This is a genomic window from Pseudoruminococcus sp. (genome assembly GCF_047012705.1).
Classification (GTDB): domain Bacteria; phylum Bacillota; class Clostridia; order Oscillospirales; family Acutalibacteraceae; genus Pseudoruminococcus.
In genome coordinates this window covers 1-57,671 of the sequence record NZ_JBKXNW010000007.1, presented here as the reverse complement: position 1 = coordinate 57,671, position 57,671 = coordinate 1, and the positions used below count along the sequence as shown (strand labels likewise).

53 protein-coding genes and 1 other annotated feature (1 of these 54 running past the window's edge) are annotated in these 57,671 nt (G+C 35.4%); of the genes, 48 read left to right on the top strand and 5 right to left on the bottom strand.

What is annotated here, in order from left to right:
- The 6 genes from ACLU24_RS08200 to ACLU24_RS08175 form a co-directional block, all read left to right on the top strand.
- Positions 1 to 740, top strand: partial view of an ATP-binding protein gene (locus ACLU24_RS08200; protein WP_412611757.1) — the 3' portion only. It extends 700 nt beyond the left edge of the window; the window shows 740 of its 1,440 coding nt (coding positions 701-1,440); its start codon lies off the left edge, out of view; it ends in the stop codon at positions 738 to 740.
- Positions 737 to 2,512, top strand: a complete 1,776-nt coding sequence (locus ACLU24_RS08195; RefSeq protein WP_412611755.1) for a hypothetical protein — start codon at positions 737 to 739, stop codon at positions 2,510 to 2,512. The genes ACLU24_RS08200 and ACLU24_RS08195 overlap by 4 nt, the downstream gene beginning before the upstream one ends.
- A 19-nt stretch (positions 2,513 to 2,531) precedes the next feature.
- Positions 2,532 to 4,310 carry a hypothetical protein gene (locus ACLU24_RS08190; RefSeq protein WP_412611754.1) on the top strand — a complete coding sequence of 593 codons (1,779 nt, stop codon included), beginning with the start codon at positions 2,532 to 2,534 and terminating at the stop codon, positions 4,308 to 4,310.
- Positions 4,311 to 4,325: 15 nt separating this feature from the next.
- Positions 4,326 to 5,597 (top strand): GTPase ObgE, encoded by a 1,272-nt coding sequence (gene obgE / locus ACLU24_RS08185; protein ID WP_412611753.1) that lies wholly within the window; start codon positions 4,326 to 4,328, stop codon positions 5,595 to 5,597.
- A 217-nt stretch (positions 5,598 to 5,814) separates the two neighbouring features.
- Entirely contained in the window at positions 5,815 to 6,825 is a 1,011-nt protein-coding gene (gene spoVAD, locus ACLU24_RS08180; RefSeq protein ID WP_412611752.1) for a stage V sporulation protein AD, read from the top strand.
- A 243-nt stretch (positions 6,826 to 7,068) separates the two neighbouring features.
- Entirely contained in the window at positions 7,069 to 7,608 is a 540-nt protein-coding gene (locus tag ACLU24_RS08175) for a phosphatase PAP2 family protein (RefSeq protein ID WP_412611750.1), read from the top strand.
- A 35-nt stretch (positions 7,609 to 7,643) separates the two neighbouring features.
- Here ACLU24_RS08175 and ACLU24_RS08170 read toward each other — a convergent pair whose 3' ends face one another.
- Positions 7,644 to 8,429, bottom strand: a complete 786-nt coding sequence (locus tag ACLU24_RS08170) for a TrmB family transcriptional regulator (protein WP_412611749.1) — start codon at positions 8,427 to 8,429, stop codon at positions 7,644 to 7,646.
- 261 nt (positions 8,430 to 8,690) lie between these two features.
- Entirely contained in the window at positions 8,691 to 9,590 is a 900-nt protein-coding gene (locus ACLU24_RS08165; protein WP_412611746.1) for a carbohydrate kinase family protein, read from the bottom strand.
- Positions 9,591 to 10,475: 885 nt separating this feature from the next.
- Here ACLU24_RS08165 and mraZ point away from each other — a divergent pair.
- The 31 genes from mraZ (at position 10,476) to ACLU24_RS08010 (ending at position 43,621) form a co-directional block, all read left to right on the top strand.
- Positions 10,476 to 10,895 carry a division/cell wall cluster transcriptional repressor MraZ gene (mraZ, locus tag ACLU24_RS08160; protein ID WP_412611744.1) on the top strand — a complete coding sequence of 140 codons (420 nt, stop codon included), beginning with the start codon at positions 10,476 to 10,478 and terminating at the stop codon, positions 10,893 to 10,895.
- Between the two features lie 2 nt (positions 10,896 to 10,897).
- Positions 10,898 to 11,845 (top strand): 16S rRNA (cytosine(1402)-N(4))-methyltransferase RsmH, encoded by a 948-nt coding sequence (gene rsmH, locus ACLU24_RS08155; protein WP_412611741.1) that lies wholly within the window; start codon positions 10,898 to 10,900, stop codon positions 11,843 to 11,845.
- Positions 11,846 to 11,872: 27 nt separating this feature from the next.
- Complete coding sequence (locus tag ACLU24_RS08150) at positions 11,873 to 12,373, top strand: hypothetical protein (RefSeq protein WP_412611738.1); 501 nt, start codon at positions 11,873 to 11,875, stop codon at positions 12,371 to 12,373.
- Between the two features lie 110 nt (positions 12,374 to 12,483).
- A complete protein-coding gene (locus ACLU24_RS08145; protein ID WP_412611735.1) occupies positions 12,484 to 14,733 on the top strand; it encodes a penicillin-binding transpeptidase domain-containing protein in 2,250 nt (749 codons plus the stop codon).
- 104 nt (positions 14,734 to 14,837) lie between these two features.
- Positions 14,838 to 15,407: a hypothetical protein gene (locus ACLU24_RS08140; RefSeq protein WP_412611732.1), complete on the top strand. Its 570-nt coding sequence runs from the start codon at positions 14,838 to 14,840 to the stop codon at positions 15,405 to 15,407.
- Positions 15,408 to 15,449: 42 nt separating this feature from the next.
- Entirely contained in the window at positions 15,450 to 16,460 is a 1,011-nt protein-coding gene (mraY, locus tag ACLU24_RS08135) for a phospho-N-acetylmuramoyl-pentapeptide-transferase (RefSeq protein ID WP_412611729.1), read from the top strand.
- A gap of 34 nt (positions 16,461 to 16,494) precedes the next feature.
- On the top strand, positions 16,495 to 17,724 hold the full coding sequence (locus ACLU24_RS08130; protein WP_412611726.1) for an FtsW/RodA/SpoVE family cell cycle protein: 1,230 nt from the start codon (positions 16,495 to 16,497) through the stop codon (positions 17,722 to 17,724).
- 176 nt (positions 17,725 to 17,900) lie between these two features.
- Positions 17,901 to 19,037 carry an undecaprenyldiphospho-muramoylpentapeptide beta-N-acetylglucosaminyltransferase gene (gene murG / locus ACLU24_RS08125; RefSeq protein WP_412611723.1) on the top strand — a complete coding sequence of 379 codons (1,137 nt, stop codon included), beginning with the start codon at positions 17,901 to 17,903 and terminating at the stop codon, positions 19,035 to 19,037.
- A 326-nt stretch (positions 19,038 to 19,363) separates the two neighbouring features.
- Complete coding sequence (gene murA, locus ACLU24_RS08120) at positions 19,364 to 20,635, top strand: UDP-N-acetylglucosamine 1-carboxyvinyltransferase (protein ID WP_412612013.1); 1,272 nt, start codon at positions 19,364 to 19,366, stop codon at positions 20,633 to 20,635.
- Positions 20,636 to 20,695: 60 nt separating this feature from the next.
- The gene (locus tag ACLU24_RS08115) at positions 20,696 to 21,913 is read left to right on the top strand and encodes a cell division protein FtsQ/DivIB (protein WP_412611721.1); all 1,218 of its coding nucleotides are present in this window, start codon (positions 20,696 to 20,698) and stop codon (positions 21,911 to 21,913) included.
- Positions 21,914 to 22,208: 295 nt separating this feature from the next.
- A complete protein-coding gene (ftsZ, locus tag ACLU24_RS08110; protein ID WP_412611718.1) occupies positions 22,209 to 23,465 on the top strand; it encodes a cell division protein FtsZ in 1,257 nt (418 codons plus the stop codon).
- Between the two features lie 419 nt (positions 23,466 to 23,884).
- Positions 23,885 to 24,116: a binding site (T-box leader), on the top strand.
- A gap of 52 nt (positions 24,117 to 24,168) precedes the next feature.
- Positions 24,169 to 25,395: a tyrosine--tRNA ligase gene (gene tyrS, locus ACLU24_RS08105; protein ID WP_412611716.1), complete on the top strand. Its 1,227-nt coding sequence runs from the start codon at positions 24,169 to 24,171 to the stop codon at positions 25,393 to 25,395.
- 12 nt (positions 25,396 to 25,407) lie between these two features.
- The gene (nusB, locus tag ACLU24_RS08100) at positions 25,408 to 25,839 is read left to right on the top strand and encodes a transcription antitermination factor NusB (protein WP_412611714.1); all 432 of its coding nucleotides are present in this window, start codon (positions 25,408 to 25,410) and stop codon (positions 25,837 to 25,839) included.
- Positions 25,839 to 26,777, top strand: coding sequence for a tRNA (adenosine(37)-N6)-threonylcarbamoyltransferase complex transferase subunit TsaD (locus tag ACLU24_RS08095; protein ID WP_412611711.1), 939 nt, complete (start codon positions 25,839 to 25,841; stop codon positions 26,775 to 26,777). Before nusB ends, ACLU24_RS08095 begins: the two co-directional genes overlap by 1 nt.
- The gene (gene xseA, locus ACLU24_RS08090; RefSeq protein WP_412611708.1) at positions 26,777 to 27,994 is read left to right on the top strand and encodes an exodeoxyribonuclease VII large subunit; all 1,218 of its coding nucleotides are present in this window, start codon (positions 26,777 to 26,779) and stop codon (positions 27,992 to 27,994) included. Before ACLU24_RS08095 ends, xseA begins: the two co-directional genes overlap by 1 nt.
- A 5-nt stretch (positions 27,995 to 27,999) precedes the next feature.
- A complete protein-coding gene (locus ACLU24_RS08085; RefSeq protein ID WP_412611705.1) occupies positions 28,000 to 28,206 on the top strand; it encodes an exodeoxyribonuclease VII small subunit in 207 nt (68 codons plus the stop codon).
- Positions 28,199 to 29,071 carry a polyprenyl synthetase family protein gene (locus ACLU24_RS08080; RefSeq protein ID WP_412611702.1) on the top strand — a complete coding sequence of 291 codons (873 nt, stop codon included), beginning with the start codon at positions 28,199 to 28,201 and terminating at the stop codon, positions 29,069 to 29,071. Before ACLU24_RS08085 ends, ACLU24_RS08080 begins: the two co-directional genes overlap by 8 nt.
- A gap of 93 nt (positions 29,072 to 29,164) precedes the next feature.
- A complete protein-coding gene (gene dxs, locus ACLU24_RS08075; protein WP_412611699.1) occupies positions 29,165 to 31,060 on the top strand; it encodes a 1-deoxy-D-xylulose-5-phosphate synthase in 1,896 nt (631 codons plus the stop codon).
- Positions 31,032 to 31,850 carry a TlyA family RNA methyltransferase gene (locus tag ACLU24_RS08070; RefSeq protein WP_412612011.1) on the top strand — a complete coding sequence of 273 codons (819 nt, stop codon included), beginning with the start codon at positions 31,032 to 31,034 and terminating at the stop codon, positions 31,848 to 31,850. Before dxs ends, ACLU24_RS08070 begins: the two co-directional genes overlap by 29 nt.
- A gap of 51 nt (positions 31,851 to 31,901) precedes the next feature.
- Positions 31,902 to 32,771 (top strand): NAD(+)/NADH kinase, encoded by an 870-nt coding sequence (locus ACLU24_RS08065; RefSeq protein ID WP_412611696.1) that lies wholly within the window; start codon positions 31,902 to 31,904, stop codon positions 32,769 to 32,771.
- A 29-nt stretch (positions 32,772 to 32,800) separates the two neighbouring features.
- Positions 32,801 to 34,018, top strand: coding sequence for a hypothetical protein (locus ACLU24_RS08060; protein ID WP_412611693.1), 1,218 nt, complete (start codon positions 32,801 to 32,803; stop codon positions 34,016 to 34,018).
- Positions 34,019 to 34,113: 95 nt separating this feature from the next.
- Positions 34,114 to 34,575 (top strand): arginine repressor, encoded by a 462-nt coding sequence (gene argR, locus ACLU24_RS08055; RefSeq protein ID WP_412611691.1) that lies wholly within the window; start codon positions 34,114 to 34,116, stop codon positions 34,573 to 34,575.
- A gap of 11 nt (positions 34,576 to 34,586) precedes the next feature.
- Positions 34,587 to 36,257 (top strand): DNA repair protein RecN, encoded by a 1,671-nt coding sequence (gene recN, locus ACLU24_RS08050; RefSeq protein WP_412611689.1) that lies wholly within the window; start codon positions 34,587 to 34,589, stop codon positions 36,255 to 36,257.
- 438 nt (positions 36,258 to 36,695) lie between these two features.
- Entirely contained in the window at positions 36,696 to 37,040 is a 345-nt protein-coding gene (locus tag ACLU24_RS08045; protein WP_412611686.1) for a histidine triad nucleotide-binding protein, read from the top strand.
- A gap of 1 nt (position 37,041) precedes the next feature.
- A complete protein-coding gene (locus ACLU24_RS08040; RefSeq protein ID WP_412611684.1) occupies positions 37,042 to 37,590 on the top strand; it encodes a GNAT family N-acetyltransferase in 549 nt (182 codons plus the stop codon).
- A 46-nt stretch (positions 37,591 to 37,636) separates the two neighbouring features.
- Complete coding sequence (locus ACLU24_RS08035) at positions 37,637 to 39,925, top strand: ComEC/Rec2 family competence protein (RefSeq protein ID WP_412611681.1); 2,289 nt, start codon at positions 37,637 to 37,639, stop codon at positions 39,923 to 39,925.
- Entirely contained in the window at positions 39,913 to 40,962 is a 1,050-nt protein-coding gene (gene holA / locus ACLU24_RS08030; protein ID WP_412611678.1) for a DNA polymerase III subunit delta, read from the top strand. Before ACLU24_RS08035 ends, holA begins: the two co-directional genes overlap by 13 nt.
- Positions 40,959 to 41,555: a ribonuclease M5 gene (locus ACLU24_RS08025; RefSeq protein WP_412611676.1), complete on the top strand. Its 597-nt coding sequence runs from the start codon at positions 40,959 to 40,961 to the stop codon at positions 41,553 to 41,555. Before holA ends, ACLU24_RS08025 begins: the two co-directional genes overlap by 4 nt.
- A gap of 235 nt (positions 41,556 to 41,790) precedes the next feature.
- On the top strand, positions 41,791 to 42,093 hold the full coding sequence (locus ACLU24_RS08020; protein WP_412611674.1) for a DUF6442 family protein: 303 nt from the start codon (positions 41,791 to 41,793) through the stop codon (positions 42,091 to 42,093).
- Between the two features lie 3 nt (positions 42,094 to 42,096).
- Positions 42,097 to 42,306, top strand: a complete 210-nt coding sequence (locus ACLU24_RS08015) for a helix-turn-helix transcriptional regulator (protein WP_412611672.1) — start codon at positions 42,097 to 42,099, stop codon at positions 42,304 to 42,306.
- A gap of 10 nt (positions 42,307 to 42,316) precedes the next feature.
- Complete coding sequence (locus ACLU24_RS08010; RefSeq protein WP_412611671.1) at positions 42,317 to 43,621, top strand: aminotransferase class I/II-fold pyridoxal phosphate-dependent enzyme; 1,305 nt, start codon at positions 42,317 to 42,319, stop codon at positions 43,619 to 43,621.
- Between the two features lie 125 nt (positions 43,622 to 43,746).
- Here ACLU24_RS08010 and ACLU24_RS08005 read toward each other — a convergent pair whose 3' ends face one another.
- Positions 43,747 to 44,961, bottom strand: a complete 1,215-nt coding sequence (locus ACLU24_RS08005) for a cofactor-independent phosphoglycerate mutase (RefSeq protein WP_412611668.1) — start codon at positions 44,959 to 44,961, stop codon at positions 43,747 to 43,749.
- Between the two features lie 236 nt (positions 44,962 to 45,197).
- Here ACLU24_RS08005 and ACLU24_RS08000 point away from each other — a divergent pair, with 236 nt between their 5' ends.
- Entirely contained in the window at positions 45,198 to 46,337 is a 1,140-nt protein-coding gene (locus tag ACLU24_RS08000) for a D-alanyl-D-alanine carboxypeptidase family protein (RefSeq protein WP_412611666.1), read from the top strand.
- A gap of 4 nt (positions 46,338 to 46,341) precedes the next feature.
- On the opposite strand, the gene ACLU24_RS07995 is transcribed toward ACLU24_RS08000, so the two are convergent.
- Positions 46,342 to 47,490, bottom strand: a complete 1,149-nt coding sequence (locus ACLU24_RS07995) for a D-alanyl-D-alanine carboxypeptidase family protein (RefSeq protein WP_412611664.1) — start codon at positions 47,488 to 47,490, stop codon at positions 46,342 to 46,344.
- A 66-nt stretch (positions 47,491 to 47,556) separates the two neighbouring features.
- A complete protein-coding gene (locus ACLU24_RS07990) occupies positions 47,557 to 48,330 on the bottom strand; it encodes a cohesin domain-containing protein (protein WP_412611662.1) in 774 nt (257 codons plus the stop codon).
- A gap of 190 nt (positions 48,331 to 48,520) precedes the next feature.
- Here ACLU24_RS07990 and ACLU24_RS07985 point away from each other — a divergent pair, with 190 nt between their 5' ends.
- From ACLU24_RS07985 to ACLU24_RS07940, 10 genes are all read left to right on the top strand, one after another.
- On the top strand, positions 48,521 to 49,576 hold the full coding sequence (locus ACLU24_RS07985) for an RING finger protein (protein WP_412611659.1): 1,056 nt from the start codon (positions 48,521 to 48,523) through the stop codon (positions 49,574 to 49,576).
- Between the two features lie 51 nt (positions 49,577 to 49,627).
- Complete coding sequence (galU, locus tag ACLU24_RS07980; RefSeq protein WP_412611657.1) at positions 49,628 to 50,500, top strand: UTP--glucose-1-phosphate uridylyltransferase GalU; 873 nt, start codon at positions 49,628 to 49,630, stop codon at positions 50,498 to 50,500.
- A 113-nt stretch (positions 50,501 to 50,613) separates the two neighbouring features.
- Complete coding sequence (locus tag ACLU24_RS07975; RefSeq protein WP_412611653.1) at positions 50,614 to 51,423, top strand: DUF7674 family protein; 810 nt, start codon at positions 50,614 to 50,616, stop codon at positions 51,421 to 51,423.
- A 148-nt stretch (positions 51,424 to 51,571) separates the two neighbouring features.
- Positions 51,572 to 52,486 carry a hypothetical protein gene (locus ACLU24_RS07970; RefSeq protein WP_412611652.1) on the top strand — a complete coding sequence of 305 codons (915 nt, stop codon included), beginning with the start codon at positions 51,572 to 51,574 and terminating at the stop codon, positions 52,484 to 52,486.
- Between the two features lie 108 nt (positions 52,487 to 52,594).
- Positions 52,595 to 52,810, top strand: a complete 216-nt coding sequence (locus ACLU24_RS07965; protein ID WP_412611649.1) for a thermostable hemolysin delta-VPH — start codon at positions 52,595 to 52,597, stop codon at positions 52,808 to 52,810.
- Between the two features lie 207 nt (positions 52,811 to 53,017).
- Complete coding sequence (locus ACLU24_RS07960) at positions 53,018 to 53,437, top strand: fibronectin type III domain-containing protein (RefSeq protein WP_412611647.1); 420 nt, start codon at positions 53,018 to 53,020, stop codon at positions 53,435 to 53,437.
- A gap of 169 nt (positions 53,438 to 53,606) precedes the next feature.
- Entirely contained in the window at positions 53,607 to 54,152 is a 546-nt protein-coding gene (locus tag ACLU24_RS07955; protein ID WP_412611644.1) for a fibronectin type III domain-containing protein, read from the top strand.
- Positions 54,080 to 54,718 carry a fibronectin type III domain-containing protein gene (locus ACLU24_RS07950; protein WP_412612009.1) on the top strand — a complete coding sequence of 213 codons (639 nt, stop codon included), beginning with the start codon at positions 54,080 to 54,082 and terminating at the stop codon, positions 54,716 to 54,718. The genes ACLU24_RS07955 and ACLU24_RS07950 overlap by 73 nt, the downstream gene beginning before the upstream one ends.
- Positions 54,670 to 55,362, top strand: coding sequence for a fibronectin type III domain-containing protein (locus ACLU24_RS07945; protein WP_412611641.1), 693 nt, complete (start codon positions 54,670 to 54,672; stop codon positions 55,360 to 55,362). The genes ACLU24_RS07950 and ACLU24_RS07945 overlap by 49 nt, the downstream gene beginning before the upstream one ends.
- A complete protein-coding gene (locus ACLU24_RS07940) occupies positions 55,347 to 57,446 on the top strand; it encodes a fibronectin type III domain-containing protein (RefSeq protein ID WP_412611638.1) in 2,100 nt (699 codons plus the stop codon). The genes ACLU24_RS07945 and ACLU24_RS07940 overlap by 16 nt, the downstream gene beginning before the upstream one ends.
- The last annotated feature ends 225 nt before the right edge of the window (positions 57,447 to 57,671 follow it).

Below are 57,671 nucleotides of genomic sequence, written 5' to 3'. Positions count from 1 at the left end.
ATTTGTCGCAGACTATGAGCATTTATGAACATATGGGAGTACAGATAAGTGACAATATAGTATATCAGTTTATTCAGCACAGAAAAATTGCGGTAGATTTTGCTAATTATTATGAGCTTTATATCCGTTATGAAAAAGAATATCCGATTGATGAAATTCTTGCAGGCAGGTTTGAAAATTATAATCTCAAAAAGATTAGCGGTGCATCATTTGATGAAAGGCTTAGTGTAGTATCTATACTTGTTTCTAAGCTTGCAAACAGAGCAAAGGAAATACTGTTTAAGAATGATACTATTGCTGAATTATTTGATATTTTGAAAGAAATTAAGTCCTCCGAGAGCGGAGAAATTTTAAAGTTGTTGTCTGCTCAGATGAATTTTTTAAGGGAAGAATATGGCAGTGAAGGAATAACTCCTGAAAGAGCAGAAATTCTAAAAGCAACCTCCAAAAAGCTTAAAGAATATATAGAAAATTCAAAAGATTCTGAAAGCTTTGATGTTTTTAAAAATCTTTTTGATAAAGATACATCATTACTTGATAATGATATTGATGAGCTTTCTAAATCGTTGGGATATGCTTTTGATTTTATGGAGCTTATTTTTGGAGCAACTCAGGAAATGACTGTATTTGTAACAGAACTTTCAATAAATATATATACACTTAGATTTATAGAAGAATTTGGCTGTGAGAAGTTTTATAGGTATAATAAAATATTACTGGTTGATGGAGAAACGATATGAAAAATAAATTTTGTGTAATTCTAAAATCAAAAATATTTATTTACATATTTTTGGCTATTATTATTTTATCTCAGATTGCTTTTATGACCTATGGTTTTGCAACAGAAAAAATGGGTTATCATTCAGATGAAATGTATTCATATGGCTTGTCTAATTCTTATCATAATCCGTTTTTAAGCGTTGACGGAGATATAAGCAGTAGAAATCGTATGAATACGACCGAATGGGTTTCCGGTAGTATTATGAATGATTACCTTGTTGTTAATGATGGAGAAGCATTTGATTATGCAAATGTATGGTATAATCAAAGTCTTGACCGTCACCCTCCATTATACTATGCAGTGCTTCATACTGTATGTTCTTTTTTTCCAAATCAATTTTCACCATGGTTCGGTTTTTCAATAAACCTTGTGTTTTTTGCAATAACTCAATTTTTTCTGTTCCTAATAGCAAGAAAACTTATGAAGTCAAATTGGCTTGCAGTTTTAGTATGTATATGTTACGGATTTTCTGTCGGAGCTGTTAATGTTGTTGCGTTTATAAGAATGTATGCAATGCTGGCTATGTGGGTAACTATTTTAGCATATTTGCATCTAAAGGTTAAGGAAAGCGGAGATAAACTAAATATAAAGGTTTTGTTGCCACTTTTGATAATAACTGCACTTGGAGCATTAACACAGCATGAATTTACAGTTGTAGCTTATTCATTTGCTATATGCTTCTGCTTACACTATCTTATGAATAAGGATATAAAAAACTTCTTTAAATATGGGTTTACAATGTTGGGAGGAGTGCTTCTTTCATGGGCAATATTTCCTGCAATGCCAAAACAGATATTTTCCGAAGGTGGACATGCAACATCATTTGAACTTATGTATCAACAAATATATGATGCAATAAATTATATATTTAGTGAACTTTTTGGATTGAGCGGAATATGGGCAGTAATAGGTGGAATCATTCTTTTAATTATTATGATTATTTCTGCAATAATTTGTTCTAAGAGAAGACCCAAAGATAAAACAGAGCCAGAAAAAAAATTATCCCTAATAGGAAGATTTATGAAATGGTTTGCCAAGCTTGATTATTTTTATATGGGTGCGATTGCTGCTATTATTATAATAGTTATTACAACTATTCATTCAGTAAATTTCATATATATGGGATATTGTGACAGATATTTATTTAGTGTATATCCTCTTATAGTTTTGCTTGTTATTACAGTTGTTACATATCTTATCTCTGCAATTAAACCAATAAAAAGTATTTACTTAAAAAGAGGAATTTCAACTGTACTATTTTTGTCTTTATTAGTAGTAAATGTTATTTGTATAAAGCCAACATATTATTTTAAACAAACTGATTATACAGAACTAAAATCTAAATTTGATAATAACAATGTTATAGTTTTGGAATATGATCCTGAAGCAGAGTGGAGAATGGTTTGTTTTTCCTATTGTTTAATGGACAGTGATAAGGTTTTCTTTAGTTCCTATGGCAATTTCATAGAAAATTTAGATAAAGTAGATAGTCTTAAAACTGATAAGACAACTTATTTACTTTTGGCATTGAATGGAAAGTTAAGGTCTGATGAATCTGACGGAGAATATCTCTTGAGAATTTTAAATTCTGATATGAGTATGCGTGAGAGTATTCGCACCAATGAATTTATAGATAAATATTGTTCAAAGCTTAACTTTTATAAGACGCCTGAAAGACAAGGAGTAGTAGAAATTCATGGAATTAAATATTTGATGTATGTTATAGGATAAACTTTAGGAGCGTAAATAGATGAAAGAAAAAATAATAAAATTATTTAAATCCAAAATATTTATATATATATTCTTGATAATTGTTATATTAGCACAGATTATATATTTTTCTTGTGTTTTTGCATTTCAGAAAGAGGGATTTCATTCTGATGAAATGTACTCTTATGGCTTGTCAAATTCTCACAGAAATCCGTTTTTAACTATAGATGGCGATATTTATAGTGTGGAATTTAAGAATGTAAATGAATGGATTTCAGGAGATGTTCTTAGAGATTATCTTATAGTTAATGACGGAGAAGCTTTCGATTATGCAAATGTATGGTATAATCAAAGCTTAGACCGTCATCCACCATTATATTATAGTGTTCTACATACAGTATGTTCATTTTTTCCGAATCAATTTTCACCGTGGTTTGGATTTTCTGTAAACATAGCAGTATTTGTAGTTTTACAGATTTTTTTATTTCTACTTGCGAAAAAGCTTTTTAAATCTAAATGGCTTGCAGCTATAGTTTGTCTCTGTTTTGGCTTTTCTGTGGGAACAGTAAATGTTTTTATTTACATAAGAATGTATGCTATGCTGATGATGTGGGTAGTTATTATGGCATATATTCACACTAAGCTTCTTGATATTAAAGATGATTTGAAACTCAAATCACTTATTCCTGTTACAATAGTAGTGATGCTTGGAGCATTAACACAACATGAATTTACAATAATGGCTTTTGTATTTGCAGTTATGTTTTGCATAAGATATTTATGCAAAAAGCAGATTGAAAATTTCTTTAAATATGGAATTTCTATGGCGTCTGGAGTTGCACTTGCGTGGGCTGTATTTCCACCGCTTATGGGACAGGTTTTTACAGAATCAGGTTCTCAGGTGGATATGAGAGCGTTTTTTATTCAAATTAGAGTTTCTATTGAAAATATATTCGGAGAATTGTTTGGAATAAAGGGTTTATCAGATGGGGATAAAATTTATTATATGACTGTTATTCCCGTTTTTATAATCGTTATAGTGTTGTTTGCACTTCCGATATGCTTTTTATTTAGAAAGAATGAAAAATTTCGTTCTGCTTTATTAAATTTTAAAAATAAATTCAAGGAATTTCCGCAAACATTAAAATCATTTAGGCCTATAAAATCAATAAAAGAATGGCTTTGCAGAATTAATTTTGTTTATTATCCTATGCTTTTAGGGTCATTAGCGATAATTATTATATCGGCTAAATCGGTTTTGTATTATGCGATGGGATATTGCGATAGATATATTTTTATAACATTTCCATATATGTTCTTGATATTTATGGCAATAATAATATGTATTCTTTCAAAGATAAAGCCACTTAAAAAACATAATAGATATAAAATTGCGTCTGTAATAGCAATGATAGCTATATTGATAAATTGTAATGTGAATAGCTCTATCGGATATTTATTTAAAAATGAAGGTATGGGAGATTTTAAAGATTTAACTAAAGATAGCGATTGTATTGTAGTAGAACTATCAAAAAATTTTAAATGGCGTTTAGTATGCTTTACAAGTGAGCTTTATGATGTTGATAAGATTTTCTACACAAGCTATGATGAAATTGATAATTATATAGACAAAATTTCTTCTCTAAAAACGGACAAGCCTATATATGTATTTCTTACGGAATATATAAATGGTTTAGAAGAAAAACCTATTGAAGAAATTGTTGAAAATTACTCGAATAGTTTTGGTTTAGGAGATTTTAAAAATATTGGCTCAGTAACTATTTTTAGTTTAAAATACTATGTTTATAGGATTCAATAAAGGAGGAGTTTTATAATGTTTGTAGATGTAGCTAAGATACAGATAACAGCAGGCGACGGCGGAGATGGCGCAGTTGCTTTTCATAGAGAAAAATATGTTGCCGCAGGTGGTCCGGATGGTGGAGATGGCGGTCGTGGTGGAAATATAATTTTTAAGGCTGACGATAATCTTTCAACATTGGCAGATTTCCGTTATAAACGAAAGTATAAAGCACCAAAGGGTGAAAACGGCAGGGGTGCTCGCTGTAATGGTAAAAAAGCGGAAGATTTAGTTATTCGTGTACCTCGTGGAACACTGATTAAAGATGCAAATACAGGCAGAATTATTGCGGATATTTCAGATGATGAGCCTGTTGTTGTCGCAAAAGGCGGCAGAGGCGGCTGGGGAAATACACATTTCGCAACACCTACAAGGCAAACACCACGTTTTGCAAAACCGGGCTTACCAGGAGAAAGTATGGAAGTTTCTCTTGAATTAAAACTTCTTGCAGATGTTGGGTTGGTGGGATATCCGAATGTTGGTAAAAGTACGCTTGTTTCAGTTGTAAGTGAGGCAAAGCCTGTTATTGCAAATTATCATTTTACAACAATAACTCCGGTTTTGGGAGTTGTCCGAATGGGTGAGGGAAGTTCATTTGTAATGGCGGATATTCCCGGACTCATTGAAGGTGCGGGCGAAGGCGTAGGCTTAGGACATCAATTTCTGCGTCATGTTGAACGCTGTCGTATGCTTGTTCATATAGTTGATGTTTCAGGTAGTGAGGGTAGAGATCCGAAAGAAGACTTCCGTATTATAAATGAAGAGCTTAAAAAGTTCAACCCAGAGCTTGCAGAGCGCCCTATGATTGTAGCAGGTAACAAGTGTGACCTTACAACAGATGAGGCTGTTGAAGATTTCAAAAAGTTTATAGAAGACCAAGGATATGAATTTTTCCCGATAATGGCGGCTATTGCATATCAGACAGAGCCACTTTTAAAGCGTATTCAGGAGATGCTCTCTAAACTTCCTCCTATTTCTCACTATGAACCGGAGCCGGCTCCAGTTATCGAGGAGGACGAACTTGGTAAGCAAGAGGTCAAGATTACAGTTCAGGACGGTATATTCTTTGTTGAAGGCGAATGGTTGCTTACACTTATTCGTTCAATCAATTTTGATGACAGTGAATCTGTACAATACTTCCAGCGTATGCTTATCAAGACGGGCGTTATTGATGCTCTTAAAGAGGCTGGCATATCTGAGGGCGATCCGGTAGACATTTACGAAATTGAGTTTGACTATATCGAGTAATATAGCATAAGTTTAATATAAATTAAAAGTTTTGTTCAAGCTTTTTCAGAAGCTTGCAGAGTTGAGGGAAAGAGTCCCTCGTGGGTTTTAAAGGCGAAACCCATAACATTTCTTTATTTCTAAAGCGGCGGACTTAGTCCACCGCTTTTAATTTTGAATAAATAAATCTACTTTGGAAATAATATCTATGAAATCTCATATTGGAGGGTGCATAGATATGCCAAAGAGAATCGGAAAATATACTCTTGAAATGGAAAATGATGTCAGAATATTAAATAACGCCGCTATTGTCGGTCATAAAGAGGCGGAAGGTCCTCTTGCCAAATATTTTGATAAAACATACAGTGATGATAAATTTGGCGAATCTTCGTGGGAAAAAGCTGAAAGTTTTCTGCAAAAATCTGCTGTAGAATTAGCTCTTAAAAAGGCTGAAATAGATGCCTCAAGCATAAATTATATTTTTGCGGGAGATTTGCTCAATCAGTGTATTTCTTCAACATTTGGACTTCGTGCTTTGGGAATACCTTTTCTTGGTCAGTATGGAGCTTGTTCTACAATGGCTCAGACTATTTCGATGGCATCAGTATTCACAGATAGCTTTGCTGCCGACAGATGTGTTGCTGTTACTTCTTCGCATTTCTGTTCAGCTGAAAGACAATTTCGTTTTCCACTTGAATACGGGGGACAAAGAACGCCAACGGCACAATGGACAGTTACAGGTTCGGGAGCGGCAATTATTCAAAGAGGCGGAAATGGTATAAAAATCAAGCGTATAACAATCGGAAGAATTACCGACATGGGAATTAAAGATGCTAACAATATGGGTGCAGCGATGGCTCCTGCGGCGGCTCAGACCATACTTGATTATTTTTCAGATACCAAAGAAAAACCACAAAATTTCGATTTAATTCTAACTGGGGACCTTGGTATGATAGGTAAAACTTTACTTTTAGAATTACTTGAAAAAGAAGGCTTGCAAATAAGTCGTCAGCATAATGATTGCGGTTTGATGATTTTCGATATAAAAACTCAAGATGTTCACGCAGGCGGTTCAGGTTGCGGTTGCAGCGGTTCAGTATTCTGTTCGTATGTATTGCAAAAAATGAAAACCAACGAGCTTAAAAGGGTTTTGTTTGTTGCAACGGGAGCTTTGATGTCCCCAACTTCAGCACAACAAGGTGAAAGTATTCCGGGAGTAGCACATCTTATTGAACTTGAAAGTGAATAGTTAGTAAGTTAAAAAATAATTGATGGTTTCATAAAAGCTTTTGTAAAATTTACCTTTGTATTAAGGTTTTATATTCTGTGCAACTTTATCAAAAATTATATAGAATGTTGGTACTCATTTCCGAGAAAAATATATACCGCTTTTGCTGAAAATGTGTTATAATAAATAAGAATGGTAATGTATTAGGTAAATTAAGACACTTGATTGGCATAGTGTTAAATATTTATTTCGGAGGTGAGTAATATGCTTAGTCGCATTCAAAATTGGGACAACCGTATGCTCGACAGAATTTCAAAACTGCGCACTAAGCGGTTGAATAAAATAATGGTTGGTGCAACAACTATCGGAAATAGTGGTCTTGTGTGGTTTGTTATTGCAGTAGCTTTATTGCCTTTTCAAAAATATAGAACCTCTGGAATAGCCATGATAATAGCGATTGTTGTTTCGTGGCTTTGCGGAGAGGTTACAATAAAAAATATCGTAGGCAGAGTTCGTCCTTGCCATAAGGTCAGTGAAGACCAACTTTTAATAAAAAACCCCCCGCACTATTCATTTCCTTCAGGTCATACGACATCATCGTTTGCAGCTACAACAGTTATGTTTTTTATGCACCCGATATTCGCAATTCCGATGCTTTTTTTGGCGGCATTGATTGCATTTTCTCGTACATATCTTTTAGTACATTATCTTACAGATGTTTTAGCAGGTATGGCATTGGGAATTATAACGGGTTGTATAGTAGTTCCGGTTGTGTATTCTATTTCTGTATTTAACTTTTCATAAATTAACGGCAAAGCTTTAAATAAGCCTTGCCGTTTTTATTTTACTATTTTATTATGAGATTCAAAGTTTGAACCTATTCTTAAATTATTATAAATTTCACTGCCATATTCGTTTCTTAGTTTTAGAAGATAGATGTCATTATGAATATGTTCGGTTATAATCTCTACAAGTAATGGATTATTTGTTATAGAAGCGAGCCATTCCCCTGAATCATTAGCATTGGCTATAAGTGTTTCAGAGTCATCATATGAAAGCATAAGGCGGCTTGCAGTATGTTTGTTTTTTCTATTATGAGTGAAAATTTTACAGGGTAGGTCTATATCTGGTTCATAGAATGAGAAAATAGTGATTGCTGTGCCGTTTTCAGACGCTTTTTTTATTGAAGTTTTGAAGATAGATAACTCTAAATCTGTATTTATGAAAACTTCGTTTTTTGCTTTGATAATCATATCTTTGGCGTATTCGATTATTGTTTTTATACCTTTTATTGTGAAAATACGATTTTCAAAGTGATTTTCTGAATATTGAGTGAGTGCTTCTTCGGCGAAAAAAGCATTTTCTGAAAATTCCTCGCTGAGCTTTTTAAAGATTACTTTAGGTGGTTGAGCTTTGTACACTGAACTGTTGTCTTGAACCTTTTGTACGATTCCTTTTTCAAACATATGCTCAAGTGCTGCGTAAACAGATGGTCTTGCTATTTCGATTTTCTTAGAAATCTGATAGCCTGACATTTCGCCTTCAAGAAGTGTTATATAGATTTCCGCCTCAAGCCTTGAAAAATTAAGATTTGTTAGTGTTGAAATGATTTGCTCTTTGTCCATATTTTTTCCCTTTTGAATGCTTATGATTATTTTTATTTTCTTTTAAATCCCAAATTAGTAAAACTGTATCTATAGCTAAAACTACGAATATAACAATCAACTCAAATGATTTCATTTTTATCAATTCCTTTTCTAATAATTATTAAAGAAAAGAATAAAGATCTTTTCTTTATACATATTAAATCACAATATTAAATACATTACAATAAGTAAAATAAATAATTATTATATAAATTTTAGAAATAATATTATTTGTATTAACTATATATTTTCAGCGAGTTTTAAAAGCTCTTGTTCTGTAAGAAAACCTGAAGAAGCGTTTTTATCTCCGATTTTATATGAAGCAAAGATTGATGCAAGTTTTAAAGAATCCTTTGGCGAACAGCCATTTATATAGAAATGCGTAAAAGCTGAAAGTAAAGCATCGCCTGCACCAATTGTATTAACAGGCTTGCGAGTTTTAAAAATTGGAAGTTCAATGAAATTATCGTTAGCTTTAGTGTAAAGTAAAGAGCCTTGAGAACCCATTCCAACTATAATTATTGAGTTTCCAAAGCGTTTTGCAGTTTCTTTAGCAAACAATCTTGCATCACCAAGATTTTCATTACTCATAAATAAAATATCTGCGTACTGCATAAAATCACGGTTATATTCATCGTCGAGAGATGAAATGACATGAACATCTGTAACTATTATTTTATTAAGTTCTTTTGCAATGGGAAGCATTTTTCTTGAAAAATTTATATTGCAAAGACACATACAATCGCATTTTTCGGCTTCTGCCTTGAATATATCTATATTATATGGGGTCTCTTGCGAGTCTTTGAGGTCGCAGATTATTTGTCTTTTACCATTTTTGTCATAAAGAACTACGGATTGTGGGGTTTGTGAAAGAATGGAAAGGATATACTCTGAATTGATATTTCGATTTTTGAGTTCTTGCTTAATAACTGAACCTAAAGTATCATTTCCACAAATAGAGAGGAGTGAAACCTTATCGCCAAGTGTTGTTAATGCAGAGGCAAGATTCAAACCTACACCCGATGGCATTGAATTTACGCCAAAAAAGTTATAATCTATGGCCTGATATTCAATGGGAAATGAGTTTATAGATGCAGTTGTTTCGATGTTAATAAGACCTGAAACAAGTATATTTTTCATAGCTAATCTCCTCTTCATTTTATGTTTTAATTGGTTTTTATTTTTCTTTAATGATAGCAAGATAAGGCAGCAATGTCAATTATTAGTTGTATAAATTATTCAACTAAAATTTAATGATAATTTTAAAAGTAACAAAACATTGACAAAATGAAGAAAAATAATATTCCCTTATAAAGCAGAAAGGGCTAAAATTTGTAGCTTTCCCCAACATAAAATCTTTAAAATGATAATATGATAAAAAGTTTCGTTAAAATGCACAAAAAACAAAGGCTTTTATTTTGTAACAAATTTGTTGCATATAGCGGTTTATAATATACCATATTAAAAGTTAATATGAAATGTCGATTTTGAGTAAAAAACCACATTTTTTAATATTTTATACTGATTTTATATAAGAATAGTCGATATTTAAGACAATATAAAAATCGCATAAAATAGAGGTTTTTAAGAATTTTTAGATTCCATTATTACTAAAAAGAAAATTTATAAATGAATTTTTAATCATTAATTTAAAAAGAACAGATTTATTGGCGAAAGTAACAAAAATTTAATAATTATGAATTTTTTGTAGCTTTTTATTGCCGCTTGTGGTAAAATATATATATTACCACATTATGTACGAATTTTTATTGCCTATATAGATGATATATAACTATATATTGTGGTTTTTAAAATTATAGTCTATCTGCATTATCTGGTCTTTTTTTTAATATAATAATGTATGATTTACTATTCATTTATAAAAATTTGGTTATTCTTTTCACTGCTTTATACTTGCTTTTTTAGGGTGGGTATACTATAATAATTACATAAAGTGGTGAAAGGTGGGTAAAAGTAGAGCGAAGTGCATAAAACGGAACTCATTTACCTAAAGTGTGGCAAATTATGTTGATGGGAACATACCAACATAATATCGACTCTAAAGGTCGTGTGATTATGCCTGCTAAGTTTCGTGAAGAGCTTGGCAGTGTATTTTATATTACACGAGGTCTTGATAATTGCCTTTCGGTGCTTTCTAAGAGTGACTGGGATAGCCTTGGCGAAAAGCTAAGGAGTCTTCCAAGCTCACAGACAAAGGATATTCAGCGTTTTCTGTTTTCAGGGGCGGCAGAGCTTGAACCTGATAAACAAGGCAGAGTTTTAATCCCACAGCCACTTAGAGATTACGCAGGTCTTACAAAAGATGTTGTAATTATAGGCACAGGACTTAAAGCCGAAATCTGGGATTTCGACAGATGGAATGAATATAACAATAAGGTTACTGAGGATAGTATGTTTGACATAATGTCTTCACTTGGAATTTAACTATGGAATTTGTACACAAACCTGTTCTGCTGAACGAAACGATTGAAAATCTTGATATTAAACCTGACGGAATCTATATTGATGGAACGGCGGGGGGCGGCGGTCATTCGTCAGAAATTGCAAAAAGGCTTAAAAATGGCAGACTTATCTGCATAGATCAAGACCCTGAGGCAATTTTGACACTGCATAACCGCTTTGATAACGATAATAAGGTAACTATATATAAATCGAATTTCTCTAAAATGAAAGAGGCGGCTAATGAGCTTGAGGTTTACTCGGTTGATGGAATTTTGCTTGATATAGGCGTTTCGTCAAGACAGCTTGATACGCCGGAGCGTGGTTTTTCATATCACCACGATGCACCTCTTGATATGAGAATGAGTAAAAACGGCACAACTGCTGCTGACCTTGTAAATACGCTTTCTTTCGGCGAGCTTTGCAAAATTCTTACGCTTTATGGCGAAGAAAAATTTGCAAAAAGTATCGTACGGGCGATTGAACAGAGAAGAGCGGTTAAGCCAATCGAAACTACGCTTGAACTTGCGGAAATTGTCGCTAATGCGTATCCCGCAAAGGCAAGACGTGACGGACATCCTGCGAGAAAAACCTTCCAAGCATTGAGAATTGCCGTAAATGGCGAGCTTGACAGACTTTCGGAAGGGCTTGACGCAGCTTTTTCATTGTTGAAAAACGGTGGCAAACTTGCAGTTATTACTTTCCATTCGCTTGAGGATAGAATCGTTAAGCAGAGAATGGCAAAATGGTGTCAGGGGTGTACTTGCCCAAAGGATTTTCCTATTTGCGTTTGTGGAAATACCCCGAGTGCAAAGCTTGTTACAAAAAAACCTGTAGAGGCTTCTGAAAAAGAACTTGAGGAAAACCCAAGAAGCAGAAGCGCAAAGTTAAGAGTTTGTGAGAAAATTAAGGATTATAAGAGAATTGAAGAATAGTTGACTATTCTGAAGGGATGATGAAAAATGAAAGAACAAGTAAACAGTGCATATGACCTCTCTTTATTTGAAACTGCACCTGAACTTGAACCCAAAAAACACCCTAAAAAGAATAATGTGATTGTGCTTCCTAAAGAGAAAATAAATAAGGAAGCAAGAAGACGACACAATATCTTCTATGTCGCTGCGATTTCTATTTTTGTCGTTGTTTTTACGGCTATTTCGATTACTATTGTACAATCAAATGTGCTTATAAATGAGCTAAATGCGCAAATCGTCGAAGCAGAGAATGAAATCAGCATACTTGAGGGTGAACAAACACAATATCAAATTCAGATTGACAGTAAGCTTTCTGAGGAAAAAATTGAAAGCTATGCTGAAAGTAATCTTGGTATGACTAAAGCCGATAATATGGAAAAAGAATTTATTACAATGTCGGGTGAGGATAAAGCAGAGATTCTGCAAGGAAATGGTCCCAAAAATGTTTTTGAAACAATAGCCGACGCATTTACAAGTCTTTGGTCATAAAACAGAGCTTTCAAAAAGGTATGGAGAGTAGGGCGGGGCTGTAACAAAGCGGTTGCTGATGTGACTGCAAGTTGTTACAACCCTATTTTCGCATTACAAGGAGGAACAATATGGCAAAAAAAGGTCCCACAGTTGTGCTTTGGAGAAGGTCGCTAATAGTTTTGCTTGTTATTTTAATTGCAGGCTTTGGCTCGGTTACAGCAAGACTTCTTTATCTTCAAACCTATATGGCTCCTGAGCTTCAGAAAAGAGCTGTTAACCAACAGCTTGCCGATACTACTATAAGTGCAAAGCGTGGAAGTGTATATGATAGAAATGGCAAAGTTCTTGCACAGAGCGCTACTGTATGGAAAATAGTTATTGCTCCGATTTTTCTCGAAACCGACAAAGAACGCCACATAGTAGCAGATGGTCTTGCAAAAATTCTTGAACTTGATTCTGAGGAGCTTTATAAAAAGACCTTGAAAAAGTCATACTATATAGAGGTAAAGCGTCAAGTAGAAACTGAGGCTCGTGATAAGGTTCTTGAATTTGCAAAGGATATAAAATCAAAGTATGGTATTGCTCAGGCGATTGATACCGTTGAGGATTTCAAGAGAAGCTATCCGCTTAATGAATTTGCAGGAAGCGTTCTTGGATTTGTCGGAAGCGACAGCCAAGGCCTTGAAGGTCTTGAGGCTCAATATGACGAATATCTTACCGGTAAACCGGGACGAATTATTACTGCCCAAAATGCGATTGGTACAAATATGCCATATCAGTATCAGCAGAAAATAGAGGCACAGGACGGATATAATCTGACCCTTACCCTTGATGAAACTATTCAGCGAATTATGGAAAAATATGTCAAGCAAGCTATTGTAGAAAATAAAGTTGCTAACCGTGGTTGTGCGATTATGGTTAATGTTAAGACCGGTGCGGTTTTAGGAATGGCTGTTGAAGATTCCTTTGACCCGAATAATCCATTTGAGATTGCTGATGAAAAAACTAAAAAAGAAATAGAAAGTCTTCCGGAAGATGAACAAGACCAAGCAACAAGTGATGCTCTTACTAAGCAATGGAGAAACAAAGCCATCAGTGATACTTATACTCCGGGTTCTGTTTTTAAACCGGTAACAACATCGGCGGTTTTGAGCGAAAAGCTTGTTGATGATAACACTCGCTTTAACTGCACAGGTTCTATTGTTCCTTATGAGGGTGCTGCGCCGATTGGCTGCCATCTTAGTAGCGGACACGGAAGCCAGACGCTTACTGAGGCACTTATGAATTCTTGCAACCCTGCTTATGTTCAGATGGGTTTTATGCTTGGTGCGGAGAAATTCTATCAATATTATGTTGCTTTTGGTTTCTCTGAAAAAACTGGTATAGACTTGCCTGGTGAAAGTGAGGATATTTTCTTTGACCAAGACGGTGTTGAAGGTAAGATGCATGATATTGACCTTGCAGTTGCACCTTTCGGTCAGAACTTCCAGATTACACCTATGCAGATGATTATGGCTATCTCGGCTATTGCAAATGAAGGTAAGCTTATGCAGCCATATATCGTTTCGCAAATTACAGATTCTGATGGAAATGTTGTTAAGTCAACAGAACCAACAGTTAAGCGCCAGGTTATAAGCAAAGATGTTGCAGACCAAGTTCTTGCTATGCTTGAGCAGAACGCAATAAGTGGTGGTGCAAAGAATGGTTATGTAGCCGGTTACAGAATAGGCGGTAAAACAGGTACATCAGAAACTCACAGAGATAACAATAATGATGGCATTGATGACTATATTGCATCTTTTGCCGGTATTGCACCATGTGATGACCCTGAGATTGCTTTGCTTTGTTACTTTGATACACCACTTGGCGACAGTTACTATGGTGCATCAGTTGCAGGCCCTTGCTTTAGAAATATTATGTCTGAAGTTTTGCCTTATCTTGGTGTTGAAAAGAAATATAATGAAAGCGAGCTTGAAAATCTCAGTACACAAATTTCTGCATACGGCGGAATGGCTGTTGATGAAGCTTCTGCAGCAGTTTCAAATGCCGAGCTTAAGGCTGTTATAAAGGGTGATGGCGATACTGTTATATCTCAAAGCCCTGACCCATATTCATATGTTCCAAAGGGCGGTACTGTTATTCTTTATACGGATAATTCGGCAGAAAGCGATACGGTTACGGTTCCGGACTTTAAGGGATTGAGTATGTCACAGGCTTCTGACTTGGCAACGCAATCCGGATTGAATATCACAATTTCTGGTACATTCTCAAGTGATGATTCTGTAACTGCAGAGGTTCAGAGTATAGAAAAAGGTAAGGTTGTATCAAGGGGAACAGTTATAACCGTAACCTTTGAACAAAAGAGTAATATAATGTAGCTATTATGCTTTTTGCATTAATAAAGGCTTACAGCTGATTTACGAAACAACAAAGCGTTTAGCTGTATGACCATTGATATGGTTAGAAGTGAGGTGCATTAAGAATGATTGATAAGAAAGTCAGACTTATTGCTGTTTTGGGTGAAACGGCAGATGAGGCGACGATACTCTTGGCTAAAATTTTGCGTTCGACAGGTTTTATTGTTTCAACGCTTAATCAAGAGGAGCATAGCTGTAAAGATGCTCTTATGACAGCAAGCAAGGTGTGCGATTTTATCATTCTTAATGCGTCGCTACTAAAAGAGGATATTCTTGAAGATTTTAATCTTGAAACTATTCTTGTGCTTTGCGATGTGGAAAAAGTGAATATTAACTTTATTGAAAAATTTAATAATATTGTACTTCCTTATTCGCTTGGTAAAAATTTTAGTGTTAAAGAAAAAAATATGTTATTTTATTCTGTTAACAGCAATGAGGCAGATTTGATTGCTAAAAATATAAATCCGCAAGATGATAAAACTGTGTTTGAACTTTTGGGCACAGGAGTTATAGGAAGAGTTAAACTTTCAAAATCAAGTAAACTTTCAGTAGAACTTGTACTTGCGGTTTCTTCAGCACTTGTTGCAATGGGAGTCCCGCTTGCAGCGGTTTTGAATGTTATAAATCAACTCTGAAGTTTAAAATATACAGAGTAAATTTTGAAGGGTGGAATAATAATGATAGGAATATGGACCATTATTGCGGCGGCGGTGTCGTTCGGAATATCGGCATTGATGGGAGTATGGCTTGTACCCTTTCTACGCAAGGTTCATTTCGGTTCTACAATACTCGAAGACGGTCCAAAGTGGCATAAAAGTAAGCAAGGAACACCTCTTATGGGTGGATTTATGTTCATTGCAGGAATTATAGTTTCTACTATATTGTGTGTATTTTTGTTTCATACGACAGCCGGTAGTTCATATGCCCCTGCTGAAACTCGTCTTGCAACAGTTAAGATTTATGCTGGTCTTCTGATGGCAGTTGCTTTTGGTGCAGTTGGCTTTATTGATGACTACATCAAGGTTGTCAAGAAGCGTAATCTTGGTCTTAAAGCATATCAGAAATTGCTTTTTCAGTTCCTTATTGCAGCAGCATATTTGCTTTCAATTTACTTGAGTGGCGGCACAAGCACTACTTATATTCCTTTTGTCGGAATAGTAGATATTGGCTTATTCTATTGGCCGATAGCGGCAATTCTTATTGTTGGTATGGTTAATGCTGTTAATCTTACAGATGGAATTGACGGTTTGTGCGGCTCTGTTACATTCTTTGGCGCAATATTCTTTATGATGATTGCAAGCTTTAGTGGCTATATTGGTATGAGTATTTTCTCTGCCGCAGTTGCTGGCGGCTGTCTTGGATTTTTACTTTGGAACTTCCACCCTGCAAAGGTATTTATGGGTGATACAGGTTCATTGTTCTTAGGCGGTGTTGTTTGCGCATTGGCATTTGGTATAGATATGCCTATACTTATGATCCCTATTGGAATTATTTATATAATTGAAATGTTCTCTGATATTATTCAGGTTCTTTATTTTAAAGCTACTCATGGCAAGCGTCTTTTCAAGATGGCTCCTATTCATCATCACTTCGAGATGTGTGGTTGGTCTGAGGTTAAGATTGTTCTTGTATTTTCAGTAATTACTATTATAGGCGGAGTATGTGCATTCATACTTTCACGCATTTAAATCTTTATATAGCTTATGAAAGGAAGTGTTTACTTTGCCAAGCCAAACGTCCGGTGCAAGAGTTAATAAGGAAAATGTCGGCGTAAGATTAGAGCAAAGACCGCACCAAGCTCCACCAAGAAAAGTCAGGGCGAAATTAAAGCCTTTTTCGATAAGACTCGGACTTGATATGCCATTTTTGTTTTTAGTTATTGCACTTCTTTTTATAGGTATGGTAATGATGTTTTCCGCAAGCTATCCTGCGGCATATGCCTATCAAAATGGCAACAGCTATTATTACCTAACAAGACAGGCAATTTTTGCAGTGGTAGGAATAGGTTTGATGTTTATTCTTTCATATTTTGACTATCATCACTTACATAAATTTGCTTTCTTTATATTGATTTTATCTTTTTTGCTTTTGACAGTGGTTTTGTTTATACCGTCGTCAACAGGTGTTCATAGGTGGTTGCCACTTGGTATATTTACTATTCAGGCTTCTGAAATTAGTAAATTTGCAATAGTTATTTTCTTTGCTCACTGGGGTTCAGTACATATAAACGAAATGGGAACATTCAAAATAGGAGTTTTGCCGGAGGTTATCATTCTTGGTATAACTATTGTTCTTATGGCGTTAGAGCCTCACTGGTCAGGTATTGTTATTATTATTTCTCTTGCGGCAGTTATGATGTTTGTAAGCGGTGTTAAGCTTCGTTGGTTTGTTTTGGCCGGAGGTCTTATTGCGGCTGCTATTCTTGTTTTGTATTTAACCGATAATCTTGGGTATGCACTGGATAGAATCGGCGCATGGGGTCAGGCACTTGACTATGTTGATAAACAAACTTGGGACGATACTTATCAGACAAGAAACTCTCTCTATGCTATTGGTTCAGGTGGTTTCTGGGGCTTAGGTCTTGGACAGTCAAGACAAAAGCATTTGTATCTGCCTGAAGCACAGAATGACTTCATCTTTGCCGTTGTATGTGAAGAAATGGGCTTTATCGGTGCATTGATTATTCTTTTAGTTTTTGCGCTTCTTGTCTGGAGAGGAATTACTATTTCAATGAGGGCTAAGGATAAATTTGGCTCACTTCTCGGAATAGGACTTACAGCACAGATTGGCATACAGGTTGTTATCAATATTATGGTTGTTACAGATTTACTTCCGAATACAGGTATCAGCTTGCCGTTCTTTAGCTATGGTGGTTCGTCATTGATTATGCTTTTAGCACAGATGGGAATAGTTCTTTCTATCTCAAGAACTGCCAATATAGAAAAAACTTAAAGCTTGAATGAAACTTTTAAGTTAAAAAATAATTTAAACACGAATAACAAGTATTAATTTAACAAAAAAGTTGAATGCGTCTTGACAGCGGAGGCACTCCGCCTTGAACGAAATTTTTAAGTTTTATTTAACTTTAGAATAAAATTCCAACTATTATAATTAAGGAGAGTTGTAGCTTGAAGATTGTATTTGCGGGTGGTGGCACAGCAGGTCATATAAACCCTGCACTTGCCATAGCAGGATATGTTAAGCTTCGTCAACCCGACGCTGAAATACTCTATATCGGAAATAAGGGCGGTATGGAGGAAAGACTCGTCGCTCAGGCAGGTTATGAATTTAAATCAATTTCTATTCAGGGCTTTTCAAGAAAACTTACTCCGGCAGGAATTAAGAAAAATATTGTTACAGCAAAAAAGGCTATTACAGCAAGTAAAGAGGCTAAGAAAATTCTTTCTGAGTTTCAGCCTGATATTTGCGTTGGAACAGGCGGATATGTCAGCGGTCCTGTAATAAGAACAGCTGCAAAGATGGGTATTCCTACTGTAATTCACGAACAGAATGCGTTCCCCGGTGTTACAACTAAAATGCTTTCAAAGCTTGTTGACAGAGTTATGCTTGCTGTGCCAAGTGCAAAGGATTATCTGAAAAAGAACTGTAAAACAGTTGATACAGGTAACCCGGTAAGAGGTGAAATTCTTACTGCTGAAAAGAAAGCCTCAAGAAAAGAACTTGGTTTGGATTCAAGACCTGTGATTCTTTCCTTTGGCGGAAGTCTTGGTGCAAGAATTATAAATGAATCTCTTGCAGATATTATTGCAAGAAGTGCCAATGATGGAAAATACCAGCATATTCACGCTTATGGACAGTATGGAAAATGGTTTCCCGATTTGCTCAAGGAAAAGGGTGTTGACCTTGAAAAGGCTACTAATCTCGATATAAGAGAGTATATAAATAATATGCCGACTTGTCTTGCAGCGGCTGATTTGGTTATCGCAAGAGCAGGTGCTATTACTTTGAGCGAAATTCAGGCGCAGGGCAAGCCTTCAATATTGATTCCGTCACCAAATGTTGCAGAAAATCATCAATATCACAATGCTATGGCTCTTGCAAAGAAAAATGCGGCCGTTGTTATTGAAGAAAGCGAGCTTACACCTGAAAGGCTTACAAGAGAAATCGACAAGCTTGCATCTGATAGCGAGCGTCTTGCGGAATTTACCAAAAATGCAAAGGCAATGGCTATTACTGATGCAACAAAGAGAATTTACTCTGTTATTATAGAAGTCTTGTCTGCATCAAAGGCAAAAAAGAAATGATTAAAGTGAGCATGGGAAGATCATTACCGCGTTTGAGGAAACTGCTGATTAGTTAATAAATTTCCCTAAGACACTTAAAAGTTTCGCTCGAGCCTTTTCAAAGGTTCAAAGTTTCCAGAGGCAGAGCCTTTGTTCGCTCCATATAGGGCGCAACTCTTTATCTATTTCAAAACGCAGTAGGAAAAACATTTCATTGGTTTTCATAGGGAACTCTAGCAGGGATTTCTCTGAAAAACACTTATTAATTAAATATTTTTTCGGAATTTGTCACCATCAAATAAGATATTTCATAGAATATAGATGTAGTAATATATTTTATGAAAAGGGTGTTGATTTTGGAAAAGCTGATTATAGACGGCGGAGCAAGGCTATATGGAGAAATTAAGCTTCAAGGAGCAAAAAACAGTGTTTTGCCTATTTTAGCGGCAAGTATTCTTTGCGATGATGAATGCTATATTGATAATTGCCCAAAACTTTCGGATTGCAATGTATCAATGAGAATTATCAGGCATTTAGGAAAATCTGCTTATCGTGAAGGAAGTTCTGTTATAATCGGCGATGAAGAAATTACTAAAAATGATATCCCAGAAGATATGATGCGTGAAATGCGTTCATCAATAACCTTTCTTGGAGCAATAATTGCTAAAACGGGTGAAGCAAGAGTTTCTTTGCCTGGGGGGTGTGAGTTAGGACCAAGACCAATTGATATACATATTTCGGCATTAAAGCAGATGGGTGTCGATATTTCAGAAAATCACGGCTTGATTGAATGTAAGGTTCGTGATAAACTAAAAGGTGCTATGATTGCACTGCCATATCCGAGTGTTGGTGCTACTGAGAATATTATACTTGCGGCTGTTTTAGCTAAAGGTACTACGATTATTTCAAATGCAGCAAGAGAACCTGAAATAGTTGACCTTGCGGATTTTTTGAAAAGTTGTGGAGCTAAAATTATAGGAGCAGGTGAAAGCACAGTTATAATCTGTGGTGTCGAAAATCTTAATGGTGCTTATCATAAGGTTATTCCTGATAGAATTGAAGCCATAAGCTATATGTCGGCCATTGCTATTACAGGTGGTGCCGGAGAAATTATTAGTGCAGTACCTGAGCATATAAGAGCAGTTATTCCTATATTTGAAGAGTCCGGCTGTAAGCTGAAAACAACTGATAATGGAATTTCAATTACTGCACCCGAACGGTTAGGTGCAGTAAAATATATAAGAACTATGCCGTATCCTGCATTTCCTACTGATGCACAGGCTATTATTATGGCAATTATGGCTCAAAGCAAGGGTACGAGCGTATTTGTTGAAACAGTTTTTTCTGGAAGATATAAACATATTACAGAACTTCAGAGAATGGGTGCTAATATTAAGGCGGAGGACAGAGTTGCTGTTGTGAGTGGTGTTGAAAGACTTTCAGGAGCTTCTGTTTCTGCGACAGATTTGCGTGGTGGAGCGTCTCTTGTTATTGCAGCTCTTGGAGCAGACGGACGAAGCGAAATTTCTAACATTCAGTACATAGACAGAGGCTATGAGAATGTTGAAGGTAAGTTAAAAAAGCTTGGGGCGCACATTACAAGAACGAACTTAGCATAACTATTTATGAATTTAAAAATCTTGAATTTTGCGAGAGTATAAAAAGGGGAGAATCAAAAGATGAGCGAAAAACAGAAGAACGATAAATCTTTTGAGCAGAAAAAACAACAAAAACGCAGAGATAATTCTGTTCCTACTGCAAGCTATCGTGAAATAAGGGCTAAATCTGAGAGTGAGCGAAAGAAAAAGAAGGCAAGAGTGGTTCAAAAGGCTCAAGCAGATAAACGCCGTACGCCACAAAATCCTCATCAACAGCATAAAACTGCTGATGAACTACATAAAGATTATTCTCAGCATTCACCACAACAGGCTAAACCAAAACAATCTATAGATAATCACCCTAAGCAAAAACCAAATCCGAATCAAAATGCTGCTAAGAATGAACATAGTTCAGCTTCTGATGAAAGTAGGAAAAATCCAAAACCTGAAAATCAAGCTGATATAAAGCATAATCCTGAAAAAAATGATAGTCAGCAAAAACCAAAGAAAAAGCGTAAGATGAAGCGTTCATCTAAGCCTTTTTCGGCAAAGAAAAGACGAAGAAAAATTCTTGCAATGTATACTTCAATGGTTATGATTATTGCAATGATTGCGGTTGTACTTTGCCTGACTGTTTTCTTTAAGATAGATTCTATCACTGTTGAGGGCAAAACAAGATATTCCTCAGATGAAATTATAGATGCAAGTGGAATCGCTATTGGCACAAATCTTCTTCTTTGCAATACAGAGCCAAGCAAGGAGATTATTACGAAAGAATTTCCTTATATTGAATCAGTAAGCATTAAGAAAAATCCATTTAATTCAGTTACAATTTATGTTGAGGAGGCGAAGCCTACTTCTGCCATTGAAACAAATGGAAAATTTTATATTCTGAGCGCTAAAGGAAAAATTATAGAAATTCTTGATAATAATAAATATAATGTTCCGCTTATTAAAGGGGCTGAACTCAAGAAAACAGAGCTTTCAGCTACGATAGAATATAAGCTTGCAAATATGAATAATATCATAAATGATGTTACACAAGCATTGAATGAAAATGAAATCAAAAAGGTTTCTACAATCAATGTTACTAATCCTTCAAATGTTAAGCTTAGCTATGATAAGAGGCTTACGATAATTCTTGGTATTCCGGAAAATCTTAATTATAAGGTTAAAACAGCTAAATTAATTATAGATGAAAAGCTTGAAAAAGATAGCAAGGGAACAGTTGATGTTTCTATGTGTGCAGAAGGTGGAAAGTATTCATACTATGACCCTTCAGGAGCACCTGAAAATTAGTGGAAAAAATTCAAAAATATGATTATTAAGATATAATTTATAAAAAAATTCTTTATTTTTTGCTATTTAAAATGTTATAATTATGCATTATAAGTCGATTTTGGAATTATTTATTAAAGATAATGGTTGTTTTACACAAAAAAGAATTGGTAGAAATTATTCCATAGGAAAACATTTATAAAATAGCGTAATTGTATTGAAATTTGCCGAAAATGGTGGTAAATTATATAATAGACTGTATAAGCGAAAGTTGTCGCTGGCAAAAACATGATGTCGAATTGAGAGGAGCAAAAATATGCCTTACGAGTTTGAAGAAGAGATGAATAACATCGTACATATAAAGGTTATCGGTGTAGGCGGAGGCGGCGGAAACGCTGTTGACCGTATGGTTAATGAAGGAGTCAGCTGTGTAGAATTTATTTCTATTAACACAGACCATCAGGCTCTTGGTCGTTCAAAGGCTACACAAAAGATTCAGATTGGCGATAAGATTACACACGGCAAGGGTGCTGGTTCTATGCCTTCTATCGGACAGAAGGCTGCTGACGAGAGCAGAGATGAAATCGCAGACGCACTCAAGGATACTGATATGGTATTCATTACCGCAGGTATGGGCGGTGGCACAGGCACAGGTGCAGCTCCTATCGTTGCCGAGATTGCAAGAGAAATGGGTATCCTCACAATCGGTATCGTTACAAAGCCTTTCCAATTTGAGGGCAAGCGTAGAATGGCTCAGGCTGAACAGGGTATTGCTGCTCTCAGAGAGCAGGTTGATTCTCTTGTTGTTATTCCTAATGAAAGACTTAAGTATGTCAGCGAAGAAGCTATAACTCTTCAAAATGCTTTTGCTGCTGCTGACGATGTTCTCCGTCAGGGCGTTCAGAGCATTTCTGACCTTATTCTTCTTCCTGGTATTGTTAACCTTGACTTTGCTGATGTTACGGCAGTTATGAAAGATGCTGGCTATGCTCATATGGGTATCGGCAGAGCTTCCGGTAAGGACAAGGCAAAGGTTGCAGCTTCAAATGCAATCTCAAGTCCGCTTCTTGAAACAGCTATTGATGGTGCTAAGGGTGTTATTATCAATATCACTTCTTCACCTGATATTAGTCTTGAGGAAATCAACATTGCTTCTACTATGATTGCTGAACAGGCAGACGAAGATGCAAACATCATCTGGGGTGCTGCGTTCAATGACCAGATGGAAGACGAAATCAGTGTTACTGTTATTGCAACAGGTTTCCCTACAACAGCTGATGCAGCGGTTAAGCCATCAGGCACTGCTCCTGTAAGCAACAAAGCTCCTTATCAGCTTGGTGCTACACCGGGAGACCCTTCAGCAAAACAGGCTGAAACAACACAGCAGGCTTCTGTACAACAGAGCAGTTTTAATCAGCCAAGAATTCCAAGACAGCAGCCAGTTGCACAGCAGGAGCGTCCACAAAGACAACAGCCTGCACAGCCACAGCAGCAAGCACAACAAACAACAAACGCTGCTCCAAATGATGACGATGATTCATTCTATGATATTATGTCTATCTTCAATAGATAAGATAAATAATTGAATAATAATGAAATTTACGGTAAGTCTAATGGCTTACCGTTTTCGTTTATCAGTAGTTCCCCCCTAACATATCAGTTACCTTGATAATTTCGTTATTTGCGATAACATAAGTTGATTGAGAACGTAGAAGTTTTGCTTGAGAAACTGATTTTGTGTTTTCGCAGTGGATAGACACCTACAGGGAACCTCCTGCGAGGATTTTCTACGAAAAACATTTCTGTGTTTTGTGGAGCATAAAGTGTTTCGCTGTCTGAGGACGGCAACCAAAGACTCTGCCGTAGGTGGACTATTTTTGGAAACTGTAAGCTTTTGAAAAGGCTTAGGCAAAACTTTTAATTTATATCGAACGTACATTAAATAGTTGTGTTGACTTTTATAGAAAAAATGTGTATAATTATAAAAATATCTAAAATGCGTCGATGAGAAGAAGTAATATGATTTGTTCCGCAAAGAGATGTGGCGGTTGGTGCAAGCCATTCGGAACGGCGTATGAAATACATCTCTGAGTATCCCTTGCGAAGATTATTTAATTGCGTAGTGAGGGACGGTTGGCACTCGTTATTGTGCAACGGCTTTTGCCGTAAGGCTGTTCATTTGCTGAACAGTGAATGAGGTGGTACCGCGATATTCGCCCTCTGCATTATATTTGCAGAGGGTTTTATTATTTTATTTTTAGAAAGGAAAGAAATCAATGGGAGTATATGAAGAACTTCAAGAGCGTGGCCTGATCGCTCAGACAACTAATGAGGAAGAAATCAGAAAGCTTGTAAACGAGGGAAAGGCAGTATTTTATATCGGCTTTGACCCAACAGCAGACAGCCTTCATGTTGGACACTTTATGGCACTTTGTCTTATGAAAAGACTTCAAATGGCAGGAAACAGACCTATCGCACTTATCGGTGGGGGTACAGCTATGATTGGCGACCCATCAGGTAAGACTGATATGCGTAAGATGATGACTAAAGAAACTATTCAGCATAACTGTGATTGCTTTAAAAAGCAGATGAGCCGTTTTATTGAGTTTGGCGAAGGTAAAGCTATGATGGTAAATAATGCTGATTGGCTCCTTAATCTTAACTATGTTGAGCTTTTGAGAGAGGTTGGTGCTTGCTTTAGCGTTAACCGTATGCTTACTGCTGAATGTTACAAACAGCGTATGGAGCGTGGACTTAGCTTCCTTGAATTTAACTATATGATTATGCAGAGTTATGACTTCTATAAGCTTTTCCAAGAGTACGGTTGTAACTTGCAGTTTGGCGGAGATGACCAGTGGAGCAATATGCTCGGCGGTACTGAGCTTATAAGAAGAAAGCTTGGCAAGGATTCACACGCTATGACAATCAAGCTTTTGCTCAATTCTGAGGGTAAGAAGATGGGCAAGACAGAAAAGGGCGCAGTATGGCTTGATGCTGATAAGACAAGCCCATTTGAATTTTTCCAGTATTGGAGAAATGTTGCTGATGCCGATGTTATTAAGTGCTTGAAGATGCTTACATTCCTGCCACTTGATAAGATTAAGGAACTTGAAAAGTTAGAGGGACAGGAGCTTAATAAGGCTAAGGAGATTCTTGCATTTGAACTTACAAAGCTTATTCATGGTGAAGAAGAAGCTAAGAAGGCACTTGATGGTGCAAGAGCATTATTTGCAAAGGGAAGCAATACAGATAATATGCCTCAGACAGAAATTTCTGCTGACGATTTAACAGATGGCGAGGTAGGTATTCTTGATTTGCTTGTAAAGGTTGCAATAGTTCCGTCAAAGGCTGAGGGAAGACGAGTTGTAACACAGGGCGGATTATCTGTTGATGGTGAAAAGATTACTGACCCTAACTATACAGTTAAAGCTGCTGACTTTGAAAAGGGTTATATTGTAGTTAAAAAGGGTAAAAAGGTATTTCATAAGATAATTCTGAAATGAGGGGATTAAGCTATGGAAAATAATAAGAAATTAACTAACAGACGCCAAGAAAGAGAAGAAGCTTTTACACTTGTGTTTGAGCGTATGTTTAAAGACGATGATTCAGATGAGGTTTTCGATAGCGCTGTTGAGGCTCGTGACGCGTCTATCGGAGAATTTACAAAGCTCCTTACAAATGGTGTTTATGATAATCTTGAGGCTATTGATGAGCTTATTGAAAAAAATCTCAAGGGTTGGAGCAAGAGCAGAATTTCTCGTGTTGTGCTTACACTTATGAGAATAGCTACTTTCGAGATTATGTTTGTTGAAGATGTTCCTACAAGCGTTTCTATCAATGAATCTGTTGAGCTTTGCAAGAAATATGCAACAGAAAAGGACGCCTCTTTCCTTAATGGTGTGCTTGGTGGAGTAGCTCGTTCAGCAAAGAATAATGGTGAAAAATAATGCTTACTCTCGGAATAGATACAAGCAATTATACAACCTCTGTTGCTATTTATGATGGGGAGAATATCCTTAAAAATTGCAAAAAGCTTTTGCCTGTTAAGGACGGCGAAAGAGGTTTAAGACAGAGTGATGCCGTATTTCACCATACAAATCAGCTTGCAGATGTTTTTGATGAGGCTTTTGAAGGCTTTAACGGTAAGCTTAATGCAATAGCTGTTTCATCAAGACCGCGTGATGTTGAAGGCTCATATATGCCTTGCTTTACGGTTGGAGTTAATTCTGCAAGAATTTTAGCTAAGGCTTTGAGAGTTCCGCTTTATACGGTTTCACATCAGGCAGGTCATATTGCGGCGGCTCTGTATTCAGCTAAAAAGCTTGAATTGATAAATGAAAAATTCATTGCTTTTCATGTTTCAGGCGGTACAACAGAGGCGCTCTTAGTTCATAAGGGTACGGAAAGTCCACTTGATATTGAGATTATCGCAAAAACTCTCGACCTTAATGCAGGTCAGCTTGTAGATAGAGTCGGAGTAATGCTCGGACTACACTTTCCTTGTGGTTCAGAGCTTGAAAAGCTCGCTTTGAAGTATAGCGGAAAAGTTGATGCAAAAGCTACTCTTAAAGGTGCAGATTGTTGCCTTTCCGGTGTTGAAAACATCTGTGCAAGAATGTTGGCTGACGGTGCATCATCAGAAAAAGTGGCTTTTGCGTGTCTTATGAATATACAGAAAACGCTTGACAAAATGACAGAGGCTCTGCTTGAAAAATATGGTAAGCTTCCGCTTGTATATGCTGGTGGAGTTATGTCTAATTCAATTATCAGAAAGCATTTTGAGGAAAAATATGGTGCTCTTTTTGCCGAACCTAAGTTTTCAAGCGATAATGCATCTGGTGTTGCTATACTTGCAAACAAATTACACGAAAAGGAGCAGAAATAATGGCAGTAAATTCTGTAATAACAGTTTCACAGCTTAATTTTTATATAAAGTCATTGCTTGATGAAAGTCCTGCTCTCAGAGAGATTTATATAACAGGAGAAATATCTAATCTTACTGACCATTATCGTTCGGGGCATATTTATCTTTCACTCAAGGATGATAAGGCTCTTGTTCGTGCGGTTATGTTTGCAGGAAATGCAAGACATCTTCGCTTTAAGCCTGAAGAAGGTATGAAGGTTATTGCGAGAGGCAGAGTTTCTGTTTATGAGGCTACCGGACAATATCAGCTTTACATTGAAGATATGCAGCCTGACGGAATTGGTGCATTGAATCTTGCTTATGAACAGCTTAAAAAGAAACTTTCTTCTGAAGGACTTTTCAGCGAGGATATAAAAAAGCCTATTCCTGCATATCCAACAAGAATTGGCGTTATAACTTCTCCAACCGGAGCGGCTGTTCAGGATATTTTGAATATTCTTGGCAGAAGGTATCCTATTGCTGAGGTGGTTTTCTGCCCTGTACTAGTTCAAGGAGAGAATGCTTCGGCACAGCTTATTGACGCTGTTGAAAGATTTAATAAAGCAAATGCTGCCGATGTTATAATCATAGGCAGAGGCGGTGGCTCTATTGAGGATTTATGGGCATTTAACGATGAAAAGCTTGCAAGAACTATTGCTGAATCGGATATACCGATAATTTCTGCGGTCGGTCACGAAACGGATTTTACAATTTGCGATTTTGTGGCAGATTTAAGAGCACCTACACCATCAGCGGCGGCAGAACTCGCCACACCAAATATGGCAGAATTGCTTTCATATTTTAAAAGCGTAAAAGATAGTTTGCCTGCTATTATGCAGAGACGAATAGATTTTGAAAAACAGGAACTTGATAATTTAGCGTCATCAAAAGTGTTGCTTAGTCCGGAGGAGTTTATAAATATACGCAAAAATGAACTCGATGTGATTTCAGCAGATATGATTAAGGCTTTTAAGGCTATCCTTTCAGAAAATCAGCGAGAATTTGCGGCTCTTTCTGCGAAACTTGATGCTTTAAGCCCACTTTCGGTTCTTTCGAGAGGATACAGTATTATTCAGAATAAGAATAAAGTTATAAAAAGTGCAGAAGAATTAAATATCGGTCAAAATATTACGGTTAAACTTTCAGACGGAAAAGCAGAATGTGAAGTTAGAGCGATTACTCTTGATGAGAAAGGATAATTCTTATGAGAAAGATTTCTTATGAAACTAATATAACAAAATTGCGTGAAATAGTTGAAAAGCTTGAGAGCGGAGAAACCAGCCTTGAGGAATCGCTAAAGCTTTTTGAACAGGGAATAAAGCTTTCAAATGCTTGCTATGAAACATTAAAAAATGCAGAACAGAAGATTACTGAACTTTCTGATTTAGAGGAGGAAAATGCTGATGAATGAATATTCAGAGATGATAGAAAAGGCTCTTAATGAGTTTTTGATAAAGGATAATGATGTCAAAGGCCTTGTAGATTCTATGGAATATAGCCTTATGGCCGGTGGAAAAAGAATTCGTCCTAAGCTTGTCTTTGAGTTTTGTAAGGCATGCGGAGGTAATCCTGAAAATGCACTTGCCTTTGCCTGTGCAGTAGAAATGATTCATACATATTCACTTATTCATGATGATTTGCCTTGTATGGATAACGATGATATGAGAAGGGGCAGACCATCAAACCACTGTGCTTTTGGAGAGGATACTGCTCTCTTGGCAGGCGATGCATTACTTACATTGGCATTTGAAACCGTTCTTTCAGAAAAGGCTGTTAAGGCAACCTCAGCTAAGGCAGTTGCAGACGCCGGAAGAATACTTGCAAGCTTTGCGGGTGTCAGCGGAATGGTAGGAGGACAGTTCATAGATTTAAGCATTGAGGGCAAAAAGGTTGAGGCTGAAATCTTAGAAAAAATGTATGGTAAAAAAACAGGAGCTTTGTTAAAGGCTTCATGTATGCTTGGTTGTATTGCTGCTGGAGCAGATGATGAAAAGCTTAAAGCCGCAGAAGAATTTGGTGGTAAAATAGGACTTGTTTTCCAGATTATTGACGATGTACTTGATGTTGTTTCTACTCCTGAGGTTCTTGGAAAGCCTATTCTCAGCGACGAAGAAAACGAAAAGACAACCTTTATGTCAATTTATGGTGAAGAAAAGTGCCGTCAGCTTGCTAAGGAATTAACTGATGACGCTGTTAAAGCACTTGATATATTTGGTAAAGACGAATCAGCAGAACTTCGTGAGCTTGCAATAAGTCTACTTAATCGTAATAAATAACAATTATTAAAAAACTTGTACGACATAAAAACTAGTGATATAATATAAAATAACTTATTGCAATATTAATTTGCTATGATGGAGTAAGTGAAAATGGAAGATAAGCTTCTTGAAAAAATTGAATCACCGCATGATATAAAAAATCTTTCGGTTAAAGAGCTTGAAAATCTCTCGGATGAAATTCGCCAAGAGATTGTTTCTGTTGTGTCTAAGAATGGCGGACACCTTTCTCCAAACCTTGGGGTTGTTGAACTTACGGTTGCTTTACATAAAGTTTTTGATTCACCAAAGGATAAGATTGTATTTGATGTTGGACATCAATGTTACGCACATAAGATGCTTACAGGCAGATATAAACAGATGGATACTTTGCGTAAAGAAGGCGGGCTTTCGGGTTTTCCGTCACACTTGGAAAATCCAAATGATGCCTTTGGTGCAGGTCACAGCAGTACATCAATTTCGGCAGCCTATGGACTTCAATGTGCTAATATTCTAAATGATGATGACAGCTATGTTGTTGCGGTTATAGGCGATGGCGCATTGTCCGGGGGTCTTGCTTTTGAGGGATTGAATAATGCAGGACGCTCAAAGAAAAATTTTATTGTTGTACTTAATGATAACAAGATGTCTATATCTAAAAATGTCGGTTCTATGGCAAGATATCTTACAAGCATAAGAATAAATCCATCATATCTAAATACCAAATCGAAGGTTGAAAAATTTCTTACAAAAATTCCTGCTGTTGGTAAAGGATTGCTTGTATTTTTCAGGGGATTAAAGAATTTCATAAAGCGTAGATTGTTTAAGAGCAGAACTATTTTTGAGGATATGGGTTTCTATTATTATGGCCCTTTTGATGGTCATAACATAGGCGAACTTATTACTGCATTAAATGCTGCTAAAAGAAAAAAAGGTCCTGTTCTTATTCACGCAGTTACAACTAAGGGTAAGGGCTATGAATTTGCAGAAAAAAATCCGAAAGGCTTTCACGGAACAGCACCTTTTGATGTTGATACAGGTCTTACAAATGGTGGTTCAAAATCTTATTCTGATGTTTTCGGAGAAACTCTTTGTCAGATTGCAGAAAAAGATGAGAAGGTTTGTGCAATAACTGCGGCAATGCAGCTTGGTACCGGTTTATCAAACTTTGCACAGAAATATAAAAACAGATTTTTCGATGTTGGTATAGCTGAAGAACATGCAGTTACATTTGGCTGTGGTTTGGCTATGGGCGGAATGATTCCGGTTTTTGCGGTTTATTCAACCTTTTTGCAAAGAAGTTATGACCAGATTATACACGATGCCTCAATTCAAAAGCTTCACATTATTCTTGCAATAGACAGAGCAGGAATTGTCGGTGAGGACGGTAAGACGCATCAAGGCTTATTTGATACTTCGTTTTTGAATAATATTCCAAATGTGACAATACTATGCCCTTCGTATTTCGACGAACTTAGATTTATGCTTAAAAACGCTATTTATAATGAAAGTGAAATAGTTGCAGTCAGGTATCCTCGTGGCAGAGAATTGTATAAACCTAAAAATTTTCTGATAAAAGATTCAAAATATGTCTTTTTCGGAGATGAAAAAAGTGATATACTTATAATTACATACGGAAGGTTATTTTCATTTGCGTGTGAATGTATGGAAAGACTTGAAAAACAAGGAATTTCTGCTTGCGTATTAAAGCTTAATACTGTTAAACCGATTAACAGTGGTGCTGTTATCGGAGCAAAAGATTTTAAATACTGCTTTTTCTTTGAAGAAGGCATAAGCTGTGGCGGAATTGGAGAACATTTTCTATGTAAGCTTATTGAAAGCGATTTTACTGGAAAATATATTTTAACTGCAATAGACGACCAGTATGTTGAACAATCTACAGTTGCCTCAGCACTAAAAAAATATAAGCTTGATACTGACGGAATGGAAGAAGTAATTTTAAAGAAAATAAAATGTGACGGTGAGTTTTGTGGCAAAGAAAAGACTTGACCAACTTGTAGTTGAATACGGCATTGCTGAAAGTCGAGAAAAGGCTAAGGCACTTATTATGGCAGGACAGATTTATGCTGATAATCAAAAGGCAGATAAACCGGGAACTACCTATGGCGATGATGTAAAAATAGAGCTTAGAGGAAATAAGCTGAAATATGTAAGTCGTGGTGGTCTGAAGCTTGAAAAGGCTATGAAAGCTTTTAACTTGAAGCTTGACGGAAAAATTACTATGGATGTTGGTGCATCAACAGGTGGATTTACAGATTGTATGTTGCAAAATGGAGCTAAAAAGGTTTATTCCGTTGATGTAGGTTATGGTCAGCTTGATTGGAAGCTTCGCAACGATGAACGAGTTGTAAATCTCGAACGCACAAATGTCAGATATATTACCGAAGAACAAGTTCCTGATAAAATTGAATTTTTCAGTGTTGATGTTGCGTTTATTTCATTATGTCTTGTACTGCCACCTGTCAGAAATCTTCTTGCAGATAATGCCGAGGCTGTTTGTTTGATTAAACCGCAGTTTGAGGCGGGTAGAGATAAGGTTGGCAAAAAAGGCGTTGTAAGAGATATATCCGTTCATATTGAGGTTATAGAAAAAATTTATAATTTTTGTCTTGAAAACGGTTTTGATGTATTAGGTTTGGATTATTCTCCGATAAAAGGTCCTGAGGGAAACATAGAATATTTGATTTACATAAGAAAATCAGATAATCCAAAGGCTGTTGACGGTATTGACATAAAGGCTCTTGCAGAGCTTTCACATTCAACTCTGGATAAAACATAATCAGAAATTTATATTTTGTGCTGTTTATGATTAAGCAGTTGGGAGGTAAGTATGAGAGCATTAAAAAAAATTGCCTTGATACCAAACCTTACAAAGAATGGAGCATATGAAGAATCGCTTGAAGCTATAAAACTTCTTAAATCATTCGGTGGTGAAATTTTAATGACAGCCGACTTATCGGAAAAATATTCTGATAAGGATATAGCTTTTTTTGAATCACATGAAATACTTGTAAAAAAATGTGATGCTGTTGTAACTATTGGCGGTGACGGTACTATAATTCACGCCGCTAAACACGCCGCAAATTTTCAGAAACCGCTCCTTGGAATAAATATGGGCAGACTTGGTTTTGTTGCCGAACTTGAACCGAATGAACTTCCTATGCTTGAAAGGCTTTTTTCCGGAGATTATACTGTTGAAAAAAGACAAATGCTAAAGGTTACACTGAAATCTAAAAGTGGGAGCAAATCATTCTTTGCCTTGAATGATGCGGTAATTTCTCGTGGTTCTATGACGAAGATTATCGACCTTGATGTCTGGCTTAAAAAAAGCTATATCTGTCATTATCGTGCAGATGGTCTTATTGTATCAACACCGACGGGCTCAAGTGCTTATGCACTTTCGGCAGGAGGTCCTGTAATAGAGCCGTCTATGTCGTGCATACTTATGACGCCTATTTGTTCACATTCTTTATTTTCAAGACCTGTGTTATTTAACCCGTTATCTGAAATTCTTGTTAATGCAGCTTCAAGAGAGGATACAGATTTAACACTTACAATAGACGGTGAAACTACAATTCCAATAACTGCTGACGATACAGTAGTTATAACTACTGCGAAAATATATGCAGAGTTGATTTTGTTTAAAGACAAGACCTTTTACAGAGTTTTGAAGGATAAATTTTCCGAGAGAGATTTTTAATCTCGAAAGTTAAAACTTTGGGAGGTGATGTGTTGGATTTAGATGGTAAGTATGTGAAAGTTATTAAGGATTTGGAACTTAAAGAAGATACACCGCTAATTAACGAAGCCAAGCTTGTGTATATTTCAGGAAGCTCAAAGCTGACAATAAACAGAAGAATATGTGAAAGTCCTAATTATGGTTCTTATGCTGAAATGAGCTTAAATAAAGTACCGTTAATAAAAATGGACGTCCCATATTGTCCGACTTGCAGTTCAATTTTAGCAACTGGTTATGGAATAGAAAATGCAGATTGTCAGGAATTGAAAGAGATTCGCAGTGTACTAAATGAGGATTTTGTATCACTTGAATATGCAATAGATGCTTTAAATCCAATTCTCACCCTGATTGATAGCGGTTTGTATGTTATTGCAGATGCAGTATGCTTTCCGACAGACGGAGAGGGTGACTTCTTTTGGGGGATTTTTAATGAACCAACTGAAAAAGTTGCAACTGCCGGTGTGCTTGTGCCTGATATGGATTATGCTTATATGAATGGTCAGCCTGTATTCCTTTATCCTACGCAAAGTACAGATTGCTTTAACCCTGAAAGAGTAGAATATTATAAGGAAATATATAAAGAGGGAAAAATTAAACCAAGAGCATTGATTTATAATTTTTCTGGATATCTTAGTGCGGTTATTGACGGACATCATAAAGCTGCCGCCGCAAGCATTATTGGGGATCCGCTTAATGCTATTGTAATTATTGCATTTAGTAATTATAATTGGTTGAATGATAGGCTACTTTTTTCAGATATAGAAATTAAAAAGTCTGACATTCCTCCCGAATATTTGCCAAATGAAACTGAATTTAAATTGAAGAAATCTTATGATGATTTTAATATAAATGACGGTTCTATTATAAAACGAAATTGGGAGAATATTTACATTTATTCAGCAAAACAATATCCTGATGTATATGAATATGCAGAATTTATGGCTATTCTTGAATATGCATATGAAAATGGCAACTGTGAGTTATGCGAACTTATAAAAGTCTTAATTAAAGGTGATAAACAAACCGAAATCAAGTGTATAAATACTTACTCTGAAAGAATTAAATATAAACTTAAAGTTTATGCAGCAAGGCGATTAAGTTTTATAAAAAATGATAAAGATGTAGAAAAAGCCTTTATTGACTATCTTGTTAAGTGTGAAGACCAAAATGATGCAGTTAAAAGAATTATTGATAAATATTGGGATTGATGTTATTTAAAAGTAATATCAATAAAAATGGCTTTTAGAAATTTAATCCAAGTTCTGCTTGTTTGCAGATATACTCCATAAGGAATGGTGATTTGATGAAAGCACGAAGACAAACAAAAATACTTGAACTTATAAAGGATAAAAGAATTGAAACTCAAGAGGAACTTCTGAATGAATTAAGAGGTCAAGGCTTTAATGTAACTCAGGCTACTGTTTCAAGAGATATTAAGGAACTCAGACTTATAAAGATTCCTGCCGGTGACGGAAACTACAAATATGCTATTGCACCACAGAAAAATCCAATAATTCCATCAGAGGTACTTAGTATTTTTACAAGCTCTGTAACAAGTGTTGATTATTCTCTTAATATAGTTGTGCTAAAAACACATAGCGGTATGGCACAGGCGGTATGTGCTGCATTTGATAATGTTCATCGTCCGGGGGTCGTAGGAACAATCGCAGGTGACGACACAATATTTATAGCAACAAGGGGAGAGGAAGCTTCTCTTGCTCTTGTTACTGAGTTGAAGAGATTTATTTCTTCCGGTAAGGTATAAGGGGAATTTTTATGCTTTCAAATTTATATATTGAAAATATTGCAGTTATCGAAAAAACAAGCATAGACTTCAAAAAAGGTCTTAATGTAATGACAGGCGAAACTGGTGCGGGTAAGTCTATTGTTATAGATTCTATAAATGCCGTTTTGGGTAATAGAACCTCTAAAGAATTGATTCGTACAGGTGCGTCATCAGCTTTTGTCAGTGCGGAATTTACAGATTTATCTGAAAAAGCTCTTGCTGTTATTGATGAGGCGGGTTTTGAGCTTGAGGATGGAGAACTTCTTATTCAGCGTGAGATTAGTACGACCGGCAAGAATAAATGCAGAATAAACGGCAGACCTGCAACAGTTTCAACACTGAAAGAAATCGGAGTTCAGCTTATAAATATACATGGTCAGCATGAAAGCTATGAACTTATGTCGCCTGAACTGCACATATCCTATATAGATAAGCTTGCAGGCTTGGAAAATGAAATTGAAGACTATCAAGAGATTTATAAGAAATATAAAAAGCTTTCTGCCGAGCTTAAAAAAGCTACTGTTGATGAAAGCGAAAGAGAAAGAAAAATCGACCTCTTAAAGTATCAGATAGATGAGCTTGAGGATGCAGATTTGCGTGACGGAGAGTATGAGGAGCTTAACGAACAAAAATCAGTTTTGCAGAACAGCGAAAAAATTCTCGAGGCCATTATGTCTTCTCGTGCTTTGATGAATGGCGATGATGAAAGCTCAGGCGTTCTTGAAAATTTGCAAGAGATAAACTCACAGCTTTCTGATATTTCAGAATATATGAGCGAGGTTGAACCGATAAATTCAAGAATAGAATCAGCAATTTATGAACTTGAGGATTGTCTTTCTGAACTTACAGGTTTAACAGATTTAGTCGATACAGATGGCGGTTCACTTGATAATATAGAGGAAAGGCTAGATCTTATTTACACTCTCGGTAAAAAATACGGCTCTACAATTAAGGAAATGCTTGATTTTCTTGATAAAGCTAAAAAAGAACTTAATGCTCTCATTATGTATGATGAGAACAGAGAGAATCTTATAAAAGAATGTGATGAGGCTTATAAAGAGGCAGAAAAGCTTGCTAAAGCCTTATCTGAAAAAAGAAAGGCAACATCAGCAGAATTTGCAAATAAGGTTTGTGAGGAAATGGCTTTTCTTGATATGCCGAATGTAAAGCTTGTTGTTGTGCAAGAAAAATGCGAGCTTAATTCTCTTGGTTGTGATAATATTGAATTTCTTATTTCAACTAACCCCGGAGAACCTCCTAAGCCTATTTCAAAGATAGCGTCAGGCGGTGAACTTTCAAGAATGATGCTTGCTGTTAAAAATGTTCTTTCAGATAAAGACGATATTGATACGCTGATTTTTGATGAGGTTGATACAGGTATTAGTGGAAGTGCCGCACAAAAGGTTGGCTTGAAATTAAGAGAGGTTTCAAAAAGTAGACAGGTTCTTTGTGTAACTCATTTGGCACAGATTGCAGCAATGGGAAATTCACATTTTAAGATTTCTAAAAGCGTTAGAGATGAAAAGACTTTTACGAAAGTTGAAGAACTTGACCATGAGGGAAGAAAACAGGAACTTGCAAGAATTATTGGCGGTACTGAGATGACAAAAGCATCTTTGGACTACGCTGAAGAAATGCTAATAGCTGGTGAAAACATCTAAACTACGCTTAGTTAACGCACTGCCCTAAAAAACTTAAAGTTTAGGTTAAGCCTTTGGTGGGTTTTAGGGGCGAGGGCCTTAAAATCTCTTGTCAACTTTTTGACTAATGTTGTTGATAAGAGAAATTTAATCGGTGGACTTTGTCCACCGATTTGGGAGCAAAGAATGTTAAGGGCGTTGCCCTTAAAACCCATGAGGGACTCTGTCCCTCAACCCTGCGAGCTTAAAATAATTGTATTTATAAATAGCTTCAACGCGAATAGCAAGCAATAATTTAACAAAAAAGTTAGAACGCGTCTTGGCTGCGGCGGCTCACCGCAAAAGGCTTGAGCAAAACTTTTAATTGTCTTAGATAAGTGTAATATTTGAGTGGTAGTGAGTTTTTGAAAACCAATTTAGTATTTTAGCTATATAAAATTACAAAAGGAGATTTTTAAAATGGAAGATTGTATTTTTTGTAAGATTGTTAAGGGAGAGATTCCTTCAAAAAAAGTTTATGAGGACGATGAAATACTCGCATTTCACGATATTTCACCAATGGCGCCGATTCATGTTGTAATTATTCCAAAGAAGCATATTGCTTCTACTAATGAATTAACAGAGGAAAACGCTGGTTTTATTTCTCATATCTATGTAACAGCAGCTAAGATTGCAAAAGAACTTGGTGTTGATGAAAGCGGTTATAGAATTGTAAATAACTGTGGTGCTGACGGCGGTCAGACTGTTTTTCATATCCATTTCCACCTTTTGGGAGGTAAAAAGCTTAATACTGAGCTTGCATAATATGAGTATTGAACTTATAAGACTTAATAGAAAATTACCAGACTATAAAAGCGTTAAGAAGCTTTATAAATCGGCTTTTCCTGCCGATGAAAAAGCACCATTTGGCTTGCTTATGCGTAAATCAAAAAAGGATAATGTAGACTTTTGGGCGGCGTATAGCGGCGATAAATGGGTAGGTCTTGCCTATGTGCTGAGTTACAGAGATATTTCATATCTGTTTTATCTTGCTATTGATGATAAAGCAAGAGGAAATGGCTTTGGAAGTGGTGTTCTTGGTGCATTGAAAGAAAAGTATAAGGGTAGAAATCTTTTTCTTGCGATTGAAGAAATAGATGAAAAGGCTGAGAATTATATTGAGAGAATTAACCGCAAGAAATTTTATGAGAAGAACGGTTTTCATGACCTTAACTGCAAGCTGAGAGAGGCAAGCGTTGTTTATGATTTGCTTGGCTTAGGCGATAAAATTAAGCCTGAGGACTACGCAGATATGTTTGACGAATATCTTGGAAAGATGTTCAGAAGATTTGTTAAGATGGAAATTTTGGATTGATTTTTAATACTAAAGGCTGAAGTATTCATTTTTATGGAGGAATATTATGAAGCGTCCATTTGCAGTATTGGGATTTACTTATCTTGTTGCCCTTATGGTCGCTTTATTTGTTGGCTCAAATATTGCATATATTATTTCGGGTGCTTTAGCGGTTTTGTTTGTTGTATCTCTTTTTGTCAAAAAACTGCGTGAACGAATCGCATTACTATTTATATTCATAACTGCAGCTATTTCAATGCTTATGTTTTCAACATTCGTGGAGCATAAGTTGAAAACTGTTGAAGATTTTTCAGGTACAGAACAGAGAATTACTGCAACAGTATGTGATGAAGTTTACGAAAGCAACGGAAAATATTACTATCCTTTAGAAGTTACGAAAATCAGAAATTCAGAACTTTCTGGATTTAAAATCCTTGCAAGCTCAAGCGTTTTGTATGATGTTGATGTTTATGATGAACTTGATGCCAAAATTTCTCTATATCAAAATGGTGATTCTGTTTTTGGAAATTATGATATTTCTAAGGGATATTTTTTGCGAGGTGCAATAAAGCATTATAGCGGAGTTATGACTGAAAAGGTTTATGAAAAACCGTTTTATTATAACTTTATTTTGCTTAGAAGAAATATAAAAGGCGTTATTTCTAAATATTTGCCACAGGATTGTGCAAATTTGCTTACAGCAGTTATGCTCGGTGATAAACATAGCTTTACAACCGATGAAAAAGAAATGTTTTCCTCGGCGGGTGTGTCACATCTAATGTCGGTTTCCGGATTTCATGTAACGATTGTGGCACAGCTTTTTATGCTGATTTTTGCAGCAATTTTTCGTAGAAAGCGTATTGGTGCAGGATTATCAATCTTTGCATTGCTTGTATTTATGGCAGTTACAGGATTTTCTCCGACAGTTGTCAGAGCAGGAATAATGCAGATAATATTCTTAATCGGACTTATGATATTCAGAAGTCCCGAACCATTTAATTCGTTAGGCTTTTCTGTACTTGTAATATGCCTTTTGAATCCATATAGCTGTGCAGACTTTGGATTTTTAATGTCTGTTGGAGCTACTTTCGGAATTTTCTGTGCATCTGAAAGAATTAAAACAAATATACTTGAAAGATTGCAACAGAAAAAGCCAAGAAGATTTAAGAAATTTTCATTGAGAAGAATTATTCCGAAAAAGAAGGCTGAAAAATTTGTTTCCTCGATAGTATCAGTTATAGCTATGACAATTTCTGCGACTGTATTTACACTTCCTGTAACGCTTATAGTTTTCAAGCAATTTCCGATTTATTCTGTCATATCAAATTTGCTGATTTCATATCCAGCAAGTATTATGATAGCCTGCGGAATAATTGCAGTGCTTTTCAGTTTTTCCGGAATCCTATCATTTTTGACAGTGCCAATAATGTTTGTCTGTGAGTTTATTGCAAAATATATTATGTTTTGGACAGAGGCTATTGCGAATCTGCCATTTTCGGTTATCAGACTGAATTACTCATTTGTACCATTTTGGTTGGTTATTATGATTTTTGCTTATTTTATTGTGCGAAAGCTTAAAAATCGTAGATTTGCAGTGAAATTTACAGCAATAATCGGAATTGCAACGCTTGTTCTGATGATTCTTGTTTATGACATTTATATGATGACAGGAATTTCAGTTTATATTGCTGATTGTAATAACGGAATAAATATTGCAGTAAGTTCAAGCGGAAATAATTCTATGGTTACATATGGCGGCAGTAAGGCTTATGATTTATTTGAATATTTAGAAACAAGAAGAATTTCTGAATTTGAATATCTTATGATTACAAAACCAAGCTCGTACTATTCAAAAAATGCTGATGAGATTTTGCAAGATTATTCTGTAAATAATATCGGCATATATGATAGTAAAAAAGCTGATGAAAATTTATTAAATCTTGCAGAAACAAAGGGAAAAATTATTGAATATAAGCCTGATATACAGAATAATGTCAGCTTACCTGATTATAAAATTACAAGTATAGAAACAAAAAGCGGAGTGTTTACGCATTTTACTTTTTCTGGAGATTTTGATATACTTGTTATACCTAATGGTGGAGATTGCTCGGAGATGCCAAAAGAATGGCTTAATTCAGCAATTTGTGTTATGAGTGAGTTGCCAGAACATTATGAATTGCTAAGACCTGCTGAAATTATACTTTCTTGCAGTGATGAAAATGTATATGAACCATATAGCAATTTAGAAAGCATATGTGATACAATTTATGCGACTTGCTTTGAAGATAATATTCGTATGAGGATTTCGCAGAGCGGTGAAGTTTCAATTTGGAGTGAGAATAATTGGCTGTCTTAAATGAACAGGATTTTAAAAAAGAAATTTTAGCAGGAAATTTTTCAAAATTATATTTGATATATGGCGAAGAAAAATATCTTGTTAAAAAGTATACGGAATATCTTTGCTCAAAGCTTATAGGAAAAAAATCATCAGATTTTGACAGCGATATTCTTTCGGGAGATGCGGATTTACAGAGCATTGCTGATGCCGCAGAACAGTTGCCGCTTATGAGTGAAAAACGCTGTGTATGTGTGAATGATTTTGATTTTGAATCCCTTTCTGAAAGTGACCTCAAAAGTCTGATAGCTTTTTGTTCTGATTTGCCGGAAAGTACAGTGTTGATTTTTTCTCAGCCTACTTTGACATCAGACGGCAAAAAAATAAACAAGACTAAGAAATTCTCAACAATGGCTGAAAAATTCGGAACAGTTCTTCGTTGTGAAAAAAGAGGAGAAATTGCTCTTGAAAGAAATATAATATCTTGGGCAAAAAAGCTTGGCTGTGAGATTGACGAAATAAATGCTGCAAAACTTGTTGCAAGTTGTGGCACTGATATGAATACACTTGAAAATGAAACTCAAAAGCTATGTGCATATGTCGGCTCGGGAATTATAACTGATGATGCGATTAAAGCTGTTGCTGTGAGAAATACGGAAGCAAGAATATTTGCCTTGTCAGATTCGATAATCAGAAGAGATTATAATTCAGCTTATAAACAGCTTGATTTACTGTTCTATCAGAGAGAAAAGCCTGAAGTTATATTAGGTGTTTTAAGCTCTGCTTTTGTAGATATTTATAGGGTGAGAACAGCTATTGAGAGCGGTGAAAAGGCAAGTGCTTTAAAGGATATTTTTCCATATAAGGGTAAAGAATTTAGGCTTAGAAATGCTGAAAGAGATATGAAGCAATATTCAAATAAGGCAATTTCTAAAATTCTTGATGCGATTGCTTATGCTGATATAAGGCTTAAATCTAATGTGGGTAATCAGCGTACTGTTTTAGAAATGTTGATTGCAAAAATACTTCTGATTGTAAAAGAGGATAGCGGTAAATGATTAAAGTTAAGGAAGCGATTATAGTTGAGGGAAAGTATGATAAGATAAAGCTTTCCTCGATAATTGACGGTTTGATTATAACAACAAACGGTTTCGGAATTTTTAATGACAAGGAGCGGCAATATCTTATTCGTGAGCTTGCAAAAAAGCGTGGAATAATTGTTCTTACGGATAGCGATTCTGCAGGCTTTGTTATAAGAAATTTTTTGAAAGGTTCTGTGCCTAAGAAACAGATTAAACACGCATATATCCCTGATATTTTTGGCAAAGAAAAACGCAAGGATAAGCGTTCAAAAGAGGGGAAACTTGGTGTAGAAGGAGTTTCTAAAGAGCTTATACTTGAAGCTTTGAGAAAATGTGGTGCAAGCTGTGAAGACAGTGATTTAGAGTTTGTCGAGAGAGAAGAAATTACAAAGGCGGATTTTTTTGTTTATGGCTTGACCGGAGGAAGTAATTCCTCAGAAAGACGAGAATTACTTAAAAAGCGTCTGAATCTTCCGGAAAACATGACTACAAACTCAATTCTCGGAGTTTTGAATTGCTTAATGACAAGAGATGAGTTTATAGACCTTATGGAAGAACTTTATTTTTAAAATAAAAATGTTGCTCGAATTACTTTTTATACCAATTTTGTAAGTAAAAGCAGAAGGATAGAATATATTATGGGTGTTAGGCAGGTGAATTTAGTTTGCCTGCTTTTTTGCTATGTATTATTAGCATATGAAAATTTGCCAAGAAAACTTTGCAAAATCTATTGACAAGTTTTCTTGGCAATGCTATAATCATCTTACCAAGTAAACTTGGAAAATGATTCAGAGGTGTTATAATATGAATAGGGAAGAAATTCTTGCCAAAAGCAGAAAATCAGGCGATGAAATGGAAGGCGTTGTGAAAGATAAGTCTATGAAATGGACATATATCACAATGGTATTTGTTGCTGCAATTTTTGCATTTATTCGTTCAGAGCAGGGCTTACCAATGATGGATTTATTTGTTACTGTTACAGCTTCTGTTATGGTAGGTATGATATATCGTTTTATAAAGACAAAGGATAAGAGTTGCTTAATTACAGGTATAATATCTATGATTTGTTGTATAATTGGAATAATCAGATATGTTGAAGGGCATTAAAATATGAAAGATGAATTGGTTTTACGAAACCGCTTAAAGGAAGCGAGAACAGAAAAAAAGCTTTCTCAAACACAACTGGCAGAAATGGTTGGCGTTTCAAGAAATACAATAAGCTCTATTGAAACAGGACAATTTTGTCCAACAGCCAAGCTTGCAATAGTTCTTTGTGTAGCTTTGGATAAGAAATTTGAAGAATTATTTTATTTAGATTAGTGGTGATTTTATGAATACTCCTTTATATAATGCACTTGTCAATCATAAAAGATTGAATAGGTCATCTTTCCACACTCCTGGTCATAAGTCATCAGGAATAATAAACTCAGAATTATTGGAACTTGATTATACTGAATTACCCGATACAGATGCTCTTTTTGAGGCAAGTGGTGTTATTCTTGAGTCAGAAAAAAATCTTGCAAAACTTTTTGATGTGAAAAGAACGCTTATATCTGCTTGTGGTTGTTCTCTTGCGATTATGACAATGATAAGACTTGCAACTATGAACGGAGGAAAACTTCTTTGCGGAAGAAATATACATAGAAGTGCAGTTAATGCTATGGCACTTCTTGGAGTTGAGCCTATATGGATTTTACCAAAGAATAATGGAGCTTTTACGGGTAGAATTTATGCTGAAGATGTTCGCAAGGCTCTTACTAAAAATTCTGATATTTGCGGTTGTTATATTACAAGCCCAACCTATTATGGAGAAATTTCTGATATAACTGCAATTTCTAAGGTTTGCAAGGAATATAATATACCGCTCTTGGTGGATAATGCACATGGTTCACATCTGAAATTTCTTTCTAAAGATATTCACCCTATAACGCTTGGAGCGAGTATGACTGCTTGTTCTGTGCATAAAACACTCCCTGTTCTGACGGGCGGAGCTTTGCTGAATATTAACGATGATAGATTTATCGAAGGGGCAAAGGAGGCAATGTCGCTTTTTGCTTCAACAAGTCCTCCGTATCCGATAATGGCTTCGATAGACCTTTGTGCAGATTATATTTCTAAAAATGCAAATATTTATAAAAGGCTTGAGCCTGTAATTGCAGAAATCAAGATTTTAGCCGACAGCTTAGGAATATTACAGCCTGATGGTTTATGCGATCCTTTAAGAATATCTTTGAATACCGCATCTATCGGAATTGCAGGAGAATCGGCAGGAGAATTTTTCAGGAGTATGGGTGTTGAACCTGAATTTGCTGATTATGAAAATGTTGTATTTATATGCACTCCGTTTAATTCTGAAAATGATTTTATCAAGCTTAGAAATGCTATTAAATCACTCATTACGCTTGATAAAGATTTTATTGCAAAAGAAAAATCTGAAATTTCTTTGCCAAAGTGTGTGACGAGTTTAAGAGAGGCTGTTCTCAAAAAGAGCGAATTTATTCCAAGAGAAAAAGCGATTGGAAGAATTTCAGCAGATACAGCTTGTCCTTGTCCGCCCGGAATACCTGTTTATATGCCGGGTGAAATTATAGAATCTTATAATTGCTTGAATGAATTTGTAAAGGTTTTGGTTTAATGCAAATTCAGTAAAGATTAAAAGTTTCGTTCGAGCCTTTTCAAAGTGTTATGAAATAAAAGATATAATAAAACCAGCCATAGCTTATTTTTGAGCTATGGCTGGTTTGTTTGTAATTTATTATATTATTCAGCGAGGAATCTATTCATAAGTGTGCAACCTGGTTCAATATAAAGTCCGGTCTTTTCTGCTGTTTCCTCACAGAATGTAGAAACACCGCTATTTTTCTCATCATTGCTTCTGTAGATAAGGAATGGAACAGGGTCAGATGTATGGGTTTTTAAGCAGATTGGTGTTGGGTGGTCAGGAAGAACCATCACGCTGTAATCATCTCCACAATCCTTTAAGTATGCAAGAAGTGGAGCAAGAATCTTTTCGTCTATAATTTCAATAGCAAGCTTTTTGTTCTGAATTTCAGCTCTATGGCCACATTCATCAGGAGCTTCAATATGAATATAAACGAAATCTTGTCCCTTTTTGAGTTCGTCTATGGCAGCCTGAACCTTGCCATCAAAGTTTGTGTCTATGTAAGCTGTTGCACCCTCAACTTGGCAAACATTCATTTCTGCACACTTACCAATACCCTTGAGGAGGTCAACAGCAGAAATCATAGAACCTGATTTGCCAAATTTACCCTTAAAGCTATCGAGCTTTGGCTTAGTACCTTCGCCCCAGAGCCATATTGAGTTTGCAGGACGCTTGCCCTCAGCAATTCTCTTTTTGTTTACAGGGTGTTCCATAAGTAAATCATAGCTTTTCTTCATCATATCATAAAGCTCAGCTACATAATCGCCCTTTGGAATATATTCAGTAATTTTTCTATCAGAAATATCGTGTGGAGGTGTCAATATTCCAGGGTGTGGTTCACCTTTTGCCCAAACAAGGCAATGACGATAGCTTACACCCGCATAGAATTTGAATTTATCAGAGCCAAGCTTTTCATCAATGTATTTGATAAGTTTTTCTGCTTCAGGTGTGGAAATATCTCCGGCACAGTAGTCAACCATAGTCTTATCTTCGTAATTTGGTTCATCTGAGAGTGTGACAAGGTTGCAACGGAGAGTTACATCATCAGGCTTAAGGTCAATGCCGATACTTGCTGCCTCAAGTGGAGAACGACCTGAATAATAAATTGCAGGGTCATAACCAAGAACAGAAAGATTAGCAACGTCACTACCAGGCTTTAAACCGGCACCAACTGTTTTAACCAAACCAACTTCACCTTTGGAAGCGAGATAATTCATATTAGGCTTATTTGCAGCCTGCATAGGTGTCATATTATTAAGTTCCGGTACAGGTCTGTCAGCCATACCATCGCAAAGAACAACTGCGTATTTCATTATAAATCCTCCAAATTTAACTTTAGGATAATTTACTTATCCTGCATAAATATTATATTACTATGAAAGCAAATTAGCAAGTACTAATTAATAATTGATATAGAAAATATCTATTTGTTGAAAGCTTAATTATAGCTTATATCTTGTAAAATTTGGTTTATGTATAAATTGCGTGATTTTTCTTAAGTGGTATGTTATACTATAATAATAAACAAACTAACAGGAGATTTTAATATATGAAAGTCCAGAGAAATAAGAGATATGCTGTGAGAAAGCGAAAAAATTATACTGCCCTTAAAGTTACGACTGTATTGCTGACGCTTTTAGTTCTTGCAGCAGGAACAGTTTTTGTGTGGTCATTGCTTAAAACAGAACCTCAGACAGCATCAACAGAGCCAAGCTCATCGCAAGGCTCTGTTGAAAGCAAGGCGGATATTAAGGCAGAATCTTCGGAGATATCAGAGAATATTCCTAAGCGAGACCCTAAATTGCCTGATTATTCAAATAAATTTAAGTATACTGAAAAGTTGATGAAGGATACCACACTCAGTGATAAATTAAGCTCTAAATATGCAGTTCTATATGATGCTGCGAATGATACAATTCTTTATAAGAAAAATGCTGACGCGAAGTGCTATCCTGCAAGTACAACAAAGCTTCTCACTGCTATTGTTGCAAATAAAATTCTTGATAATGACGAGGTTATAACAGTAGGAAATGAAATAACACTTATCGGTGAAGATTCAAGCGTTGCAGGACTTGAGGTAGGTCAAAAGCTAACAACAAAACAGCTTTTATATGCAATGATTCTTCCGTCAGGTAATGATGCGGCATATACTATTGCCGTAGCATCTGCAAGAAAATTTAAGGAAAATGATAAGCTTCCTGCGAAAGATGCAATAGAAGTTTTTTCTGAACTTATGAATGATGCAGCCACTGAATTAGGTGCAGAACATTCGCATTTCGTAAATCCTGACGGTTTCCACGATAAGAACCATTATACAACCGCTCTCGATATGGTAAAGATTGCAAATTATGCAAAATCTGTACCATTGATTTCGGAAATATGCGGAACTTATCAGATAACACAAAAGCTAAAAAGTGGAGAAGAATTTTACTGGGTAAACTCTAATAAGCTTTTGAATCAAGGTGAGGATTGTTATTCCGAATATGCAGATGGTATGAAAACAGGCTTTACAGATGAGGCAGGAAGCTGTGTTATTTCATCATTTACAAAGGATGGCAAAACTATGCTTACCGCTGCAATGAATTCACCTGAGCTTTACGGAAAATATTATGATACGCTTATGCTTGCAAAGCTTGGTTTTAAGAAGAATAAAATTGATTTCAGCTACACTGAGCAATCAGAAGAATAGAAAGCTATCTTGAAGTCAGAAGATTTGAAAAAATTACAGAGAAAACAGACCAAAAGGTCATTTGTTCAACGTCGCCGTCAGCCGTAATAGGGCTTTCGGCGATTTTCTTTTTATCGAGAGTATATTCAACAGAGCCGACCTTATCACCTTTTTTAACAGGTGCGTCTATGCTTTCAGGAAGATTGAGCTTTTCTATTATACCCTTTTCTTCGCCTTTCTTGATAAGTATAGGTGTAGTTTCATTTACGGCTGTTTTAACAGTGCCTTGCATACCGCCAACAACCTGAATATCTGTTACCGCTCCATCAGGTGCTTTTGGTGTATACATAGAATAGTTTGCAAAACCATAATCAAGAACTGTAGCTGCATCTGTAAATCTTTCTTTTCCTGAAGCACTTCCGAGAACAACTCCGATTAAGGATAGATTTCCTCTTGTGGCTGTTGCAGTGATACAACTGCCCGCATCGCCCGTTGTACCTGTTTTAAGACCTGTTATGCCATTATAGCTTTTAAGAAGTTTATTTGTATTTACAAGCTGAGTCTTGCCGTCACGAAGATAATCCATCCATATTCCGGTATATTTAAAAATATCCTTATGTTTTATAAGTTCTCTGGACATGAGTGCTACATCATAGGCACTTGTGAGATGACCTTCTTCGTCAAGACCGTTGCAGTTTTTGAAGGTAGTATCTTTCATACCAAGTTCTTTTGCTCGTTGATTCATTTTTGCAACAAATTCTTCTTCTGTTCCGCATAGATGTTCAGCAAGAGCAACAGCGGCGTCGTTGGCTGAGGCAACAACAGTTGCCTTAATCATTTCATCAACCGTCATTGTCTCGCCTTCTTCAAGCCATATATCAGAACCGCCCATAGATGCTGCATGGACACTTGCTGTAACAGTTTCGTCCATAGAAAGTTTGCCAGAATCTATTGCTTCAAATACAAGCAGAAGTGTCATTACTTTCGTGATTGAAGCACAGGCACGAATTTCGTGTGAGTTTTTTTCAAATAAAACTTTTCCGGTTTCAGGCTCCATAAGTACGGCAGATGGGGCAGTTATAGCAGTTTCTTCAAGAGCATTAACACTGATAGGCATAGCAGTTATAAAAAATGTGGACAGAAAAATGGCGATTGTTCTTTTCCATAATTTCATAAAAACACCGTCCAAATAATAATCTTTTATAAAGCTTATGCAAGGTGTTTTTATGATATAACTCTATTATTTGTTTTTCTTATTATGCTTTTTGCCGAGATTATATGCAAGAAATATTAATGCTACAAGAATGAGCATACCTCCTGCGCCAAAGATAAAATATGTAAAGCCATTTTCTGATTTTATTGATTTTCTATTTCCAATTGAAATGTCTGATATATTTTCTTCTGTATTTTCATTACTTTGTTTGGTTTCAGATTTTTCATTAGAATTACTTTGAGACTTTGGGTTTTCACTTTTATTGCCGGATTCAACCCTGCTTTTTTCAGTTTTAGAATTTGTATTATTTGCAGAGCTTATTACATCACCACTTTTACTGACTGTTATAGATGGTGAATTTTCTATGGTAAGATATTCTGCATCAGAATTGACTGCTTCAAAAATTTTGGTTGAGAAATTGTAAGAGGCATTATCAGTTGAGTTTAATGGCTTGAATCTTATAGTGAAAAGCCTTTCACTTTGAGAAGATATAGTTTGTCCGCTGTTATTTAGCCAAACTATTCTTACAGTTCCGCTCTCTAGTTCGTAAGTATCTATATCCGTATTTGCTGTTGCTGAAAGAAATTTAATTTTAGAATTATCATATTGAATATCAAGTCTTAAAGCTGAAATTTTAGTCTGTGAATTACTTTTAGCGTTGAAATATATATCAAAACCTCTATTGAGTTGAATTTTATCTCCACTATATTCTAAATCAAAATAAAGCCCATAAGCAGAATAAACATAATAAGGTATAGAAAACATAAAAACTGCAAAAATAAAAGCAAGAACTTTTTTCATCAAAATCACTTCCAAATTATAGAATTATATTACGAAATTATTATAAGTGATATTCTTATGTATTGCAAGAAATAGAATTTTATTATAAAAGGTGAATTAAGTGAAGATTTTGCAAAATTATATATTTACTTGCAAAAAGTCTAAAAGTATAGTATAATATAATAGAAAAATTGCATAGTAGGAGGGGAATATGGACTATACTGGAAAAAAATGCCCCATTTGTTCCGAAAAATTCAAGGCTGATGATGATATAGTTGTTTGCCCAAAATGTGGTGCACCATATCATAGAAGCTGTTATGAAAAGGAAGGAAGATGTATTTTCCTTGACTTGCATAGAAGCAATGAGGCTTGGAAAGATGAAGAAGATAATACTCAAAACGAACAGGAAAACACTAAAACCAAAAAATGCAAATTTTGCGGTCATATGAACGACGAAAACGCAGTTGCTTGTGAACAGTGTGGAAGAAGTTTTATAGAGTATCAATATCAAAATATGAATGATAACGGTGGTAATCCTAATCAGGACTTTGAGGGATTCCCTGGTTTTGGCGGCGGTACGCCGATAAAGATTGACCTTATGGCAGGTGTTAAGCCAGATGAAGATTTTGACGGCGTTAGCGGTGAGGAACTTTCAAAATATGTTAAGAATAATACCATATATTATATGGGAATATTCAAGCGTATAAAAGATACTGGTAAGAGCAGATTTAATTTTGCCGCCTTTCTCTTCGGCGGAGGCTGGATGCTATATAGAAAAAAATATGTTTCTGGCGGAATAATAACCGCAATTATGGCAATTTTAGCAATGGCGATAACTTATGCGACATATTTTATTTCTGCAAGTGTTCTTAATACTGTTGCTCAAAATCTTAACCAAGCATATCCGAGAGGATATACTGTTATGGATTTCTTTAATGCAATTTGTCAGTTGCCTTTTGACCAAGGACTTATCGCTATTCTTCCATATGCATTATCATTTTTGAATTTTGTAATAATGCTGATAATAGGTTTTACTGCAAACAGGTCATATTATAAATTTGTTATTAAACGGATAAAAGCGATAAAATCTGAACAATCTATAGCAATTACTAATGGGGTTTCTGACGATTCACAGGTATATGAAAGCAATAAGAAAAAATTAAATGAAAAACTTATGGAAAAAGGTGGCACAAATAACGCACTTGCAGTTTGTCTGCTTATATGCGATATGCTATTGTCATTCCTGCCACAATTTTTTATACACTAAATATTATCTATCAATATAAAAATAAAAATTTTAAAATAAGGAAGTGTAGTTTTGAAAATTACAAAAGCTGTTATCCCTGCCGCAGGTTTAGGAACAAGAGTTCTTCCTGCAACAAAAAGTATGCCAAAAGAAATGTACCCTATCGTAGATAAGCCGGCTATTCAATATATCGTTGAGGAAGCTGTTAATTCGGGTATTACAGATATTCTTATTATAACAAACAGAGGTAAGAATATAATTGAAGATTATTTCGACCGTTCTCCTGAACTTGAAGGTCGTTTGCTTGAAGACAAGAAAGAAGAATTTTATAATCAAGTTGTTTCAGTTTCTAAGCTTGCAAATATCTTCTTTTTAAGACAAAAGGAAACAAAGGGTTTAGGACATGCTGTCAACTGTGCTCGTTCATTTATTTCTGGCGAACCTTTTGCAGTTCTTTATGGTGATGATGTTATCATCGGCGAAGACCCTGCCTGCGGTCAGCTTATAAGAGCATATGAGAAATATGGTAAAGCAGTTGTTGGAATTAAAGAAGTTGCTAAAGAAAATATTCATAAATATAGTTCACTCAAAGTTGAACATCTTGACGGTACATATTATAGCTGTACAGATATGATTGAAAAACCTAAAACAGAAGCAGATGTTCTTTCTTATTTTTCTATTCTTGGAAGATGTGTTCTTACACCTGATATTTTTGATTTACTTGATAAAACTGCCCCCGGTGCCGGTGGAGAGATTCAGCTTACAGACGCTATGAGAGTTCTTGCACAAACAGTTGGAATGATAGGCGTTGACTTTACAGGCAAGCGTTATGATATAGGAAATAAGCTCGGTATTCTTGAAGCCACTGTTGAACTTGCGCTTAAACACCCTGAGCTAAAAGACGATTTCAGAGCTTATATCAAAAATTTTGCTTCAGAGCTTTAATTTGATAGGTTTTGAGTAGTGACAAACGGATTTTAATATGATATAATCAAAATCACCGATAATTGCATTAAAGCTTGTCGGTGATTTTGCATAACTATCGGGAGTGAGTATAAATGGAAATACAGAGTGCGTTCGATTTAGTAGCTGATAAGGTTGAAAAAGCTCTTGTTGAGCAGAATTATAAAAGACAAAATGTAGATTCACAAAATGATCAAGAACTTACAGCACTTTATACAAGTGAAGATACGGCTTATAATATAGTATATTATAAGTCTAAAATGCGTATGGTTCTTCGCCAATGCGAGATGTCTGGTGCTGAGCCTGATAATAACTGGAAATCTGTTGCAACATGGCTCTTTGACCCAGAGATTGATACTGAAAGAGAGGCTGATAATATAGCTTCAGATTTTGTTGAAACAATTCAAGGTCCTAAGCAACAGGCTATTACACAAACACGCAAGAAAAAGAAAAAAGATAATGACGGAAATGTTGATTCTCTTTTCTTGGCTAATAGAATGGTAAATTATTTTCCGGAGCTTAAAGAAGATATAGCTTATGAGAAATTACATTATGCTAATTTTAGAGGAATTACTTTTGCCAAAGAAAAGATTTTGCCACTTTTTAAGCAGTATGTTGCAAAGGAAGGTGCAAATAATATTGGAAAACTTTCCAAGTCATTAAACGATATTTATAGTATGGGCGACCTTGATGTTAAGGGAATTATATCATATATTCTCTTTAATTCTATTGAGGACGAAAAAAAGCGTGAAATGCTTCTTGAAAATTTTACAGAGGCTAATAAAAAGGTTATCGTTGCAGCTTTTTCACTTCGTGGAAAGAAAATTAAACCAGAAAAGCCAAAGAAAAAGCGTTCAGGTATGTTTATGGAAGCTCTTGAAGCTAAGCAACAAGCAGGAAAATAGTATAAATTTATGCGTAAGTTATAATCTAACTTACGCTTTTTTATTTAAATTTGTCAATTTGCCTATTGACTATATGATATTTTTGAAGTAAAATATTAATGATATAAAATAAACATCTATCGTAAATTTTTAAGGAGTGTATTAAATTATGAAAAAAAAGATTGCAGTTTTAATTCTTGCATCAATTTTAGCTCTTTCAGCAGCAGCTTGTAACAGTAATTCTTCAGGAACAACAAGCAAGCCTGAAAGTGCAACGGGTACAACATCTTCAGCTTCTTCCGTAGTTGAGAGCAAAGATAGTAGTAAGGCAGAGAGCAAAACTGAAAGCAAAACTGAAAGCAAAACTGAAAGCAAAACAAATAGTGAGACTGAGAGTAAGTCTGATTCTGCAAATGCAGATGTTAAAGACCTTATTAAAAAAAGTTATATTGATATAGTTAAAGATGGTAAGTATTATATAAATATGACTGTTGATACTTCATCTATGGGTTTAAGTAGCTCCTCTGATACTCCATCAGAAATTACAATGGTAATGGCAACAGATATAGCTAATCAGAAAATGTATGTTGATATGGGATATTCTGTGATGGGTTTCCAGAAGATTGTTATTACTGATGGTAAGCAATGGATGCTTGACGATAAAAATAAAGTTGCATACTATACACCAACAACAGATGATGTTCAAAAATCTCTTGACAGCATGACAAGCGGTTTACTCGGTTCAACTGAAGATGTAGAAAAGAATATGAAGTATGTTAGCGATAGTGTAGAAAACTTCAATGGTAAGGATTGCTATGCTGTTGTTTATGAAGTTAAGAGTGATGTAAGTCTTGCTGATGGTGTTTCTATGACAAGCTCAAGCGGACTTAGCACAGAACAGACATATTACTTTGATAAGGAAACTAAGAAGCTTGTTGGTATTAAGGTTAATATGAGTGGAGTAGAAACAAAAATGGTTGTAAATGAGATTACATCAGAAATTCCAGCTGACCTCTTTACAATTCCAGCTGATTATAAGCAGACAGATATGTCTTCTATGATGTCATCAGCATCAGCTGAATAATTAAAAACTAAATAAATAATTTTTAAAGGCTTGATTACTAAAAAGGTAATCAAGCCTTTTTTTGAATAACATATATATCTTTCGGAAATAATTTATTTGGTGATGTTTATGTATTATAGTTACCATAGCGTAGCCAAAAAGCTTATTCGTGAGGGAAAGCTGATAGATTGGTATTATACAAAACGGCATAATAAAATCGCTCCTGCATTAGTTCTTGTATTTGATGATTTTAAGCATCCTGTTATGCCTATTAGAGAGGATAGATGGCAAGAGTATGAGCAATTGATAAATTTACTAAATATTAAAATAAAAAAAGAAGATTAGCCGTTTCAAAACTATAGGAGAAAATGTACAAAAATTATTATAAAAAGAATGAAATTATATAGCTTTATTTGACTTGTTATTTAACCGTGCTATAATTATATTATAAAAGTGATATATTTTATTTAATTTTCACTATTGAAATGGGGCGGTGTTTATGAAAAAAGTATTTTAAAAAGAATATTTGCTATATTACTTTCAAGTGCTATCATGTTTTCTGCGTGTGCCTCTATACCAATAAGCACATTTTCGGTTTCTGCAGCGGAAACAGCGTCGAATAATATACCATCAGCGGTTACAGGCTTAAAATTTACTTCGCAAACAAATTCAATTACACTTTCATGGAATGAATCTGAAGGTGCTTCAGGATATTATATTTATCTTAAATCCTCAAAAGAACCGTATAATTTCTATGGATATGCTACTGTTGAGGGTGGAAAAAATACAAGTTGGACAAATGAAAATTTATCATCTGGAAGAATTTATGAATTTAGAGTTTTACCATATAAAACAGTTGATTCAAAAATTTATAAAGGCGATTATGCGGAAATTTCTACAATAACAATTCCTGCGACTGTAAGAAAGGTAATAGTATCAGATATAACGGATACTTCGCTTATGCTTAAATAGGGTGCTGTTACTAATGCGGATGGCTACTGTATATACAGAAGGTTTGAATCTGAGTCTGAACCTAATCTTATACAGACTATAAATGGTTCACAAACTACTCAGTGGACAGATACGGAGCTTAATTCCGGGACTGCTTGTGATTATGCTGTTAAGGCATATAAGGAATTTAATGGCGAAAAAAATTTATAGTGATAGTGTATGGGTTTCCGGCAGTACAAATCCATCTGCTGTTACAAATTTAAAGATAAGTTCGCGCAGTGCTGATAAAATTACTTTAAATTGGTTCGCTGCAAATGGTATTACTTCATATGACATTTATCAGGAATCAAAGAAAACACCAGGTACATTTGCAAGGGTTGGTACAGTAGATGCAAATACAACAACATACGTCAGAGAGGGGCTCTCCTCTGGAACAGAATATACATTCAGAGTTTTTCCAATTAAATCTTATCAGGATAAGACTTATAAGGGTACATATGCAGAGATTAAAACATCCACACTTCCGGGAGATGTAAGGAAGATAGTGGCATCTGATATAGGCGAAACATCAATTACAGTAAATTGGGGTGCTGTAAATGGTGCAAATGGATACCAAATTTATAGAGGCTTAAGACAGAGAAAAATTATAGGCGTGTTAAAACTATACCGGATTCATCTATTAAAAAATGGACGGATAATAACCTTGAATCAGGAAAAGATTATTATTATGCCATAAGATTATATAAAAAATATAATGGACAAATATTTTATAGCGGATATATTAAGATTCCTACAAGCACGCTTCCTTCTGCTGTTAAAAATCTAAAAACAGCTTCTCGTACAGCAACAGCAATAAAGATTAGCTGGGATATTTCTGATGGTACTACTACATATGATATTTATCAGGAATCAGCAAAAAATCCCGGAACATTTGTAAAAATCGGAAACACTACGAATGGAAAAATTAAGGCTTATGTTATAAGAGAACTTGCCTCTGGCAGAGACTATACATTTAGAGTTCAGCCAATTAAAGAAGTAGGAGATAAAACTTATAAGGGACAGTATAAGGATATAGCTACAGCGACGCTTCCGGCAAATGTCAGGAAGGTTATAACCACTGGTACGACAAAAACTTCAACAACTTTGAAGTGGGGACTTGTCAGCGGGGCGGACGGCTATGTTATAGACAGAAAATTGACGACCGCTACGGACTATGAGAGAGTACAGGTGGTTAATGGTAAGGATACAGTACAATGGACCGATACAGGCTTGAGCAAGGTAAGGATTATGATTATACTGTAAGAGCATTTAAAAAATTTAATAATACTATTTTATATAGTAGTTATATAGGAATTTCGGTAAGTACCTTGCCTGGAGATGTAACAGGTCTTACGCTTAGTGCTGTTACAACAGATACAATAAAGCTTGTTTGGAATGAATCACCAGGTGCAACAGAATATGATATTTATCAAGAATCTTTTAAAAATCCGGGAACGTTTGTGAAAATAGATAGTGTTTATGCAAAATCGTATGTAATCAGAGAACTTGTTGCAGGAAGAAATTATACATTCAGAGTTCAACCTATAAAAACCGTTGGTGATATTAGGTATAAGGGCGATTATCAGGAAATCGCTGTTGGAACCTGTCCTGCAACAGTAAGAACTGTTGTTACAGGAAAACAGACCTCAGATTCAATTCTTGTTAAATGGGGAATTGTGAGCGGTGCAGATGGTTATGAGGTTGTAAGAAAACTTAATAACGAAACTGAATACAAGAAAGTAAAGGATATAAATAATCAGGAAATTGGTGAATGGACAGATACAGGCTTGCAAGCGGGTATAGATTGTTCTTATGGTGTAAGGGCTTATAAGATTATATGTGGAAATAAATATAATATTATGGCTCATATGTCTATAAAGACAGATATACTTTGCCTGAAACTGTAAATAATATTAAGCTTGTTGAGCAGACAGCTACTTCTCTTAAATTTAAATGGGATAGTTCTGCTGGTGCAGATGGTTACGAGATTTTCAGAGAGTCAATAAATACAAAAGATTCTTATGGCAGAATTGCAAGTTTAGATGCCACTACAACAGAATATGTTGATGAAAAACTTCTTTCAGGAACACACTATAATTATAAAGTTTTTGCTTATAAACTTGTAGGAGAAACTAAAAAGTATACTGCGGCATCATACATAAGCGGAGAAACTATTACAGCTGCTGTTAAAGGTTTAAAGGTAGATGAAAATACAATAAATTCGATAAAGCTAACATGGCGTTCAGCTAAAGGTGCATCTGGATATATTGTCTACAAAAAGTCTGAAGATGAAACAGATTATTCTGAATATAAGAGACTTATCTGTGACGAAAACAACTATAACAGTGATAATATTTATTGGACAGACAACAATCTTGAACCATCAAAGGCTTATTCATATAAGGTAGTAACCTATAACTATATTGATAATGTATTAAAAAAGAGTGAATCTGTAGAGATAGATACTTGTACATTGCCGGAATTAGTTGGAAATCTGGGGGCTAAACCTACTGGAGCTGCAACAATAAGACTTTCTTGGAATAAAGTAGAAAATGCAACAGGATATTTAATTTATAGACAAAGCACAACTGATAAAACAAAGTATGGATTGATTGCAACTGTAAGCAATGGTGCTGTAACAAGCTATACGGATTCTAAACTTACATCGGCTTCAGAATTTACCTATCATGTATCTGCCTATAAAGATCTTAATGAGAAAAAATATCTTGGGGAATATTCAGAAATTTCAAGCTGTACATATCCATATAAGACATCGAAAATAAAGACGGAAACACAATCTACGTCTTCTATAACATTTTCTTGGAACGAAGTGGCAAGAGTAGATGGATATAAGATTTATATTGCTCAAGATGATGGAAGTTATAAACTTTTGTCAACACTTAATAGCCAAACTTTGAAATATTCTGCAAAAGGACTTGCTTCTGGAAAAGAGTATAGGTTTGCTGTTGCAGCTTATAAGAAATATAATAATTCGACGCTTATCGGTGGAAAAATTGAACATTTGGCGATAACTTGTCCTGATGTAACAACATCTTTCACCTCATCAAACAGACAAATGAATTCGCTCAAGCTTAATTGGAAAGCAGTAAGCGGTGCGGACGGATATTATATTTATAAGAAAAGTAATAGCACAGGCGAAATCTATGTCAGAAAAGTTGTAGGGGGTGGAAATATAGTAAGCTATCAGGATGAGGGACTTTATTCAGGTAATAGTCAATATTACAGGGTAGCTGCATATAAAGAACTTTCAGGAAAGAAAGTAATTGGTGGTTACGCTGAGCTTACTACCTATACCATACCAATGCACGCAGATGGCTTCAGAATAGAGAATAGGACAGATAAAGCAATAAGAGTTGCATGGAATCAGATTGAAAATATAAATGGATATAGGGTGGAAAGAAAGCTTTCAACAGATTCAAGTTATAAGGTTATTGCAACAGTCAGCGGTTCAAATAATCTTGAATTTGTAGATAGAAACCTTAAATCAGGAACAAAGTATAATTATAGAATTCGTACATATAAAACTATTAATGGTTCAACTGTATATAGCACATATCAGAATATTACGGGAAGCACATTCTCTCAGACAGATATAAATAACATAAAGAGTGAAATTATAAGACTTACAAATGTAGAGAGAAATAAGGCTGGTTTAAAAACTTTGTCAGTTAATTCAAAGGGTGCGAGTGGTTCTGCGCTTCGTGCAAAAGAAACGGCAACTTTATTTGACCATACTCGTCCAAATGGCACTAAATTTTATACAGCGTTTAATTTTACTTGCAATTATATGGGTGAGAATATAGGTTGTCAGCCAAATATGACAGCAGAAAGTATCGTTAATGCATGGATGAATTCTTCTGGACACAGAGCAAATATACTCAATTCTCATTATACATCTATTTCAGTAGGTTTATATTTAGACATTGATTCTGATTCGGTAATGTATGCAGTACAGAACTTCTTCGGATAAATTTTTCTAAAAAATTAAGGGCAGGCTTTCATTATTATGATTCATGCGAATCTTTGTAAGCTCTGCTCTTCTTTTTTATTTTGTTTGTATACTATATTTTCTGTTTATAGACCGCTTGAAAAGCTATATTTAGTATGTAAAAATTTTTTAAAGAAAATTTTAAAAAAATCCGAAAAAAGTGTTGACATTTGGGTTGGGGTATGATATTATAAACAAGCTGTCGCG

Coding starts and splice junctions, on each gene's coding strand:
- ACLU24_RS08195 (WP_412611755.1), top strand. CDS start 737: ATGAAAAATAAATTTTGTGTAATTCTAAAATCAAAAATATTTATTTAC.
- ACLU24_RS08190 (WP_412611754.1), top strand. CDS start 2,532: ATGAAAGAAAAAATAATAAAATTATTTAAATCCAAAATATTTATATAT.
- obgE (WP_412611753.1), top strand. CDS start 4,326: ATGTTTGTAGATGTAGCTAAGATACAGATAACAGCAGGCGACGGCGGA.
- spoVAD (WP_412611752.1), top strand. CDS start 5,815: ATGCCAAAGAGAATCGGAAAATATACTCTTGAAATGGAAAATGATGTC.
- ACLU24_RS08175 (WP_412611750.1), top strand. CDS start 7,069: ATGCTTAGTCGCATTCAAAATTGGGACAACCGTATGCTCGACAGAATT.
- ACLU24_RS08170 (WP_412611749.1), bottom strand. CDS start 8,429: ATGGACAAAGAGCAAATCATTTCAACACTAACAAATCTTAATTTTTCA.
- ACLU24_RS08165 (WP_412611746.1), bottom strand. CDS start 9,590: ATGAAAAATATACTTGTTTCAGGTCTTATTAACATCGAAACAACTGCA.
- mraZ (WP_412611744.1), top strand. CDS start 10,476: ATGTTGATGGGAACATACCAACATAATATCGACTCTAAAGGTCGTGTG.
- rsmH (WP_412611741.1), top strand. CDS start 10,898: ATGGAATTTGTACACAAACCTGTTCTGCTGAACGAAACGATTGAAAAT.
- ACLU24_RS08150 (WP_412611738.1), top strand. CDS start 11,873: ATGAAAGAACAAGTAAACAGTGCATATGACCTCTCTTTATTTGAAACT.
- ACLU24_RS08145 (WP_412611735.1), top strand. CDS start 12,484: ATGGCAAAAAAAGGTCCCACAGTTGTGCTTTGGAGAAGGTCGCTAATA.
- ACLU24_RS08140 (WP_412611732.1), top strand. CDS start 14,838: ATGATTGATAAGAAAGTCAGACTTATTGCTGTTTTGGGTGAAACGGCA.
- mraY (WP_412611729.1), top strand. CDS start 15,450: ATGATAGGAATATGGACCATTATTGCGGCGGCGGTGTCGTTCGGAATA.
- ACLU24_RS08115 (WP_412611721.1), top strand. CDS start 20,696: ATGAGCGAAAAACAGAAGAACGATAAATCTTTTGAGCAGAAAAAACAA.
- ftsZ (WP_412611718.1), top strand. CDS start 22,209: ATGCCTTACGAGTTTGAAGAAGAGATGAATAACATCGTACATATAAAG.
- tyrS (WP_412611716.1), top strand. CDS start 24,169: ATGGGAGTATATGAAGAACTTCAAGAGCGTGGCCTGATCGCTCAGACA.
- nusB (WP_412611714.1), top strand. CDS start 25,408: ATGGAAAATAATAAGAAATTAACTAACAGACGCCAAGAAAGAGAAGAA.
- ACLU24_RS08095 (WP_412611711.1), top strand. CDS start 25,839: ATGCTTACTCTCGGAATAGATACAAGCAATTATACAACCTCTGTTGCT.
- xseA (WP_412611708.1), top strand. CDS start 26,777: ATGGCAGTAAATTCTGTAATAACAGTTTCACAGCTTAATTTTTATATA.
- ACLU24_RS08085 (WP_412611705.1), top strand. CDS start 28,000: ATGAGAAAGATTTCTTATGAAACTAATATAACAAAATTGCGTGAAATA.
- ACLU24_RS08080 (WP_412611702.1), top strand. CDS start 28,199: ATGAATGAATATTCAGAGATGATAGAAAAGGCTCTTAATGAGTTTTTG.
- dxs (WP_412611699.1), top strand. CDS start 29,165: ATGGAAGATAAGCTTCTTGAAAAAATTGAATCACCGCATGATATAAAA.
- ACLU24_RS08065 (WP_412611696.1), top strand. CDS start 31,902: ATGAGAGCATTAAAAAAAATTGCCTTGATACCAAACCTTACAAAGAAT.
- argR (WP_412611691.1), top strand. CDS start 34,114: ATGAAAGCACGAAGACAAACAAAAATACTTGAACTTATAAAGGATAAA.
- recN (WP_412611689.1), top strand. CDS start 34,587: ATGCTTTCAAATTTATATATTGAAAATATTGCAGTTATCGAAAAAACA.
- ACLU24_RS08045 (WP_412611686.1), top strand. CDS start 36,696: ATGGAAGATTGTATTTTTTGTAAGATTGTTAAGGGAGAGATTCCTTCA.
- ACLU24_RS08040 (WP_412611684.1), top strand. CDS start 37,042: ATGAGTATTGAACTTATAAGACTTAATAGAAAATTACCAGACTATAAA.
- ACLU24_RS08035 (WP_412611681.1), top strand. CDS start 37,637: ATGAAGCGTCCATTTGCAGTATTGGGATTTACTTATCTTGTTGCCCTT.
- ACLU24_RS08025 (WP_412611676.1), top strand. CDS start 40,959: ATGATTAAAGTTAAGGAAGCGATTATAGTTGAGGGAAAGTATGATAAG.
- ACLU24_RS08020 (WP_412611674.1), top strand. CDS start 41,791: ATGAATAGGGAAGAAATTCTTGCCAAAAGCAGAAAATCAGGCGATGAA.
- ACLU24_RS08015 (WP_412611672.1), top strand. CDS start 42,097: ATGAAAGATGAATTGGTTTTACGAAACCGCTTAAAGGAAGCGAGAACA.
- ACLU24_RS08010 (WP_412611671.1), top strand. CDS start 42,317: ATGAATACTCCTTTATATAATGCACTTGTCAATCATAAAAGATTGAAT.
- ACLU24_RS08005 (WP_412611668.1), bottom strand. CDS start 44,961: ATGAAATACGCAGTTGTTCTTTGCGATGGTATGGCTGACAGACCTGTA.
- ACLU24_RS08000 (WP_412611666.1), top strand. CDS start 45,198: ATGAAAGTCCAGAGAAATAAGAGATATGCTGTGAGAAAGCGAAAAAAT.
- ACLU24_RS07995 (WP_412611664.1), bottom strand. CDS start 47,490: ATGAAATTATGGAAAAGAACAATCGCCATTTTTCTGTCCACATTTTTT.
- ACLU24_RS07990 (WP_412611662.1), bottom strand. CDS start 48,330: ATGAAAAAAGTTCTTGCTTTTATTTTTGCAGTTTTTATGTTTTCTATA.
- ACLU24_RS07985 (WP_412611659.1), top strand. CDS start 48,521: ATGGACTATACTGGAAAAAAATGCCCCATTTGTTCCGAAAAATTCAAG.
- ACLU24_RS07975 (WP_412611653.1), top strand. CDS start 50,614: ATGGAAATACAGAGTGCGTTCGATTTAGTAGCTGATAAGGTTGAAAAA.
- ACLU24_RS07970 (WP_412611652.1), top strand. CDS start 51,572: ATGAAAAAAAAGATTGCAGTTTTAATTCTTGCATCAATTTTAGCTCTT.
- ACLU24_RS07965 (WP_412611649.1), top strand. CDS start 52,595: ATGTATTATAGTTACCATAGCGTAGCCAAAAAGCTTATTCGTGAGGGA.
- ACLU24_RS07960 (WP_412611647.1), top strand. CDS start 53,018: ATGTTTTCTGCGTGTGCCTCTATACCAATAAGCACATTTTCGGTTTCT.
- ACLU24_RS07955 (WP_412611644.1), top strand. CDS start 53,607: ATGGCGAAAAAAATTTATAGTGATAGTGTATGGGTTTCCGGCAGTACA.
- ACLU24_RS07945 (WP_412611641.1), top strand. CDS start 54,670: ATGGACCGATACAGGCTTGAGCAAGGTAAGGATTATGATTATACTGTA.